We start from the raw sequence: 56,714 nt of genomic DNA on the forward strand, positions 1-56,714 counted from the left end.
TCATTTTTGATGGATTACAATTTAACACTTCAATCGTACGAAAAGGCAATTTACTATTATAAGAAAATCAATATTGAAAAATGGGAAGAAGCCGATTTCAATTACCTTTTAGGCCATTGTTATCTAACTCAACAGAGATGGGTCTTTTCAATAGAATATATTCAAAAATCACTAGAGTTTTTCAAAAGTGGATTTTTTAACACACGTGTAATTGAATCCTATTTAATTTTGGCTATTGCTCAAGAATTTTCATTTCAATATGAAGAAGCATATGAAAATCTATTAATCGCACAAAAGATTGCATCTCAAATGAATCTCACCGAACACTTCCCTATAATTACTCAGAATTTAGGTAACTCTGCGTCAAGAAGAGGTTTGCCTGATGAGGCAATTAAATACTATCTTGAAAGCCTGGATGCTCGAAATGACAATGAAGAAAAATTGTTACCTATTTATTCTCTTGTAAAAGAATTTTCCAAATTAAAAAAATCCGATGAAGTGATTAAATGGTGTAAGGCAGGATTAGCTTTAATCGATAAGAGTCAGAATATAAGTCAGCAAACATTCGCACACCATTTAAATGTTTACTTAGCGAGAGAAACTGATCCTACAAATTTCGATAAGGTCGCTATCGAAGCATATAATTTCTTTCAAGAACTTAAAGACTACCGTCATGCTCATAAATACGCTCAATTAGTAGGCAATTTCTATTATGAAAATAATAAATATAAAAATGCTGCGAAATATTTCGTATTATCTAATGCAAGTATGTACAAGAAAAATAATATGAAGCATTGGGAAGAATTATAGAAATTCAAAATCAAAAAGCCTGTAACTATTTCCCGAGGTCGGGGGAAATAGTTACAGGCTTTTTTCTATATGTCAGAGACACTGGCGGCAGTGCCTTTGAACGCAATTATTAGCTGGCTGTTGTATAAACTAAACAACCTTGTTCGTAATCAATGTAGTAACTGTTTATTTTATGAGAAGACGAAACCGAGTCAGTAACCATCTGCTTATTAGCCACACGCTTGTTTACTTTTGAAATATTAAATCCTTCTTCTTGAATATCTACTAATAAAACGTCGCCAACTTTCATATCATGCGTTAAATCATCTGTTGGAACGACCAATACATTTGTCTCGTTAGGAAATTCCAAAAGAACTGCTAAATCATCTTCAAATCGATCCAATTTATACATTCTTCCTGTAAACATACTGACCAGCTCCTTTTAAATGATGGTTTCGCTTGAAAATTGCTAAATATTCGTAATAAACGTAGAATTTGAAGTAATACTAATAGATTTACTAGTTACAATATAATCATAATTCGTTAAGATAGAATAAGAAAGAAAAACAGGTTGGGAAACTTTTTTCCAAAACACGCGTTTTTTTATAGGTATTTAAGTTTTGTTTCCCAACAGTATATAGTAGATATTACTCAATGACTCTAGTAGTATAAAAGGTGGATATATGAATAATATCGGATTGCTCATCAAAATGTCTCGCATACAACAGAATATGAAACAAGTTACATTAGCAAGAGGAATCTGTTCAACGTCCTATTTGAGTAAGATTGAAAATAACCAGACCATCCCAAGCGAAGATGTGTTGCAGCTTTTATTGGAAAGATTAAATCTGGATTATGAAGATCTCTCAACTGAGCAGGAGATGGAATTTTTATCAGAGCTATACTCTCATTATAAAGTTGCAATCCTTGAGAGAAACAAAGAAGAGATAACTCGAAATCTCCAGTCATATACTGATAAGAACTTCCTTTTTAAGGATGAAAAAAACTTTTATACTTATAATCTTTATTTGTTGAGGCTTTATTTGATTACTGTTCCATCGGGTAATATTTGTATCAGTCTTATTTCTGCACTAACCCAAATGGAAGATAATTTTGATGTACGTCAGAAATTTATTTTCCATTTAAATATTGGGATTTTCCAGTTTATTCAAAGGGACTTTAAGAAAGCAATTCTTTCTTTTGAAATTTCATTACATTTACTAGCTACGTTTCCAATGGAAGATTGGGAGCTAGCGGATTTCTACAACGCTCTGAGTTTGAGCTATCTATCTGAGGACCATATATTAAATGCCATTGAGTTTGCTACAAAATCCCTAACACTTTATAAAGATAATTTGTTATTTGCTCGTGCATTCGATTGTTATATTGTAATCGGCATAGCTTATAAACGTAATTTGAATTTTAAGAATGCAGAAGAAAATTTTCTGCTTGCAAGAAAAATTGCAACTAATTTCAAGTTAACTAAGTATAATGAAATAATCTATCACAACTTAGGTTCATTATATGCAATTCAGGGTAATTCAAATAAAGCAATTGATTATTTTGAAGAAAGCCTTAAATATTCTTCTAATGCAGAGAATACGCTTTTAACCATTTATTCCATTTCCAAGGAATATTCAAAGCAAAATGATAAAATTATGGTTAATCAATGGGCAGATAAAGGATTAGACTATATTTCAACCCTTGATCAATCAGAGTACATGTCTTATTATTACCACTTCCATATTTTCAAACTTAATCAGCAACAGGATATGGAATTTGAAAACATATTATTAAGTGCCATTGAATATTTTGAGGGTAAAGAAGATTTTCATTACGTCCATAAATACTCGATTTTGTTAGGTAATAAATATTCAGAAATTAGAAAATATAAAAATTCTGCTCTTTCTTTACAAAAAGCCATAAGCTTTTTATATAAAATAAAATCTATTAATTACTGGGAGGATTTATAATGAAAAACAAATTATTTACTTTAATTTTAGTAGCCGGTTTCTTGGTAAGTTTTGCACAACCATCTCAAACGCACGCGAAAGACATGCTACCTGAAATCACCAACATTAAACCAATTAATGGAACATACGTTGCATTAAACAACTAACAAAAAAGCAGAGACTACTGGAATATTTACTCCAGGCAGTTTCTGCTTTTTTACTTGATTTGTTTTTTTGATACCCCTTCTGATAAAGAGTTTTTCAATTGGTTGAGTTGATCTTTCCGACTTTTCATGGACATGAACATATAAATTAAGAGGCCAATGATGAGCAATGGAATGATGAAAACAATGATAGCGAAAAATAAATCACCCATGGTAACTGTTGCCCCCCTTCTTTGAAATTCTACTTATATCTAGAATACGCCATATCTCATTTTTTGTTTCAATTAATCATAATTTATTTTTATATTACTAAATTTTAAAAGCCGCTCCTTTTAATATGGAGTGGCTTTCGTTTTGTTATCTACTAGAGAATATTGTACAACTTGCAAGAATGCTTGAATGTCTTCGACGGTTGTCTGGTAGTTAAAAGAAATTCTAACGAACCTTCTAGCCATATCAGTCTCGTAACCAATTGCACTCATTGCTGATACTGCTTCTCCAAAGCCGATCTTACAAGCCGTTCCGGTGGAGATGGCTATTTGCCGACGATTGCATTCGAGCATTAACCATTGCCCTTCTACGTGTGCCAAAATTAATCCCTGTATATAAGGAGACTTTGTTTCTGTGTTTCCTACTAATTGGACCCCTTCTGGTAAATGGTTTAATAGGAAATCTTGTATTTCATTTGCCCGTAAGAAGGCATCTTCCTGTTCCGCCAATGCATATTTTGCCGCAATCGTCGCAGCCACGATAGCTGGAACATCGACTGTACCTGCACGAAATCCATTCTGATGAGTTGTGCCTTCATAAACTGATTCCCAGTGAACGGAAGGGTCTATATAAACGATACCAACCCCTTTAGGTCCTCCAATTTTATGTGCCGAACAAACTGCCGATGTTACGTTTAAAGAACGAACATCCACTGGTATTTTCCCAAATCCTTGTACAATATCACAATGAATCGGCACCCTGTATTTCTTCGAATAAGCAGCACATTCAGCTACAGGTTGAATGGCACCCATTTCTGAATTTACAAGTTGCATAATAACTAAAGCAGTTCTATGGCTCACGGCTAGCTCAAATGCCTGCATATCTATAACGCCATATTTATCTACCGGCATGTAATGAATTTGATAGCCTTCTTTTTCTAACTCATTCAGAGTTGTTAATACGGAGGCGTGCTCTAGTTTGGTTGTGACGATATCCTTATATTCAGGTGGTCTTCCTCTTAATAGCGACCGTATTGTCAATTGATTTCCTTCTGAAGCATTTGCAGTGAAGAAAACCCCATCTGCTCGTCCATTCAAGAATTGCCCCCACATTTGCTTACAGGATGCTAAATAGTCGGCAGCGGTTGAACCTGCATCATGTAGACTTTGAGTATTTCCAAAAGCTTTTGTTGCCGCATCTACATAAGCGGTTATGGCTTCTTTTCTCATCGGTGATGTGGCAGCTGTATCTAAGTAAATCATCATAACTCCCCCATTTTCCTTCCAAAAACGAATTTCTTCTTGTAATCACTGTATCTTTATGTCATTAATAGTGTCAAGACAGCTGTAAACTTTTCGTAAAGTTGGTGTAAAGAATGTTTGATATTTGTATCATCGGTGGTGGTGTCGCTGGGTTAATGCTCGCTCATTCTCTCCCCGCTTCCATGTCCATTGCTATCCTCACAAAAGAAGATCCATTCACCAGTAATACTGCACTTGCTCAAGGCGGAATTGCAGCATCACTCGCTCCTTATGATTCCCCTTCGACACATGCCATCGATACAATGCTTGCCACGGCAGAACATGCTCACAATGAGCGTGTAGAGCTTTTGGTTACAGAGGGGAAAATGCTCATCGAAAAGTTGATGTCACAAGGACTTCCTTTTGATGCGAACTCGCATGGTTTACCCGAACTTGGTCAAGAAGCCGCACACACACAACGGAGAATTTTACATGCAGGTGGAGATCAAACTGGCAAAATGTTGATGAATTATTTGCTTAAACAAACCCAAGAAAAAGTAACCCGCCTCCCTTTTCACGCCGTTTTGAAATTACAAATGGAGGACGGGAGATGCACCGGAGCTTTAGTTAGTGATCAACATGGTCAAAGACATCTCATTAAAGCCAATCATGTTGTTCTTGCAACGGGTGGGATCGGCCAACTTTACAGTCAGACTTCCAATTCACCTATAGCAACCGGTGATGGATTGTCGCTCGCCTACCACGCAGGAGCTATTTTGGAAGACTTAGAATTTGTTCAGTTTCATCCCACCATTTTTACGTTGAACGGAAAGTCGTGTGGGCTTATTTCTGAAGCCGTCCGAGGTGAAGGTGCATTCCTCGTCAATCAGGACGGAATTCGTGTGATGAAAGACATACATCCATTAATGGAGTTAGCACCAAGGGATATAGTGGCACGCGTCATTGAATGGCACTGGCAAAAAAATGATCCGATCTATTTGGATGCTCGTCATATTCATCGTTTCGAAATGAAATTCCCATCCATTTACGCCAATTGCATGAAACATGGCGTAAATCCACTTCATGAGTTAATGCCTGTGCGTCCAGGTGCCCACTTTCATATGGGAGGTGTACAAACGAATGATATTGGGGAAACATCCATTCCGCAACTGTATGCAATTGGTGAAGTAGCTTCCACTGGTGTTCATGGAGCAAATCGCTTAGCCAGTAATTCGTTACTTGAAGGTCTTGTTTTTGCGGAACGACTGGCTATGAGACTGGAAGAAAACGTGATTCAGTCAGGAACTCCACTTGATAAAGAACTAGATTCATCATTCGTTCAATTCTCATCAGCCCATATGCAACGACGAATGACTGAACACATAGGCATCATTCGAACTGGAGCCGGTTTATCTGATTTCATTCATGAATTCCCTCTTTATCCGAGAAATCTTGAAGAATATTCATTTGAAGTCATACAACAAATTCACCGTTATACAGCTAGTAGTTTAATTGCTCATTCAGCATTCCTTCGTACAGAAAGTCGGGGCGGACATTATCGTCAAGACCACCCGGCAGTTACTGAGGAATGGACAGGAAAAATTATTGAACAATCCATATATGGGACTTCAATCAGTACGCGTAAAATTGAACGTAAGGAGACAGTAAAATGAATCGATTGAAAGTAGAAGAAGCATTAAAACATTTCTTGATTGAAGATATAGGAGATCGTGACGTATCAGCTGTTCTTTTCCAAGACTCGGACATCGGAGAAGCAATTGTACGCTTTAAAGAAGATGGCGTAGTTGCAGGTCTTCAATGCTTTAAATGGGGCTACGGCCTATTGGATGATGCAGTTGACGTGGAACTTTTAAAAGTGGATGGAGATCACGTGAAAGCTGGTGAAGCCATTGTTCACATAAAAGGTCCAGTAGCTTCTCTACTTTCAGGAGAACGTGTGCTATTAAACTTAGTTCAGCGAATGAGTGCCATTGCAACTTTGACAGCTAAATGTGTTGATGAGTTAGGATCATTGCATACACGCATTGTAGATACACGTAAAACGACACCTGGGCTTAGAATGTTTGAGAAGTATGCAGTCCGCATCGGTGGGGGCTTCAATCATCGGATTGGTCTCTATGATGCGGTTATGTTAAAAGACAACCATATAGCGGCTGCCGGTTCGATTACACAAGCTGTGGAAAAAGTCCGTGCTTCCCTAGGTCATATGGTCATGATAGAAGTCGAAGTAGAAACGGAAGGTCAATTGCTTGAAGCAATTGAAGCAAAACCACATGTCATCATGTTTGATAACCAAACACCTGAGACGATGACAAGATGGGCGAAACTTGTCCCATCTTCCATTCGCACAGAAGCTTCTGGCGGCATAGATTTAGCTAAACTAGCAGCATACCGTCACACTGGGGTCGATGTCATTTCTATTGGTGCATTGACACATAGTGTTTCAAATATCGATATTAGTATGAATTTATCCGTTTCCAGCAAGGAGGCCATTTTCGCATGACATCATTATTGGAAGAATTACAGATGACTGATACAATTCCTGCCCATTATTTGAACACCCCTTCGAATGAACTGCATGAACGTGCTCAGCAAGCGAAGAAGCTACTGGGTGAACGTTTGTATATTCTAGGGCACCATTACCAAAAGGATGAAGTCATTGCCTTTGCAGACGTGACTGGCGACTCGCTACAGTTATCGCAAATCGCTGCAAAACAGACGGCGGATTATATTATCTTTTGCGGAGTTCACTTCATGGCTGAAACAGCGGATATCTTAACTACGCCAAATCAAGCGGTGATTCTGCCTGATTTGAGAGCCGGTTGTTCCATGGCGGATATGGCCAACATTGATCAAACCGAACGTGCTTGGATTGAATTGCAAAACTACTTTGGCGATACCATTATCCCGTTGACGTATGTCAACTCTACAGCTGCTATTAAAGCATTTGTAGGTCGCAATGGAGGGGCAACGGTGACCTCTTCCAATGCAGAAGAAATGGTAGCATGGGCACTTTCTCAAAAAGAGAGAATGCTGTTTTTGCCTGATCAACATTTAGGACGTAACACCGCTGTGAAACTGGGGATTCCTTTGGAAACGATGGCGATTTGGGATCCAATCAAACACAAGCTGGAATTGCAATGTGCATTGGAAGACGTACGGGTAATTTTGTGGAAAGGACATTGCTCTGTGCATATGAATTTCTTGCCTAAGCACGTTGCAACTTTGCGTGAAAAAGAACCGGATCGTAAAATTTTAGTTCATCCTGAGTGTACGTATGAAGTGGTTGCCGCTTCTGATTATGCCGGTTCCACAAAATACATTATTGATATGATTGCAGCATCGGAAGTCGGGTCGAAGTGGGCTATTGGAACGGAAATGAACTTAGTTAACCGTTTAATCGCTACCTACCCTGATCGTGATATTGTGTCCTTGAATCCGTTTATGTGTCCTTGTTTGACAATGAACCGCATTGACTTACCTCATTTAACGTGGGCTTTAGAGGAACTTGTGGAAGGTCGAATCATCAATCAAATTTCCGTTGATGAAAAGACAGCTGAAGAAGCCATCATGGCTTTGGAGAAAATGCTTTAGGAATAAAAAACATAAAAGGGAACTCCAGTTTATTGGAAGTTCCCTTTTCTATTTGCCGATCTATAATTATTTAGCAAGTGCTTGATCTTTTAATGAGCGACGCAAAATTTTTCCTGTCGTGTTTTTAGGCAGTTCTGTCAGGAACTCGAAGCTGCGTGGGATTTTATATTTCGCTAGATGTTCCCCGCAATAGTTAGATAATGCTTCCGTGTCGAGACCTTCATCTTTAACTACTACATAGGCATGTACTGTTTCTCCAAAGTTGGCATCTGGTAAACCAATGACGGCAGCCTCTACAACACTTGGATGAGCGAATAGTACTTCTTCCACTTCACGTGGGTACACATTGAAGCCACCAACAATGACTAAATCTTTCTTGCGGTCCACGATATAGAAATAACCTTCTTCATCGATTCTCGCTAAATCACCTGTGTACAACCAGCCGTCGCGAATGGTAGCGGCAGTCTCTTCTGGCATTTTGTAATAGCCTTTCATCACGTTAGGTCCACGGACAATCAGCTCCCCTACTTCCCCAACTTCAACATCTTCGCCCAGCTCGTTCACTACACGATTCTCCACGTTGCTAATTGAAGTTCCGATTGAGCCTGCTTTACGATCTCGATCCAATGGATTGAAGCATGTAACAGGTGACGCCTCAGACAACCCATACCCTTCCGAAATACGGACATTGAACTTCTCTTCAAAGTTATGCAGCAAGGCAACCGGAAGCGAAGAGCCTCCTGAAATCGCCAGACGGATCGTCGAGAAGTCTTCGACATTTGCCTGCGGATATTGATAAAGGAAATTATACATCGTTGGAACCCCTGCAAAGACAGTAGCTTGCTGTTCCTTTGCCATTTCAAAAACGTCTTGCGGGCTGAAACGTGGAACAAGTAAAATCGTTGCTCCTTTTAATAGAGGGGCATTCACGACAACGGTCAGTGCAAACACATGGAATACTGGTAACGTCGCAAGTACTTTATCAGATGCAGTAAAGCCCAAATAGTCTGCTGTATCCCGTGCATTTGAGAATAAGTTACCGTGCGTCAACATCGCCCCTTTAGGACGTCCAGTTGTTCCTGAAGTATATAAAATTACAGCATTGTCATCCAGGCAAATTTCAACAGGTAAAACGTCTGGTGAAGCAGCCATAACCATCTGTGTAAACGATTTCACTTTTTCACGTAAGCCTTCAGGTAGAGCTGCCAACTTTTCTCCTGTATCTGAAGATGTTTCGCAAATTACATATGTATGAACGGATGGAAACGCACCTGCTGCCTTTTCAACAAGTGGCAAAAGCATATCAAGTGCAATGACTGCTTTTGCGTCACTATTTTGAAGGATGTAGGAAATCTCATCTGGCGTATAGATTGGATTAATCGGAATCGCTGTTGCTCCCAAACGCATCGTTGCATAAAGAGAAATCAAGAAATGTGGTGTATTACCAAGTAAAAATGCGACATGGTCCCCTTTTCCCACACCCTGTTCACGTAAAGCTGAAGCAAAACGAGCAACCGTTTGATCGAATTCTGCATATGACGTATCTTTCCCCATAAAATGATAAGCCGTTTTAGATGGTTGTTGTAAAGCCGTTTCACGAACGCGAGCTACTAAATTCATCTGACAGTCCCCTTTGTATTGAATGAATACTCATTCATTATTCAATATCTTCATTATATAAGAAATGTTCAGTCAATACAATAAGCACCGTGAATTTTCACGATGCTTACTGGGGTATACGTAATTTGTTCCTTCGGTTACTCGTCTCATATCAAGCGCGGACATGTGCTATATAACGCCAGCGTATTAAAAAATAATAGACGACTTGAATAAATGTAAAACCAACTAATACTAAAATCATTTCACTCAAAATGGATACTTCCGCTAAATTGCTCCAAATGACTTGCAGGGATAAAAACGAGAATGCACTATGTAGCATTGCTATTCCCCAAGGGAGGAAAAACTGAGGAACAAGTTGACGATTGACGATTTTAATAATTTCCTGTTCTGTTAAACCCATTCTTTTCAAGACATCGAATTGGCGTTTATCCCTCTCCAATCCTGTATATAGTTTGAAGTAGACAAAGCTTCCAGCAGCCAATAATAAAACGGCCGCAACCATTAACCCGGTAAACAATAACAATGAAAATGTTGCCCGTATCACACTGTAGTTCAATCCCGGATTTTCAAAGTAAAATGGCAGAGTGGTAAAACCTCCGTCATAAATTGCGTCCGTCACTTGAGAATCTATATCCAGTCCGATTGATTTTGTACGTTCCCACTCAGCTACATGAAAAGCAAAGAATTTATACGAGGAGTCCATCAGTGACCTTCCGGAAAACGGTTCGTTAATTAATTGATAGTCTGAATCACTGACTACAACAATGTTTGATCCAATAATCATGGAAGGAAATAACATCTTCGGATACACACCACGAATTTTGATTGGGACATTGCTCTCTTCCAAAACAGTTTGAATTTCTTTACTTTTTAAAGTGCTAATTGAATCCTCAGAGTATGGAATGAACATTGCTTCTCCAGGGGGCAATTCAATCAATGGCAATCCGAGCGCAAGCGCTAAACTATTTACATCCGACATTCTTAAAATATCGACCGAATTCTGTGAAAAGGACGATGTTTGCTGTTTGATTAAAAATGGAACAAGTGTATAGGACAAGCCTTGCTCTTCGAGTTCATTGCGTAATAATGAAATGTGATCTGACTCATACGGATTGGACATTTCACTGGAATAAATGAGTGACAGCGGGTTTATTTCACGAAATTGTCCTGTATAAGAAGACAGTGATGTCAACGTTCCAACTGATAAAAAGGCAACTGTTGAAACGATTGTAACGATAAAATACATTCTTGCATTTTCACGCAGTTTCACCGCCACTTCCGAAATAGCGATCAAACGATATGGATGCCAGTAAAGTGATTTACGTTTTCGTACTTGATGAAGTAAAAATAATACACTATGTGTAAAAAAGAAGTACGTCCCGAGTGCAGCAAGCGGAGGTAAAACAATGGATAATGCCAGTACCACGTTCATCGATGTAAACGCAGCCGCTCCGTAGGCAAACAATAACATGGCGATCCCAAGTATTGCTTTCACTGTTGAATAGCTTTGTAGTTCATCGGTCTTCCAATAGCCACGTATCAATTCAATTATCTTTTGCTCTCGTATGAACACGACGCTCGTCATTGCGATGATGACAAAAAGACTGAAAAACGCTCCCATTGTCAGGGCAAAAGGTTTAGCCGATACATATAGAGGCAAGCTTTCCAACTGCAGCAATTCTCGAACGATCATAAAAAAGAATTTCGAAAAAGCATAGCCAAAAAAGATTCCTGTTGCGACTGAGACCGCACCAATCAACATCGTTTCAAGGAAGATCAATTTATTCAATTGCTTCTTCTCCATACCAAGCTGAAGCAGCAGTCCGAACTCTTTCGAACGGGCTTGTAAAAAAGCACTCATTGAATAGAACAAGAAAAACAGTGTAAATATGTACAAGATAATTTCAGCTACTATCATCCCGGAGGCCGCGAATTCCCTTAAAAACTCATCTTCGATTTTCGGATGAAACAATAACATAGAATACATGAAGAAGACCATCACTGAAAACATACTCGCCATAAAAAATGCGGCATAGATTCGACGATTCCGAACGACATTACGATAGGCGAATTGTCGAAAGGTCATTGACATTGCCTCCTAGCAAAGACAGCACGTTTAAAATACGTTGGAAAAAAGTTTGTCTTCGATCATCACTATAAATTTCATTGAAAAACTCGCCGTCTTTAATAAAAATGACACGGTCGCAATAACTTGCCGCTATCGGATCATGTGTAACCATCAGGATTGTCGTCTTTTGCTCCTGATTGACTCTTGCCAAAAGCTCTAGTACATCCTTGGATGCCTTTGAATCCAAGTTCCCGGTCGGCTCATCCGCTAATATGAAAGCGGGCTGATGAATAAGCGCCCTTCCTATTGCCGTCCTTTGTGCTTGACCGCCAGATATTTCATTCGGTCTCTTTTCAAGAATTTGTTCCAAGTCCAGTTTCTTCGCTAAATCAGCTATACGTTTTTTCATTTCATCGAGTGGAAGTCCATCCAGTGTTAAGGGGAGAACCAAGTTTTCTTCTACAGTAAGCATCTGCAATAAGTTAAAGTCCTGAAAGACAAAACCGAGCTGTCTTCGCCGAAAAAGAGCGAGCTCGGTTTTCGTCATTTCTTCCGGACGCAATCCATCAATCGTGATGGTACCTGATGTGGCCGAATCAATTGTTGAAATGAGATTAAGCAATGTCGTTTTCCCGCTTCCGGAAGGACCCATAACAGCCACAAACTCACCTTTTCCCACTTCAAAACTTAACTGATTAATTGCACGATGTGTCACTTTCCCCTCGTACACTTTCGTCACTTCGTCCATTTTCAATATGCTCATCTTCTGTCTCACCTCGCTTTGTACCTTCATGGTTATGGAATAAAACCGAGACTATCGTGCCTTTTCCTTGCTCAGACACTACACTCATTTCATGACCTAGTTTTCCACAGATCTCATTGGCTAAATACAAGCCCATTCCAGTACTTTCCCCTGTTTTTCGGCCATTTTCTCCAGTGAAGAAGGCTTTCATCACACGCGGAAGATCGGTTGATGGAATACCGATTCCTTCATCCTGAACTTTCAGCAATACTTGTCCTTCCAGGCAGTCTACTTGGATATGTACTTTCTTGCCTTCTTCAAACGTGTATTTCACTGCATTCGTAATAAACTGGCCAATCACAAACTTCATCCATTTTGCATCAGTCGGTACGATATATTTTTCGTCAATTGAAATCACCGGGTACACATGATGGGTAATGAACAAGCGTTTATGTTCCGACACTACTTCAGAAACCAATGTCTTTAGATGTACTTGTTCAATTTGCATATCCTGTTCAAACGTATCGAGCCTGGCATTCATCAACACTGAATCAAGTCCACGCTTCAAACGGTCAATTTCTTCCTGCATACTTCTCTTGTCGACATTTCCATCTTCCTGCAAGAGCAATTCCACGACAGATAACGGTGTTTTCATTTGATGAACCCATTGATTCATGAATTGAAGATGACGATGCTGATTGGCATAAAGTGCCTGCACTTCATTTTGATACAGCTTATATAAACCTTGTAAATACTCTTCTACCTGTAATTGTTCTGGTGATTTCCCATCACGTTGCAATGCTGCTTCCATTTGTTTTGGTGATGACAATAGTTTTTGATAAAACGCATACCGTTTCACAAAGCGTCCAAATAAAAAAGATAAAATTAATAAGGTGCTAATGACAACGGAATAGATAGCTGTATCTGCATTTCGGAAGCCGTCGAGCCAATAAAGCAACATAATAAAGAGCACCATAATTAATTGAAAGACCAAGTAGGCAGCGTGCTCTTTCACAAACAGTCTTAATTTCATGATGACTCCTCCGCACTTAGTACGAAGCGATAGCCTGCCCCCCGGACGGTTTCAATAGTTGAAGAGATTCCGTAATCCTGTAACTTCTTACGCACACGCGTCATATTGACGTTCAGTGTGTTTTCATCAACAAAAGCCTGATCATCCCAAAGTTCTTCGAGCAATTGCTCACGTGTGACTACTTTTGGTACATGGGTCATTAATAGCTCTAGAATGGTGCACTCCCTCTTTTGAAGTGGAATTTCTTGCGAGCCGGTATGAAGCTCCATTCGCTCCAGATACAAACACAGTTTCCCTAGCTTAATCGTACGTTCTTCCTGTTTCGCTGCGTACTCACCATATGTTCTACGTAAATGACTTCTTATTTTGGCTAGGACGATTTCATAATGGAAAGGTTTCGTGATGAAATCATCCCCTCCATTTTCAAGCGCAAATACTTGGTCCATATCCCCTGACCGTGCTGAAATAAATATAATCGGGCACGTTGTCTTCGTACGGAACTGACGACACCAATAGTATCCGTCATAAGAAGGTAAATTAATATCTAGCAAAATGAGGTGCGGATCAAATGCTTCAAATTCTTCCAAGATCAAATCGAAGTCTTGAACCGTTTGCACTTCATAATGATATTTACGTAACGTATCAGCAAGCAGTGAGGCGATTTTTCGATCATCTTCCACGATATATATACGATGTGTTGACATCTAATCCTCCCCCTAATCTGTTTTTCTTAATTGTACTTAAGAACAGCTCTAAGTGCTACTCTATGTAAATTGTTCCGATGGAAGAGAGATTCGAACATTGGAGCTGCTCCAGGTAGACAGAATTGCTTTCCAGGTAGACAGTTTGGTGTTCCAGGTAGACAGAACCACGTTTCAGGTTGCACAAAATGAAAATAGACGAGCATTGGACTATCACATAACCACAAAAAAGCCTGACCGAAGTCAGGCTACATAATCACTATTAATAAATCAACTGAAGGAATTGTTCTTTTGTGATTCCACCAAGGTATGTCGAGATTTCCATATCACCAAGTGCGACAGATATCGCTGACTTATCGTAAGTTACTCCAATAATACGTTTTTCGATATCCGCTACGTCGCCTACACCGAAGAAATCACCATAGATATTGGCATCTTCAACAACTCCGTTTTTCACTTGCAATCTCACGTCAATTCCACCAGTAGGGAAACGTTCTGAATGGGACATATTGAATGCTGGAGATTTGCCATAATTCCATTCCCAGTTACCATAACGCTCTTTTGATAGGGCTTTAATATTCGCCCAGTCCTCTTCCGTCAATTCAACTGTTTTCACTTCTTCTCCACCAAAAATGGAGTGGAGCAACTTCACACGAAACTCTTCGATTGTAATCGGCTTGTCCAAAAACTCCGTAATGTTTGCCACTCGACTGCGAATTGATTTAATTCCTTTTGACTCAATTTTGTCCTTACGTACTTTTAATGCAGAAACCACAGCATCGATTTCAGTATCAAACATTAATGTACCATGGCTGAACATACGGCCTTTTGTAGTAAATTGTGCATTTCCGGAAATTTTACGCCCATCAGCTAAAATATCATTGCGTCCAGATAATTCTGCGTCAACTCCCATTTCTTTTAATGCATCGACAATTGGTTGCGTAAATTTCTTGAAGTTTCTGAAGCTATCGCCGTCATCTTTCGTGATGAAACTGAAGTTCAAATTACCAAGATCATGATAAACAGCTCCACCGCCTGAAAGTCTGCGTACTACGTGAACTCCATTAATGTCTACATAGTCCGTATCGATTTCTTCAATCGTGTTTTGGTTCTTTCCGATAATAATGGCTGGTTCATTGATATAGAACAGAAAGAAAGAATCTTTATCAACGTCCATTGTTTTAAGTGCATATTCTTCAATCGCCAAATTTATGCGAGGATCTGTAATTCCTTTGTTATCAATAAAATACATGAGGGTATCGCTCCTTTTAAATGTTATTCATATTATATAGGAATATCCGCCGTTTGTGTTGACATTCGATTGACTGTTATAATACAATACTATAAATAATAACAGTACTAGTACAGAGAAGAAAAGGAGGTCATCGATATGATCGAAAATGTAGTGGAGTTTTTCAAGAACCTTCCCCCTAAACAATGTGCCCAATGTGGAGAAAAAATTGAAGAACAGCATGAGTGCTACGGCAATACATGCGATAAATGTAATACTATTTAATTAACAAAATAGCCGTTCAGGATTTCCTTCCTGAACGGCTGTTTTTTTATGCTGCCTGGACTTTTGAATATCGTCGCTTAAACATAATGACAAAATAAGTCATTGTGCAGGCAATGGCTACCATAAAGAATGCCAACAATATTCCGATATTCCACTGAATAAAAGCAACGTCTGTTGATGAAATCGCTGCTTTAAAGCCTTGTACAGAATAGGTCATCGGCAACCATTGGTTAAATATTTGCAATGGTTTTGGAATTAATTCAAGTGGGAAGGTTCCAGCACTTGTCGTCAATTGTAAAATCAAAATAATGATTGCGACAAATCTTCCGCTGTCACCAAGAACCGAAACGAGCAATTGAACGATGGCTAAGTAAGTGAAACTTGTCATAATGGCCGTCGCAATAAACCACCCGAGATTGACTGGTTCCAGTCCTAATCCGAATAATAAAATGGCCACAGCAATCAATGCTTGAACAACACCGACGATTCCGAGAACGGTCATCTTACTCGTTGCCCATGCAAAACCACTAGTTGGTGTGATCGCTGTTTGTACTAGTGGGAAAACAATTGAAATTAATAATGCCCCAACAAATAATCCAAGTGACAAGAAGTACGGTGCAAACCCTGTTCCATAGTTCGGAACATGATTGACAGCTGATTTCGATACACCTACAGGAGAAGAAGCCATATCAATTGTATCGTCGTTAGCATCAACTTCACTTGCTTCAGCTGAAGCTGCTGCTAATTTCCCCTGTAAAGTAGACGTTCCTTCTGCTAGTTTCACTGTCCCATCAACGAGCTGCGTGGATCCAGCTGCAAGTTCTCCAGATTTTGACGCAAGTTGGGATGTACCTGAAGTTAACTTGTTTGAACCTTGAACGAGTTGTTGCAACCCGCTTGATAATTCTTTACTGCCAGTCGAGGCACTTGTGAGACCATTTTTCAAATCCCCCAACTTAGTCGAAATGGTGTCAGTTCCGGTTGCTATAGATGTAGCCCCTGTATTCAAAGCCTCTGAGGATTGAGTTAAGGTAGACAATCCTTTCGCAAGTTCTTGATGACCTGCGGCTAAATTCTCTGCGCCAGATGCAGCTTGACTCATGCCGCCGCTTAGCTGTTCGGTTCCACCTTGTAACTCCCCTAAACCTTGAGAAACCTGTGAACTTCCTTGTTTAAGTTGTTCGAGTGCCGCTTTCAAAGCAGTTTGTTGCTCTGCAGGGAGCGATGAGAGAATCGGAGCCATTTGATCCGATAAAGACTCCAAACCAGCGGTAACTTGAGTAGACCCTCCTGCCAATTTACCAACTGATTGATTCGTCATGGTTGCACCTTGTTGAAGTTGTCTCATCGCTTCTACAAGGTGCTGTTCATTTTCATTAGCCTTCTTTAGTCCAGTTGATACTTTTGCAACACCTTGCGTATAAGAAGCAACGCCGTTTTGCAATTGACCCGCTCCATCTGCTGCTTTGCCAGCACCTTGTTGTAACTGACTAGCTCCTTCAGAAAGTTTTCCAAGCCCTGTCTCCAATTCTGTTGCGCCGTTTGAAGCTTTTTCTGTTCCTGAAGCAAGTTCTGTTGACCCATCAGCGAGTTGTACTGATCCACTTGCCAATTGTTCCAGATATCCTTGCAAATCCGTCGCTCCGGAAGAAAGCTTATCTGCTCCATCCGATAATTTCTCAGCTCCGTCGGCTGCCTCTCCGTAACCAGTACCCATTTTGGTAATGGATGCAAAAAGCTTTTCGGAATAGCTCGCTACGACTTGTTTATTTACTTCTGCACGAATACGTTCAACTGCTGTATCACCTATTTGTGCTGATAAGAAATTAAACCCTTCGTTCGGTTTGTATTCAATCATTAATTTTTCAGGTTGCTCATCAAGGAGTGTTGTTGCATGTTGAGAAAAATTCGAAGGAATCTCAATCACCATGTAATAGTCTTGATTTTTTAGAGCTTCTTCACCCTGTTTTTTTGAAACTTCCACAAAATGAAATTGTTGACTATCTACCAGTTTCTCCGTGACATCCTTCCCAACCGTTATGTGTTCCCCATCAAGTTCAGCTCCAGCGTCTTCATTTACAATCGCTACAGGAAGCTCATTTAATTGTTCATAAGGATCCCAAAACGCCCATAAAAACATGCCCGCATATAATACTGGAATAAATAAAACAGCAAGAATCGGGATAAGTAGTTTACGATTCTTAACAATGTTTAAAAATTCTTGTTTGATCATCTAATCTCCTCCTAATACTTATTGACCGAAATGTTCATTCAGTCATTTCGTTCCAAAAAAAGAGTCTCAAGTAATGAGACTTCGAAATATTGTATCGCGAAACACACCTACGATTTTCTCTTCTGGCAGTGCTTGTTCATGCGTAATTTGCCAATCCACAGCAAAAGCCATATATGCTTTAAAAATTAGATAGGCTACCAATTCGACATCTACATCTCTTATTTCCTTATTGGAAATCGCTCGCTCGATATGTTCTGCAATATAGCGGACAATTTCTTGCTCGACTTTCACAAGAACAGCTTGGACGATTGGCGTTTGCATCTCTTTTTCTTCAGCTATCAACTTTGAAAGTAAAGCATGTCTTTCTCTGAATTCCAGCATTTTCATCAGAACGAGATGTGCATTTTGCTGAAAAGAGCAATGATTAGAAATGATGGCATCTTTCTCTGCTTTCATTTCATTAATCATCGTAAACACGATTTCGTGAAACAGTTCTTCTTTATTTGAAAAAAACGTATAGATCGTCCCTTTTCCGACGTTTGCCAGCTTCGCTACTTGATCCATTGTCGTCGCTTTATAACCAAATAAAGAAAATGATTTAGTTGCTGCATCTAAAATTTCGTGTCTTCGATCCAATATATTCACCTCATTCAATAAAAATGACCAAAAAACCAAATCGGTCATTTAGTCATCATCTTATACTAATTCTTTGGATTTTACAAGCTGCTCTTCAAAAAATCATAAATTTTCTATAAATCTTAAAATATAATAAGAAGATATAATTGCTAAAACAGTTGCGATGATGGAGCGAATGAACAGACTCATAATGCCGTCAGCTCCAATTGGATAAAAGATCATGATCTTCAACAGAAAATCAAATCCATAAATTAAAATGATGAAAATCATAAATTTCATGATGGTATACATCGTTTTTCCCACCTTCTCGTACAATTTCTGTTGAATTTACTATACACTAAACGACAAAAAAGAGCCTGAGAAAACAAGCTCTTTAATTCCTACTATATTTTCTTGAAAAACTAAGTCTATTAATGTCTTTTTAATCTAAAAAACCACCTATTGTTAATAGGTCTTTCACTTCTGTCTTATTGAGTAATTTTCTAGTGGTATCGGTGAGTATAGAAGGCAGTTGCCCACTAAGTTTCTTTGAGATAGTTGGGGAAATAATGATTAAGTCTTTGTCATACACCTTTGCAATTTCTTCCTCATTCTTCCCAATCAATACTTCATGAATTTTCTCCCCAGGCCTGGCTCCGACTTCTATAATTTTTGTGTCTTCATTTCCGTAGCGCTCAATTAGCACTTCCGCCAAATCAAGAATTTTGCAAGCATCCATGTGCATGACATAAATTTCTCCACCATTTCCTAATTCAGATGCTTTTAAAAGAGTCTCAATTGCACTTTGCGGTGTAACGAAGTAGCGGGTCATTTTCTTGTCCGTGATGAGTACGTGATTTTTTTCTTTAATTTGTTGTTTGAATAGTGGGATAACACTTCCACTGCTCCCTAGGACATTCCCTCCTCTAACACAGATGAACTTCGTTGCTGAATCCTTCTGATTTGCGTGTATGATCAACTTCTCTCCAAGTGCCTTTGTCATCCCATATGAATTGACTGGGTCTGCAGCTTTATCAGTTGAAACATAAATTACTTTCCTTACATTGTTTTCGATTGAAGCCTCGATTACATTTTGGGTTCCGATAATATTTGTTTTAATTGATTCCAATGGATGGTCTTCACATATTGGAACATGCTTCAATGCAGCTAGATGAAATACGATATCTGTACTCTTGCATGCGGTTGATAGAGCCTCCCTATCTCTAATATCCCCTATGCAAAAGTTTAATCTCGAATCCTCGAATTCTCTCCTCATTAATACTTGGCTATTCTCATTTCTTGAAAAAACAATGATTTTCCTAGGATTGTATCTCAATAGTTGTCTGATTAATTCCATGCCCCATGAGCCTGTCCCTCCCGTCACTAGTATCGTTGAATTAGTGTACAATTAATTTTCCTCCTGTTTGATTTAAACATTTTTCCTTTATGCCTCTTCAGGCTTATTTTGATTTAATTTTATTCCTTCTAACACATGCGACCAAAGTGCATGGTTGCCTTCCCACTTATCCACATTAGGGAACTCAAGTGCACAAACTTTTTCTAATGGCCAATTTTTTTCTACGATCCCACTCACGTCTGTATGATTAATTAGGAGTATATTGAAATCGTGTTTGACCAATTTTTGAAGGACATTTTGCAATTCCACTACATCTTCAAATGTACCTTCTGTGCGAACAAATAAAATTTTCTTCGCATTGTTCATTTCCGCCAAAAATCTTCTGATTCTCCGGTTATATTTCACCATCACATCAGCATATCCATCCAAGCTTTCCAAAGTATTATTCGTAACATGAAAATCATGGTTGGATACTATTTGATAGCCATCGTCAGAAACACATATACACTTATCTGCATAGCCCAGCACCCTTAAATTTTCAAATTCCAGGAATGCAATGAAACGATTCTTCAGAAGTTGGTTCACCTTCGATAATTTTGGACTCCCCACCCAATCTAACACACCAGAATAAGGTCTCAGTTTGTGCTTTTTCAGTTGAATGGACGTTAAACAAAGATCTCCCAAACTAAAGATCGCATCATAGTTCCCTTTAATATCGTCAATATTCATTTTTTCACCTCCAATAATTACAAGTTGCAACCAATTAATTTGTCTAGTTCCTTCAATCATTCTAGTAAAATTCTTTTTTTAGAAGGAGGAATTCTATCTTATTTATTACTTGCTTAATATCAAATGCATTTACTTGGAATTCGACAGAGATAAATTACTTATATAGCAAAAATATTTAAAGTCTTTGCTTAGTATTTTAGTTAGAAAAACGGGGATCTCACTTATGATCCCCCTTTTCTTTATGCGTTACTTCCGCTCACTACGTAATCCGTTCCTACTTTTGTAAAAGTGATAATATTATTCGTATTGAGTAAGTCATCTAACTCTGTGCCAACTGCTGTTGTAAACTGCACTTTGCTATAAAGATCCCCTTCAAAAATCGTAAACAATACAAATCCATTTAGGAATTCATTTGTTTCATCCCCATATTCTACGAGTAATGATTCTTGTGGGTTAAGAGTAAATGATTCTGATCCATCTTGATTGACGGGATCAGCTCCTTGGCGAATGAAAATTGTGATGATTAACGTTGCCATACTATTGTTTACAAATGTTTTCTCAGCCATATATTTCCCCCCTCTCAATTATCAGATATACCAATCTATTCTATTAACATAGATTGATATAGGCGTCTTTAATAGGATTTGATATTTTATCAATATTTTTTATAGAGGAAAAAAACTCGGTGAAAATCGAGCATTAGAAAACCAAAAAAAGACCAGAAGTATCAGACCCAATTGGGCTGTGGCTTCTGGTCTACCTAAGAAATTTTTATCGAATTAATTAGATGTAATTACAGGGTTGAAATTGATCACTTCTACTATGATTGGACTTCCTTTGAGTATTTCAGATCCTTCTGGGACTGAAAGCAGTAAAGACCCTATTCCCTCTTCCCCCGCAGTGTATGCAAAGTTATCGTCCATTTGGAGCGCACCATTTATATACACATTGAAATAGCTATTATTCAAATTTAGCGTTGGAAGTTCTTGTACCACTTCCCCGCCATCGTCCCAAAATTGGGAAGCATCGATTTTGTGCGTACTATTTTCACTGATCACTTCAGGTACTACATGAAATAATCGTGTAACGGTTGGAAGGATTGATATTTTTTGATTTGGCGTCTCAGCAAGCTTAATAATTTTTAATGACAATATTTTTCCTCCTTTATCTTTCACTAAACAACATATGTCTGTCTGAAACAACGAGTTAGTACAGGACAAGTTGATTTTTCAAAATAGGAAAATATACCCCCTCATACACACATTCATCCAAAATCGTATACATTAGTTTAAAATCCTATTATTTTCATGCTTTCAATTCAATTGAAACAGGGGGGGTAGAATGAACAATCAACCGTTTGTTCCATTTAAAACCACTGCTTATTTTCCAAAATCACCTAAAAATGCAAAAGCACCATACAGTCAACCATTGTTCTTTAAAAGCCCAAAAAAAGTAATCACCAATGAATTTTTCACTATTTCTGATGGGAGTAAACGCGTTTTCAAAGAGGAGGATGGATTAAAGGAATATGGACGACAAAAAATATGGAGTCCATCGATGGTATCCTATATAAACTTATTTATTAACGGGGTTCTGCAACCCAAAGTGAATTATGAAATAGAAGAAGGAAAATTGCGCCTATTAACAGATGATATTCCTATTGAAGGTACACCGATTATACTTCAGATGATTGCATACTATTGAATCCTTTCTCTTCTTGTCTAACACGTGCAGCCAGTTGCCTACACCATTTTATTTTTCAGAAATACACTTTATCTATGCGACTTATTCAGGAGGATGAAAGATTTGAAAATATTGCTTGCGACGTATTGGCCAATTCCACATTTAGGTGGAGTCTGGAATTACATGGAACAACTTAAAAAGAAGCTTGAACAAATGGGACATGAAGTAGATCTGATGGGATACGATGAAGCGAATACGGATATCCATATGGTGAACAATCATCGTAAAATAGAAAGGGAAAAAATACTTCCCTTATTGAAAGCAAAAATGAATCCAAACAACTATCCGGCGATCTATGCCAATAAACTTGTGGAGTATACGGAGTTCCAACGTTATGTTTTCGAACTTGGCGCAGCCTATCTAGGTTTAGAAAAATACGATATCATCCATACCCAAGACGTTCTCTCCACTACCTGCATGCACCGCGTAAAACCACCCACCACTCCATTAATCGCCACCCTTCACGGTTCTGTAGCTCATGAAATCCGTCATCAGTTGACTACTATCCACAAATCAGCCAATTCATATATTGCGAGGGCATATTATGATGAATTAGAGAAAATCGGTGCTTCATCCGCTGACATTACCATTGTCGCTAACAATTGGTTGAAAGATATTTTAACTAGTGAATTTGAAGTACCAAACGAACAAGTAAAAGTTCTTCATTATGGTTTTGATACAGAGAATTTCGTCAAGAAAATGAAAAAGAAATCCCCCATTATTAAACCCAAAGATAAAAAGGTCATTATCTTTTCAGGTAGATTGACAGAGCTTAAAGGTGTCCATCATTTGTTAGAAGCATTAAGTAAACTGAAAAAAACTCGACAGGACTGGGTCTGCTGGATTATTGGTTCAGGTGACCAGCTTCCTGAGTTACGTATACAAAGTAAAGTATTGGAATTAGGCGATGATGTCCTATTCTTTGGTAAGCGAGATGACGTACCATATTTGCTTTCGCTTTCCGATATTTATGTCCTTCCGACCCTGCTTGAAAACCAGCCTTTATCTTTAATTGAAGCGCAGATTGCCGGTAAGGCTTGCGTTGTCAGTGAAGTAGGCGGGCTCCCAGAAATGGTTAAACATAAGGTTACGGGAATATTGACGCCTCCTGGTAATTCAGATATTCTTGCCGAACAGTTAGAAGCTCTTTTGAAAGATGACTGTTTGCGAAAAAATCTCGGAGTAAATGCAAAAAAATGGGGAATGACACATTGGTCCAATGAACAAGGTGTTAAAAATCTATTGAAAGTTTATAACGAAGTCATCGCAAACAGAGAGAATGGGATTTAAATGACTCGAATAATTGACTACTTTAAATACCTTCTTCTGTCCTGGCTTTCAAAAGGAAAGACACTTTGGAATTCAATATTGATGTATGTCATATCAAAAGTTAAGCCAGAAGAACCCGAGAATCCGACTTATGTAAACGCTGAAAAATACCAATCCATGTTTGAAGATTCCTATTCAATAGATGATGTACAGGTATTGGAACAAATTTGGAACCGAATCCACTCTTCCGTTCCTACTAGTTTTAAACTCCCCCATGAAGAAAGTATAAAACGATTGCATTCTATGCGTTCTGACAACTTTGATTCGTTGTTTGCCAAACCAAGCTCATTTCCCGAGCTATTTGTCGACCCTTCTATTTGGAACCGTATTTCACATTCCTTACCGTCTGAATATGTTTTACCACACCCATCGTTTGAAAATATCACGAAACCGATGAGAGGCACCTTTTATGACCAACTATTTTCAAGATTATCTACCACTGATCCGAATATCTTTGTGGATAATAGAGTTTGGGAACCCATAACTAGCAGGCTACCTAGAGGATATTCCTTGCCTGATCCGAACGCAGACACCATCTTTAATGCCGTCGAACACAACACATTCCATCCAATGATGCCAAGAGAAAGATTGAACCAGGAACTAACAGATGTAGAAATCCAAGAGAAAATTATCAATTCTTTACCAAAAAATTATTCAATCCCCAACTTCTCTTTCTTTGGCCACACTAAAGATTCAAATCATCGTTGAACAAAAGACAAAATCCCGAAAAAACTTGCCTCGAAGCAAGTTTTTTTGTTGTTAATATGGATGAGACTTCTATGCAACCTAAACCCGCTTTCTAATGGTCTATCAACCAATAAGTGTGTTTTATATGGAATGATATGGATGCCTAATCTCTCAATTACCTGCCGACATATAATATGGAAAACAAAAGGATGTATGTCAAATGAAATTTGTTGTCACAGGAGGAGCGGGATTTATCGGCTCCCATTTGGTTGATGCTCTTATTTTGTCTGGTGCAGAGGTTCATATTTTGGATAATCTTGTATCTGGACAGTTGGAGAATGTAAACAAGAAAGCAGAGCTGCATATAGTAGACATTTGCAGTGCAGAAGCAAAGAATATTATTTTGGGTATTAAACCTGATGCTGTATTTCATTTAGCAGCGCAAGCGGATGTCGGTAAGTCGGTTCAAGATCCCCAATATGATGCAGATATTAATATAAAAGGGACAATCAATATTTTGGAGGCCTGTCGAGACTCCAAAGTAAAGAAGTTCATTTTCGCTTCTACATCTGCAGTATATGGGAACTTAAGCAGAGATCTTCTTACTGAAGATGAAGCAACGAATCCAGCTTCCTATTACGGTTTATCCAAGTTGACTGCCGAAGGCTACATAAGGCTTTTTTACGAGCTTTATAGACTTCCTTTTACAATTCTTCGATATGCAAATGTTTTTGGACCTAGGCAACTACCCAAAGGTGAAGGTGGTGTGATTGCTGTCTTCTTAAATCGAATGAGAGAAGGTAAATCTTTAAGCGTACATGGCGATGGTGAACAAACGAGGGATTTTATTTATGTCTCGGATATTGTTGCTGCGAATCTCGCCGCATTAAATGGAGGTTCACAAGAAACAATTCAAGTAAGCACCTCAAAAAAATACTCCATAAATGAATTATTAAAGCTACTAGCAGAAATAAATGGTCACAGTATTCAAACAATTCATACGGCTTCTAGAGAAGGGGATATTAAGCATAGTTGTCTATGCAATAAAAAAGCACAACAAATACTAGGGTGGCAACCCCTGGTGAATATACAAGATGGAATGATTGATACGTATGATTATTATCAATCGCATTGACTATTTTGCAATTCGTTGCTCTTCTAACTCTCTTTTGAAATGGAGAGGAGCATCTGATGCCTAATAAGGAGGAAAAAAACCATCTCCATTTGAATTCTGAAACTCCAAAAAATCCAAAAATCTTAATTACCGGTGCAAATGGATTTACAGGAAGACACGCGTGTAAATACTTTATGGATGCAAACTATCATGTAATTGCTGTTACCAGAAAAGCAACTGATCAAATCTCTGATCGTTTAATAAGCTACGAACATTGCGAGCTTACAGATAAACAGGCTGTTATTTCGCTCATACAAAGGACTAAACCAGACTTTCTTCTTCATTTGGCTGGGCAGAATCATGTGGAAAAGTCTTGGAAAGATCCACTTGGTTCACTTGAGGCAAATGTATTGTCAACTGCATATTTATTAGAAGCGTTACGAATTGAGGATGTGCCTTGTAAAATAATTGTTGTGGGATCAACTCTACAATTCAATCCTAATGACCTATCCTCGCTTCATCACCCCTACAGCTTAACGAAAACACTTCAAGCTTTAATTTCCCAATCTTGGGAGAGGCTTTATGGAATGAATGTGATACTGGCCAAACCATCCAATCTTATCGGTCCGGGTGTTTCGACTGGTGTTTGTTCAATATTAGCGAAAAAGGTTATTGATATGGAATTCAATAATGCTGAGAAAAATCTAAACATAAGCAACTTACATGTAAGACGTGATTTTCTGGATGTAAGGGATGCTGTCGTTGCATACGACATATTATTTGAAAAAGGCATTTCCGGAATAGAATATATTATCTCCTCAGGGAAATTTATGTATTTAAAAGACTTGACTGATGCACTCCGTCTTTATTCTAGTGTTGAATTTGGACTTCGGACATTGAATAATCACATTGAAGTGGTTGATCCCCTTAAACCAACTTTAATGAAAAAACTTGGTTGGAAACCTCAAATTACTTTTGAAGAATCTATCAAAGACATTCTATTGTACTATCGCGATCTTGAAAGTGGGTTCTAATCGTGAAATTAGCTCACAATGGACTGATAAATAAAAGCAGGTGGAGAAAAACGACGATTCGTTTTCTCCACCTGCTTTTTATGAGAGACTTATTAAACAGTTTCCCATGATAAATTATTTAACAAACAAATCTTCCAATACTTCACTGACAGCGGCTTTCCCTTGATCCACACAATCGGGTAGTCCAAGACCTTCATAAGAACTTCCGGCCAGCTTAATCATTGGGAATTGCTCTTTAATTTCTTTTTTCGCTTTCGCCACGCGTTCTTTATGCCCTACTACATATTGAGGAGATGCATTTTTCCATCGAGTGACTACTGAAAATAGAGGTTCTTGATCAATTTTTATCGTTTTGCGTAAATCAGCAAGAACGATTTTCTCAAGTTCGCTATCGGATAATTCTACTGCCGACTCATCTCCTGCACGACCTACAAATCCGCGAAGCAATACATGACCATCAGGCGTAGTTGTTGGCCACTTACGATGAGTCCACGTACAAGCAGTTATTGAATAATCACTATTCCTGGATACTAAGAAGCCCGTGCCTTCTTTATCTTGTTTGACTGCTTCTTCTTTAAAAGCCAGTGCAACAGTCGCAACCGAGGTGGCAGGCATCTCCTCGAAATCAGTCATTAATCCATGTTCTTCAAATAATGGCAAAGCTGCGAGATGAGGTGTTGCTACAATTAATTGATCGAGAAGCATTTCTGATTCGTTGTTCAGGAACAGATTCACTTGATCCCCGACTCGTTCGAAACGTTCAACACGTACACCCTTCATAACAGAACCAGGTTCGAGCTGAGACTCAATTGCTTCTACAATCGTTTCCAACCCATTCCTGAATGTACGGAAAATGCCCTCTTTGGATTTTACAACAGGCTGTTTGGGGGTCGTTTTTTTTGAACCGATTATCAGGCTGCGATGTTCCTGTTCCAGCTTATAAAACTGGGGAAAAGTTGCCTGAAGACTCATTTTATCAATATCCCCTGAATAGATACCTGATAATAAAGGTTCAATTAGATTTTCAACCACTTCACCGCCGAAACGTCTGCGTAAAAATTGTCCAACCGACTGGTCTTCATTAACTGCCGACTTGGGTAAAACAAAATCTCCAGCTGCGCGGAATTTCCCGCTCCATGAGAACAATCCCGAGGTAATGAAAGGCGATATTTGCGTAGGAATGCCCATAACAGACCCTCCCGGAATCGGATGCAGACCATCATTGACGAGTATATATGCCTGTCCAGTTGCATTGCTGACAAGTTGATCACTAATGCCAAGATCCTCGGCAAGAATACCAAAACTTTTCTTACGGGCCAAAAACGAGTCAGGTCCCCGTTCGATGACAAATCCATCTTTGCGAACTGTCTGGATTTTTCCTCCAAGACGATGGGAAGCTTCTATCAAAACTACTTCAAGGGGATACCCTTTTTCTTTCGCTTCCTTCTGCAAGTAAAAAGCAGCTGCTAACCCAGTAATTCCTCCACCAATGATCGCTACTTTACGTTTTCCTTGAGACACAGTCATCATCACTTTCGATTTCAGTTTCCTTATTTTTTATCTAAATGTTTCAATACAACATCGGACATGGCATCAATAAATAATGGTTGTGTGTTAGGCATTTCAGGTCTGTAGTAATTGGCACCGATTTCATCAGTCACCACTTTACACTCATAATCATTGTCGAATAACACTTCTAAATGATCTGCGACAAACCCTACTGGCGTATAGACAAATGTAGAATAGCCTTTTTGTTCGTGCAATTCATGAGTAAGGTCTTGAACGTCTGGTCCAATCCAAGGTTCTGGCGTTTGACCAGCACTTTGCCAACCGACTTCGTAGTTTTCTATACCAGCTGATTGCGCGATTAATTTGGCCGTTTCTTTTAATTGATCTGGATATGGATCGCCATTTGCGATGATTTTCTCAGGCAATGAGTGTGCAGAAACGATTAAACAAGCTTTTTCACGTTGTTCTGCCGACATTGAATTGAAAGTTTCGGAAACCTTTTCAGACCAATACTGAATGAATTTTGGTTCATCGTACCAACTTTCTACAGAAGTGATCTGTAGACCGCCCAATTTTTCAGCAGTTTCTTGTACACGTCCGTTATACGACTTAATCGAGAATGTTGAGAAATGAGGTGCAAGTACAATGGAAACCGCTTCTGTGATTCCATCCTTATGCATTTGCTCCACGGCATCTTCAACAAACGGTTCAATATGTTTTAACCCAATGTATAATTTGAATTCAATTTCGTCTTGAACAGCATTCAAACGATCCCGTAGTGCAGTCGCTTGGTCGTCTGTAATTTTTGCCAAAGGTGAAATTCCACCGATTGCACGATAGCGATCTCTTAAATCGGTAAGAGCTTCTGGGCTTGGCGGACGACCATGACGGATGTGTGTATAATAACGCTCTAAGTCTTCTTCTTTATAGGGCGTGCCGTAAGCCATCACAAGCAGTCCCATTGTTTTTTTAGTCAACTTGATCACCTCATTCATTAATTTACATTCTTCATTTTGCCATGTTCCATTTCAACTCGCGAATAAGTGAACCTTATGAATGTGCTTTCATCTGTGCACGACTGTATTCATGGACAAATGATGTTAAACGTTTCAACGTATCTGGATTTACTTCAGGGAATACGCCGTGACCTAAGTTGAAAATATGTGAAGGATGAGCGATTCCTTGGTCGATGATTTCTTTTGCACGTTCTTCAATAACTGACCAATCAGCTAATAATAGGGATGGATCCAAGTTGCCTTGAAGCGTTTTTGTTAAGCCCATTGCACGCGCTTCCTTGATAGATAAACGCCAGTCCAAACCAACTACATCCACTGGTAGGTCATGCCATTCTTTTGCCAAATGGCTTGCTCCAACACCGAATGTTGTTACAGGTACACCTTGCTCTTGAATAGCTGTAAAAATACGGGTCATTACTGGTTTAATGAAAATGCGGTAATCTTCAATATTCAATGCGCCAACCCATGAGTCGAAAATTTGAATCGCTTTTGCCCCAGCATCAATTTGTGCTTTCGTATAAACGATGATCATATCAGCAAGCTTGTCCATTAACGCAAACCAAGCTTGCGGTTCCGATACCATGAACGCTTTCGTTTTGTTGTAATTTTTTGATGGTCCGCCTTCTATCATGTAACTAGCAAGTGTGAAAGGAGCTCCAGAGAATCCGATTAACGGAACATTCAGTTGTTCTTCAGTCAAAATCTTAATCGTTTCAAGTACGAACGGAATATGATCTTGTGGTGAAAGTTCTCCAAGCTTTTCAACATCCTGTACTGTACGGATCGGATTTGAAATAACAGGACCTACGCCTGATTTAATTTTCACATCCACACCGATTCCTGGAAGCGGTGTCACGATATCTTTATACAAAATTGCAGCATCCACATCATAATTTTCAACCGGTAAGCGCGTGACATATGCACATAGTTCTGGTTGATGAGTAATTTCTTCTAATGAATACTTTTCTTTAATTTTCCGGTATTCAGGTTGTGAACGTCCTGCTTGACGCATATACCATACTGGAGTGTAATCTACTTTCTCGCCTCTCGCTGCGCGTAAAAACGTATCATTAATCTGTCTCATGAATTTTATGCCTGCCCCTCACAAAGTGTTTTTGGTTTTATGTCTAGCTCCGAGTGCCAGCCTACATCTAAGCTTCAGGTCCTCAAGTGAAAGCACGCTTTCCCATCGGACCTTCCAGCGCCGGCGTTGGACTGGATTGTCACTCTACGCTTTTCGTTATATTCGTTCTAAATATAGACGTTCTCTAGACTATTGTATAGATTTCAGATGCAATTGTCATAGAAATGCCTTGATTCGTAGACATTCTTTTGACAAAGTGTTGTTTCGAGCGCTTTTGACTGGGGAAGATTATAATGTACATATAGATACGGAGGGATTTTGAATGAACATTTACTTAACATCAGGTACACCTGAATTCATGGATTCTTTGAAGGAAAAACATGCGGGAGAAAAGATGCTAGTCCTACACGGTGAAGGTAACGCCGTCCTGTTACATGAAACGAGTGGCAAAACGGTTTTCCAAACTCCTCGAAAATATGAAGTCATCGACTCTTCTGGTGAACTGAGTGAGCAAGGCTACTTCGTATTCAACAATATTCCAGTTACAGACGAAGGGCGTCCAATTTTTGAACACCGCTTCACCAATCGTCCTCGTGCCATAGAGAACGAACCAGGATTTATTGCCATCCGCGTGATGCGTCCATTAGATTCAGACACATACATTATTTTGACGGAATGGACAGGAGCTAGTTCATTCGAAGCGTGGCAAAATTCACAAGCTTATAGCAAGGCTCACGAGAAACGTGGTACAGAGGATGGCATTGATAAACGTCCTAATATTTTCTCGAGCGCTTCATATGTAACGACATATAAAACAGCGAAAAAAGCTGACGGAGCTCTTTAAACTCACACGAAAAGCGCCATTCCCTGGGGAATCGACGCTTTTTTTCTTTGAAAAAAGTTTGTGAAATATTTATCGCTCATTTGGAAGGATTTATCGCTCAAACTGGTGATTTATCGTACATATGCAACACTTTATCGCTCAAACACGTTTCACAAGCAAGTTAACTTCATGATACGCTCAATGAATGCACTACATATTGGCCAGTAATCGTTTCGCGATTTGTTGATATTCATCCGGTCCGATACCTGGTGCAAACTCTTCTGGTAAATCATCAAGATCAGGAATCGGCCCACCTTTAGGAATACCATCTTGAACAACAAGTGGCTGTCCATTCAATGGATTATCCCCTTTCCAAATGGAACGAATATCTTTATACTGCCCTTCATCATTCCATGTAAAAAGAACATTGCCTAACCCACGATCTTCAAATTTCACCGCATGATCAAATTTCCGATTATCCAAATTTGGAATCGGAAGCATTTTCGTTATGTCGACTCCTGTTGCCATTTCAATGGCTTTCGCATATGCAAGCACGTGCGTACCACCGCGGACAAGTAAATAACCTATCATTTCACGCGCAGTTTCATGATTCGTCATTTCATACACACGCATCTTATGTGTTCTTGCTCCACACTCAAGGAAGAAGTTATGCAATAGGTCCAACACTAAGTTCCCACTTGAAAACACATAGTCACCACGCCAAGGATTGCCCATAGAATCGCCAGCCATTGAGGTCTGTGCGGTTGCTATGAGGGCATAAGTATTGCGTTGATTCTTACCATTCTGCAATGGCGTCAAATCCGGATCACCAGCAAAAGAGGTTCCTTTTTGCAAGATATTGATGGTGTTCGACACCAATTCAACATGACCAAATTCTTCAGCGGTAATACTTGCTACCAAATCATAAAACGGTTTGAATTTCGTTTTTTGCCGAAAATTGAAAGACTGATACATATAGTTATTCAAGGTCGACATTTCACCAAATTTTCCGCCCAATAATTCCTGAACGGCTGCAGCCGCGTTGGCGTCCCCATATTCCGGTATCGGCAACTCGATTGCCAGCCTGTTTACACGTTTAAACATGGAATCTCCTTCTCTCACATTTTATGAATTCGACACTTTCTGATTATGTTTATGACTGTCAGGAAGTGAATATGTTCATTTTCTATTTATGAGAAGCCGGAGACACCCAAATAATTTGTTGAATTCGGACGTAAAATGGCGTACCATTCGTTTCCACAACCACGTGATCTGGCATTACTTCTTTAAGAACACCTTTTACTACACTATTATTTGATAATTGGACAACAATTCTTCCACCTACAACTGACGCTAACGTCTGGTATACGTAAGGATCAAAATTGCTCACAAATTCTACAGACGGCTGTTGATCATTCATTCATGCCACACTCCTTTCAATCAATACCCATATTGTATGGAGACTGTTGAGCAAAGGTGCTAAGTAATTTCTCTCCTTAGTATGTGGCAATCTGAACCAGTTGGCTTTGATGAAACAATCAGTTAAAGAGATGAATTTCTCCATCAGAATGCTTGTTTAAACAGTTTCTCTCATTTGAATTTCTGCTAGTATCTTTAATTCATTTGAACGGGAAACAATAAATTTCTTCATGTAGTTTTCTAGAAACAATTTGTCCGCTATTCTTCCAATAATGCCTAAAGGGGCCTCGTAAGCAAAGGTATCTTTCATCATTGTACCGTAATGGATTTCCGTAAATTCGTGTGTATGAGTAAACGATTGAAAAGCTCCGTTGACTTGGACATCAATAAAAAAATCGGGTCTGACCATCTCTGTAACTTTGGCAGTTAACCTCTGTCTCACTCCAAAATGAGTGGCTTCCCATGTAACACAATCACCCTTTTCCAACAATCCTGACATCACGCCATCAACAGCCACTTCTTTCGTTTGAGAAGTTGATTGCATGTGCACTTCAACGTTTCTGGCAAGATCGAAACACACGTCAATCGGTGCTTTTATGTAAGTAATGTGCTCGAAAACCGGCATTCTAAGACACTCCTTTTCTGAAAATCAGTTCTTATCAGAGTAATTTCCTATCACTTATTGTTTAAACAGCAGCTGCTTTTCTTCAATTGACACATCCTAGTGTGGCTAAAGAATAGACAATTTATTTGAATCTTGCTTTAACGATTTCTCTCGCTGGCGGGATGTTTTCTCCGTCTTAAGACGGAATTTTTGCTGTTTGTTGAATTTATGAAACTGCAATTGTTTAGAAGTATCCCCAATGATATAATAACAAACATTCAAACTATTTCGACATTCGAAAGGAGAATTTTTGTGAAGAATCAATTATTTGAAAAACTGGATGCAGCATTTGAGGAAATGCTCGTCATACGCAGACATTTACATATGCATCCTGAAGTTTCTTTTCAGGAGACAAATACAGCAAAATACATTCAAGACTTTTATGCGGATTTAGGGATTGAGTTTACAGCAAATGTTGGCGGGAATGGCGTAGTAGCAAGAGTAAAAGGTGCTTTCCCAGGTAAAACAGTTGCCCTACGTGCCGATTTCGATGCACTGCCTATCCAGGATGAAAAAGAGGTATCTTATAAATCGACAGTACCTGGCGTCATGCATGCCTGCGGTCACGATGGTCATACTGCTACGTTATTAGTCCTTGGAAAAACGTTGCATCAGATGCGCGAACAACTTGCCGGTGAATACGTGCTCATTCACCAACATGCAGAAGAATATGCGCCTGGTGGAGCGCAGCCAATGATTGAAGCGGGTTGCCTAGAAGGTGTTGATGCAATTTTCGGGACACACTTATGGTCATTGACTCCTGCAGGAACAATTGAATACAGGGTCGGACCTGTAATGGCAGCTGCTGATCGTTTTGAAATTACAATTCAAGGTCGTGGAGGACACGGAGCCAGCCCTCATCAAACGAAAGATGCCATTGTCATCGGTGCGCAACTCGTCACCAACCTGCAACAAGTTGTTTCACGTCGCGTAAGTCCTGTAGAATCGGCCGTTTTATCTGTGGGCACTTTTGTAGCGGAAAATGCATTCAATGTCATAGCGGATTCCGCAAAATTAATCGGAACCGTCCGTACATTCAATCCTGAAGTCCGTGATCTTGTTGAAAAAGAAATGGAACGTGTCATTCAAGGAACATGCCATTCAAATGATTGCACTTACGAATTTTTATATGAACGTGGTTACAATGCTGTCGTTAACCACGCTGAAGAAACTCATTTCCTGAAAGAACTGGCTGAACTTGTGCCAGGTGTAAATAAAGTGCGTGAAACTGAACAGCATATGGGTGGCGAAGATTTTGGTTACTATTTGGAAAAAGTTCCGGGTACATTTTTCTTTACAGGGGCCCAGCCTAAGGGAGAAGTATTCCCTCATCATCATCCAAAATTTGATTTCGATGAAAGTGCCATGTTAATCGCCGCAAAAACTTTAGGTGCAGCAGTAGTAGACTATCAAGACAAATAATAAATGATCCTCATAAACAATGGTGAAATGCAATTAATATACTTTCAACATCAAGCTACTTCTACAGCGAAGTAGCTTTTTTCTTACGTCTGAATTGCGCTTATCTGCCAAACATCGCATATTCACCAGGATTAGGCATATTATTGTAAGACCATGTCTAATTGGAGGTTGCGATGAGAAGGTCAAACAACGGAATACTGCTGCTTGGTTTCTTATTTATCAGTCTGGTTATCGTCATTATTATCCTCTCGTCTTTGACCGGAGAATCCGATCAGGACCTTTATTTGCGTGATGTGAAAGAAGTGGAGTCTGTCACCAGTAAAATGATTGAGACGAACTTCCAGCAAGAATTGATTACTTCACTTAAAAACGAAGGATATAAACCTACGGGAAGCATTGCGTACACGATTTTCAGTATGGATAAAAAAAAATTAACAATCGTTCTGCATGGAATCGATACGAGTCGAAGAAAAGCAGAAAACTACATACAAGATCTTACAAACCAACTTTCCACTTCAATTGGTCTCGGAACTTTTGATGTAACTGTGGTCGAAGACAAAGATTGACCCTCATTTTGAGAAAGGATGAATGAATGGATTTACCGGTAGCGATTGGACACAAAATTCTTCAAAAAAAATCACCCAAAATTAACGTATACTATCCTTTTGTAATTGGCCTAGCCAATCCCCAAGCGGAATTGAAGATAAACTCCGCCATTGTCTCAACGTTAAATCAAACAATGGTCGAGCTTGGATATCATGAACCAAGTCTACAAGAAATGGTTGGAGAATTTGAAATCAAAACAAACGAACGCAATATACTAAGTTTGACTTTAACCGTTTATGCATTTACTGGCGGTGCTCACGGCATGACCATTGTCAAAGCACTATCCTTTGATGTGACAACTGGAAAACAGTATGAATTAAAGGACTTATTCAAACCTGATAGTGATTACGTTACGGTTTTATCAAAAATAATCGGACAGAAAATCAAAGATTGGGATATTGATTTGCTGGAACCGTTCACTAAAATCAGACCTGACCAAGATTTCTACTTTGCAGATCATTCACTGGTCATTTACTTCCAACTCTACGAAATCACACCTTACGTTTGGGGCTTCCCATACTTCCCTATTCCAATACTCGACATCCAAGATATCATTCAGCCAGATGGTCCACTCGAAAAATTATTGCCGTTCTGACCGAACATTTAAATGAAACCTTTTAGGGATTAAAAAATGTGTCACTTGTTTTGAGAATGTGGTGTTTTCAGACGTCAACCTCGTTTTTTCAGACGTGATGCTTCATTTTTCAGACGTCCTCTCATTTTTTTCAGACGTGAATGTCTAAAAGTCAGACTGAGCTTTCAAAACGGAACCAAATGGCAACACATCTTTCACAGAAACACCCACCAAAGCAACATCTGGTGGGGCCATTTGAATGTTTTTAACCTTTAAATGGGGCTGTTCGCTTTGCTCGACAGCCATATATGTATAAAAAGGTCTCATAACCCCTTTACAGCGGGCTATGAGACCTTTTTGTTTTCTATTTGCTCATTCTTAATGTAATCTCACTAACTACTACGATAATTAGAGGCAAGACTAATAAAATATCTTGCTCCATTCCTGCAATAAGTACAGCAATCAGCACGATGATTGCTTGCAAAACTTGTACTACTCTTACTAATTTCATTACCGACTGATTACGAGCACTCTCGGTCAAGGGAAAGAGCATATCCATGCGGAATTCACTTGATGAAGAAAGAGCTTGTTTGATTTGAATAGCGGAAGCAAAAGCCAGCGCACCCACGAAAATCATCACCACAACTGGAATACCGATGAATGCCGCACCTAAAGCTGACAGCCCCGTTAAGCGAAGCCATAAATAGAAAGTATCATCTGTGCGTACAAAAGTACGGAATACTAGATAATTTTGTGCTTTTAATTGCTGGAATGGAATCATACGATACAGCCAATCCATCCAAGGACGACGATGAATGCTTCCCCGTATATGAGGAACATCCGTGAAATAATTTGCGAAGCGATAAAAACGTAACATACGATTTTGTTCTATTTTCACAAAGTGTTCATAAGGAAATGGTTGTCCATTCAGTTGACGATTCCATGCCATAAAGTAAAAGATTACAGGAATAAGCAGTAACACTATATATATAGGATTTGTATGAAAAACTGCTGCAAGGACAGCACTCGAAATTAGAGCTCGTACAAAACGATCCCCCAATACCCCTTGTCCCCGATTCGCCCATCTGAATGCAAACACTACATGAACATTCCACCACTTCAATAATAAGATTGCGATAAACATAACACCAAGTAGCAAAGGTGAAACATCGCTAACTTGACGCAGTAAAGGAATAGCAATAACAAATGGTAGGACGACGATAAAAAGTTGAGACCAAAAAGTCCAAGATAAAGCTTTTTTCATATAACTCATTAACTTCGATTCAAGAGGCAACAAATATACTTGGTCCGGTTCACGAATCAAAGTTGTCGGCGAACTGAAAGCAAGTAAAATCCCAATCACAACCGCTACTAACCATGTTGCAGGAAAATCATCTGGTGCAGTCTTCAGCCATTCGCTATATTGATAACCACCCGCTCCAAGGACAAAAACAAATACTAGCGCCAGATGCCCCGTAAACACATATTTCATGTATTTCTGAAGTTCGTTTATGTAATGAAGAAATCGTATTCTCCATACATCATGCAGGTTATTCATGGTCTTGCTCCTTCGTCATTGCGATGTACAAATCGTCAAGAGTAGCAAGCGGCATATTGAAGGCTGCTCTTAAATCATTCATTGTCCCTTGCGCACGAATGCGTCCATTGTGCAATAACAATATACGATCGCAATATCGCTCTGCTGTCGATAAAATATGCGTAGACATGAGGACAGAAGCGCCACTCTGTTTCTTTTCATTCATTTGATCAAGTAACGATTGAATCCCGAGAGGATCAAGCCCAACGAAAGGCTCATCGATAATATATAATGAAGGATTTACTAAAAAGGCACACATTATCATAACTTTTTGGCGCATTCCTTTTGAAAAATGTGACGGGAACCAATTTAAGCGTTTTTCCATCCGGAATTCCTTCAACAATACTTCTGAACGAGCTGCCAAAGTTGCTTCATCTAACCCGTAGGCCATGGCGGTCAGTTCCAAATGTTCCTTTAATGTCAGTTCGTCATACAATACGGGAGTTTCCGGAATATATGAAAATGATGAACGATAGGCATCCATATTTTCCTGCATCGTTACTTCGTTCAAACGGATTTCTCCGTCTTTTGGATTCATCAAGCCGATAATATGTTTAATGGTTGTACTTTTCCCTGCCCCGTTCAGACCGATAAGACCTACTAATTCACCAGGTGCAATTGAAAAGGATAAATCATGAATGACTGGTTTTCGTGTATAGCCACCTGTTACTGCGTTTACTTCCAATACGTTCATCTGATACACCCCTTTTATTCTTTATTTTATCAAAAAAAATGCTGTATGGCTTTTCACTTGTCACTTCTTTGTATGATAAACTTATGACCATATCTTGAAAGGACGTGACCCATAATGAGTGAGTGTTTATTTTGTAAAATTGTAGACGGTTCAATTCCTAGTACAAAAGTGTATGAGGACGAGCATGTATTGGCCTTTATGGATATTATGCCACTAACAAAAGGACATACGTTGTTAATTCCTAAAAAACACCATGAAAATGTATATGACATGTCACCGGAAGAAGCTGGACAATTATTTTCTGTGGCACCGAAAATTGCTGAATCAATAAAAGCATCTTTTCAACCAGCAGGCATGAATTTATTGAATAATAACGGGGCTCCTGCCGGTCAGAGTATTTTTCACTTCCATCTTCATTTCATCCCTAGATACGATCAAACGGATGGATTTAAAGCTACTTGGCAAACGAAAGAAAAACAATTTACAACTGAAATGTTCGCTGAGTATGCAGAGCAAATCAAATCGAATTTAAGCAAGTAAACTTGCAATTATCTGCTTTAGCTTGTAAAATCTTGAGTATGTTTCTCGCTGTCGATCACAGGATACGCCAGGAGATGCTAAAAAATAGTTTAGAATAGTTGAGGAGAGATGAGCAAATGAATACAAAAAATTTAGTTTTAATGGCCCTTCTAGTCGGTGTTGGTGCCGCATTGTACTTAATCATTCCAGGTTTCGGCGGCGGGATGAAACCTGACTTTATGTTAACGATGATGTTCATTGGAATTCTATTATTTCCTAAAGCATCACATGTATTTTTACTAGCACTGACAACTGGTGTGATATCTGGATTGTTTTCAACTTTTCCAGCAGGTTTTCTACCAAACATCGTGGATAAGTTTGTAACAGCATTTGTATTTTTCGCAGTAGTTGTTGCATTGAAGCATTTTACAAAGAAACTTCCCGTAGCAATTGCACTTGCCGGAATAGGTACACTTCTGTCAGGAATCATTTTCCTTTCTGTTGCCATTTTTGTACTAGGTGTGGATGTTCCGTTTGGAGGATTAGTGATCGGAGTCGTGTTACCGACTGTTGCACTGAATGCCATTGCATTCTTCTTTATTTTCCCGATTGTAACGAAATTGGTTAAACGATCGAAATTCGATACTGCTTTTTCAAATTAATCTATCTATGGTCTGCCTATAATGGCAGGCCTTTTTTTGTGCTTTTCAGCGCCTGCGCTTGGCTAACTGGGCGCTTTTTGCATTTCATGTTGTTTTGGCTTGTCCTACATGTTTTAATTAATTGAAATGAAGGAATAGTATACATATATATGAAGGGAGTGCGTCTATAATGAAAGCTTCTACTTTTTTTGTTGGTCTCGTTTCAGGTGTTGTGGCAGGATCAGCAGCGGTCTTATTCTCTACTCCTCAATCTGGTAGCGATTTACGTTCGAATGTCAAAACGGCATCTTCTGACTGGAAAGAGAAATTATCTGAAGTTAAATTTCAAATAAGCGATTTGAAACAATCGATAGCTGGTTTAACTAAAACTGCAAAGACTGATGTACCACAAACGATTAATGAATTAAAACAATCCGTACAACAATGGCAGTCCGAAACTGCCCCTATCCAGGAGAGTCTACAAAATGAAATTGCTTCAATCCAATTGGCTATGGAAGAACTTGAAAAATCAATTACTAAGCATCAAAAAGACCCTGCACCTGCCAATTCATAAGGTATAAAGTTGCCCTGCACACATATGCAGGGCTTTTTTATTGTTCGGACTCATTACATCAACTCAACTAAATGCTATTCAAATCATAATATTTCCAACATTCTAACTATGCAGATCTTTACTTTATTGCTATAATGATAGAAATTGATTTTTTCAGGAAGAAGGTGACGACATGTCTGAACAAATGTACACAATGAAAGAGGCTATGCTATACAGCCAGCGAATTGCCCAGCTGTCGAAAGCACTGTGGAAAGCAGTGGAAAAAGATTGGCAGCAATGGATAAAACCTTATGACTTGAATATTAATGAGCATCATATTTTATGGATTTCATATCATTTAAAAGGAGCTTCGATTTCAGATGTTGCAAAGTTTGGAGTTATGCATGTTTCAACTGCCTTCAACTTTTCAAAAAAATTGGAAGAACGAGGGTTATTGTCATTTTCTAAACGTGAAGACGACAAGCGAAATACGTATGTCGAACTAACTGAACAAGGTGAAGAGTTGTTAATGAATATGATCGAACATTACCATGATTCCCAGCACTCCGTAATTGAAGGATCCATGCCCCTAAAAGATTTATATGGGCGTTTTCCGGAATTCATGGAAGTCATGGCTGTCATTCGAAATATTTATGGCGATGATTTCATGGAAATCTTTGAACATTCATTTAAAAATATCGATCAATCATTTGATGAGAAGATTGGAAATATTAAACCGACCGTTTCAAGTAAAAGTCAGTAATAGCAGGGTTTGAAAACGCTATCGAATTTGTAACAATTGTAGGCTTGCTTTTTTTATCAAAACATCGTAATGTATGTATCTGCAAGCATATTTTTTTACAATAGGAGATGCATACAGTGCACTGCTGGAAAACCATTAATGTAAAAAAACAATACGGATTTGACCGTATTTTCATGTTATCGTCACTACTCGTCGTTGCTGTCTTTTCACTTTTTTATGTCATGCTCGAAATCCTACACGACGATCGCCTTTCGGATGATAGATTTGCTGTTTTTTTACTCAGCTTCATGTTGTTGTATCCGGTTCATAAAAGTCTTCATTTTCTACCATTGATTGGCTATCGCAACCGCATTCACTTCTCAGTAAAGACTCAATTCAATTTCATGCCGATATTATCACTTCGAATAAAAGAGCCTGTACCGAAAAAGCGTTTCTTATTCGCTTTACTAGCTCCATTCTTTATATTGAACAGCTTGCTTATCGCTGGAGCATTTATGTTCCCTGAATTTGGTCACTATTTTACGATGTTGCTAGCTTACCATTGTGGTCTCTGTTTGATTGATTTGTTATATATTAAAAATCTTGCCCGATCACCAAAAAAAGCGCTGATTGAAGAAACGGAAACAGGATATGAAATTCTTGTTCCTCCTGCTACAATTTAGTCGGATTGCTGTTCATTTTACCGTGATTTTGTTATGATTGTTAAGATTGGCAGAGGGGAGGAATAAACGTGATTATCGCAGTAGTTGTACTGTTCTCGATTGTGTATTTATTCCAGATTAATCGCATGACTTACGCATTATGTGCGCAACGAGAAATTCCTGAAGAAAAACAAAATAAGATTTTTCGTACCATAAATGTATTGGTAACGATTTTACTTATTTCCTTTTATGTAGAAATTTTATTAACCGCATAAAAAAGTCCATTCGCCTGGCTCCAGGCAAATGGACTTTTTCTTTTAAAAATAAAGCATACTTTTTGAAGAAACTCACAAGTTAAGAGAGTCTCTTTGTTCAGCATAAGCGTAAGTCTGAACCGCCGTTTCAACACTTATTATAAAATCTTGTTCACTTAAGTAGATGTAACGTCAGAGTCAGTCTTTATTCGCTTGTTCTGATTTCTAAATTAGCACAAGAATGCTGCACCTACGATGATCAAAAGAATAAATAATACTACGATTAACGCAAAGCTGGATTGTTGCGGATATCCACCACTCACTTCGCACACCCCCTTCCTCTTTGTTATCGTATGCTCTTGTGTTCAACAAGCGTAGGCAAATGTGGGAACCATTTTTGTTTTTTCGTCGTTTATGGTATAGTAACTACGGCATCAAGAAGATAGTTAGGAGAGATTACCCATGAAAAAAACTGTTTTAACACTGACTTTAGCAGCATCTGTATTGGCTTTATCAGCTTGTAATGGTGACTCAGCATCTGACGAAAAAGCAATTGTAACGTCCAAAGCTGGCGATATTACGAAAAATGAACTTTACGAAGAAATGAAAGAATCTGTTGGAAAACAAGCACTTCAAGTTTTAATTATCGAAAAGGTTTTAGCTTCAGAATATGAAGTGACGGACAAAGAAGTAAACGCTCAATTTGACAAAGAGAAAAAAGAAATGGGCGAAAGCTTTGATCAATATCTTGAACAGCAAGGTCAAACTGAAAAGAGCTATAAAAAATACCTTCGCTTAAACTTATTACAAGAAAAAGCGATGACTGAAGATGTTAAAGTTACTGATGAAGAAGTAAAAGCTCAATACGAGAACATGAAAACTGAAATTAATGCACGTCACGTATTAGTGGCTGACGAAGCAACTGCCAAAGAAGTTAAAGCGAAGCTAGATGGTGGCGCTGACTTTGCTGCAGTAGCAAAAGAATTTTCAACTGAACAAGCAGCACAGCAATCAGGTGGAGAACTTGGTTGGTTTACTCCAGACAAAATGGTAAAAGAATTTTCTGATGCAGCATTAGCATTGGAAGTAAACAAAATCAGTGAGCCCGTTAAATCTGAATTCGGTTATCACATTATTCAAGTAACGGACAAGCGTGAAGCGGATGTTGGTTCATTCGAAGATAAAAAAGCAGAAATTACGAAGACACTAAAAATGCAAAAAGCTGATCAAACAAAATTGCTTCCTAAAGTTTCTAAGTTAATGAAAGAAGCAGATATTAAAATTAAGGATGAGGACTTAAAAGGTGCAATTGATCAACTTTTAAATCCTGAACCAGCAGAACCTGCTGCTGAATAAAAATGCATGAAAGGTGCTTCCCATTTGAGGAAGCGCCTTTTTGTTATTTCTATTTGTACTCAGCTTAATTCTTGTTTTCTTGTCACTCTTCCTATTCAAACGTAGGCTTGTAGAATGATCGATTGTCGAGTGGGAATAAACGCTCGGAAAACTCTCCAGAGTTTGTTTTCTTTAATGCTCGATCCAGCATATTCATTTTTGCATCAATATTATCAATATAGTGAAGGATTTCCGCCTCGCGTAGCATTGGTTTTTTTGGACTGCCCCACTCTTCTTTTCCATGGTGTGACAAGACCATATGTTGAAGGAGCATTACTTCTTCCCCTTCAATTTTCAATTCTTCTGCCGCTTTTGAGATTTCATTAACCATAATGGTGATATGCCCTAATAAATTCCCTTCAATCGTATAAGAGGTTGCGATTGGACCAGATAATTCAGTCACTTTTCCAACATCATGCAAAATAATGCCAGCATATAGTAAATCTTTATTCAATGAAGGGTACAAATCACATAAGGATTTACCTAGCTTCAACATAGACACGACATGATCAATTAATCCCGAGACATAATCGTGATGATTTTTTGTAGCTGCTGGATAAGTCATGATTGCTGCTTGATGTTTTTTCAGCAAATGACGTGTTATACGTTGAATTTGAGGGTTCTTCATTTCGAAGAAGAACTGCATGAGCTCCTCAAATAATACTTCTTTTGCTTTTTCCGCAGATGGAACGAGGTCACTTAAAGAAATGCCTTCATCGTCTTTTACTGCACGTATGCTTTTAATTCGTAATTGATTTTTCCCGCGATAGTGCTGAATTTCTCCACCAACCCGAACAATTGCTTCCGCATGGTACAACGTTTCGTGCTCTTCATTTGTATCCCAGAGCTTTGCTTCAATATCCCCACTTCTGTCTTGAAGAATCAGGGTCATAAAAGGATTTCCGGTTGTTGTGAAAGCTTTCGTAGATTGCTTGATTAATAGATAGTGATCGACAGTTTCGCCAACCGCTAAGCTTGTAATGCCTTTACCTTTCATACCGACGACACTCTCCTTTCCTTATGCATCGATGCCACATCAATGATGTGTGCATGAGTCCAAATTGTTGTCATCTCTTCATGACATGTGAAATATAAAAATTGATGCTGTTTTTCTAAATCTGTCATTAATTGTACCATTTGTTTCACACGGAAACGATCGAAATGAACAAAAGGATCATCCATGACTAAAGGAAAAGGAACAGAATTAAGCAGTGACTCTGCCAATGCAAATCGCATCGCAATATATGCTTGTTCTTTAGTTGCCTGGCTCAATTCAACAATTTGATATCGCATGCCTTTTTCATGAACCACTTCGAAAGTTCCCGAATCGTTCACTTCTAAAGTTTCATATCGCCCATTTGTTAGGTGTTTGAAAAATTGCTGGGCCTTTTCTAGTACGGTAGGGAGTCGATTTTCTTTCAAGTTGCTTATTGTTTGCTTGATGGCTTCTGAAACAGCTTTGTTGACTGACCATTTATAGGCTAGTTCAGCAAGCTCAGTTTTCTTCTGTTCCAATTTTTGAAGTGTATCTCCATAATGCTCATCACTCAGCATGGAGGTGGTTTGCTGACGGAGCAAGGCTTTTTCCTCTAATAAATCATGTCGGGAACTAGAAAGCTTGTCCGCTTGTTCTATCATATGAGCCATATAGGCTTCTTGTTCCTGATCTTCTCCCAAAGATGTGGAGATTTCTCCGATTGATTGGAGTTGAGCTTGAATCGATTGAAGTTCCTGTAACAGGGATTGTTTCAAACGGAATGCAACATCCGCTTGATAAAAATCATGTTCGGAATCAACTTGCGCCTCGTTCCATAGCTTTTGTATTTCTTCTGAATGTGCATGAAGTAATTTCTCTTTTTCTGTGAGCTGGACTTTCCAATCTTTCATGTTCTCTTGATAAATTTCATGCTCTCTTCGTTTTCCTTTAACCGTGTTAAAGAGTTCTCGCAAACGATGATAGGCATGCTCTTTGGAAAGCGCTTCACCCGTTGCATCAGACATTTCTTCAAGTCTTGCCTTGATATTTTCTTCCAGCGATTGAACTTCAGTAGTCTTTTGTGAAATCATTTGCTGGTGTTCCTGAATATGGCGAATGCGTTTAAAGAGTTCCGGGAACAATCGTGGATGCAGTAACTCTGTAAATCCATGAAGTTTCAGGAAATCAGATAATGCCTCTTTCGTTTCTTTTTGTTTTTCTTCTTCCATATTTAGGCTATGTTCAATGTTCAATATCACACGTTGTTGATCTTGGTATTTTTGTTTAAGCTGATCCAAACGCTCGTTATACAATCTTACTTGATTAGCCAAATGCTCAGCTTTGGACAACTCCTCTTCCAATGTTACAATCTGCGAAGAATAATCGACTGCCTCCCTATCAGGTGACACATTCATTTTTTTCAGAAGGACAAAGATGAGTCCTGCTAACATCATGCCTCCGATCGCAAATATCCAATTCCCTGAAAAGATTGCTCCCATAATTCCCGCGATAAAGATTAGTGCCGTGATGATGTGGGGGATGTTTGTATCCATTTTTGCCGGTTGTTTCTCTAGTTTCTGACGGGCTTTCAACTCTGATACTTCTCTTATCAGTTTTTGCACATTCTCACTTTTATGCAGTTCTTTTTCAGTTGGAGCTGTCGCACGGAGTTGCTCTATTCTCCGTTCAGTCTCTTCTTTTTCGATTTTTATTCGATCACAGCTCTGTAGTTCAAAACGAATATTTTCTTCAGCTTGCTGTAAACGATGCATCACTTGTTGGAAGAATTCTTCATTTTGAAGTGACACATCCATTTCCAACACTTGAGCAAAATGGTATTTGTCCTTGATTCCAAGCATGCGTCCTTGTTGCTGTATATCCAGCTTAACTTGGTCAAGTTCGCTAACCAGCTGTTGCTTACGAAGCATCCAGTGGTGCCACTCAGATTCTTTAGCCAATAGTTCTTCCAAACTTCTTGTTTGCTCGACCGACCACAATTCATTGGCTTGCTGCTGCTGTAGCTGAATTGACTGTTGAAGTCGTTCCAATTGAATTCGCACTTCATGCATGCGGTCCTTAATTGTTTCATATCGACGAATACCATCTACTGGGAAAGCCGATTGCTGAATATCCGCCAGTTCTGACTGCAGATGGTTCAGTCTGTCCATTAAAGGTTTGGCTTGACGATGTTTGGCAAACTGTTCATTTTGATATTTGAGTTTCAACTCAGCACTGTTTAATGTTTCAAGCTCTCTATCTATTTCAGCAATACGTAAAATGGACGGTTCATATTGATCAAATTTCGTTCGTGCTTCTTTGAGCGACTGATCCAGTAAACGAATTTCTTCTATCTTTACATTCATTTCTGGATTTTTTCCAGATTTTTTAAATAAGCTATTCAACTCTTTAGTCGCCCGTTGTTCAAGTCTAGCTAAAGAGTCGACTCCCGTTGTTCCTGAAGACAGGAGTGTCCTGCTAAGTTCTTCTTCGGTCATCTTGTCAAAGTTTTGTAATTGATGAATAGAAAAGGAAAAAATCGATTCAAACGAGTTCCGGTCATAGCGGTAAAGAACTTTTTTTAATGATTCTTCTTGACCTCTCGAGCCATCTTCAAAATAAACCGTTACATCACCCGCGGATTTCCCTTTGACTCGTTCAATTACTACGTCTCCAAACTCACCATGTTTGATGTAAACTTGTCCCCCATATCTTCCCCCACCTTTTGGTTCATACCTCATTTGGGTTTGATTACGAAGTGGAAAGCCAAAAAGAATCGATAAAATGAATTGTTGAATGGTTGTTTTTCCCGCTTCATTCCATCCATAAAATACATTAATTCCATCTTTCAACTCGATTGTCACATCTTCATGCTGTCCGAAGCCATAAATCACTAGTTTTTGAATTTGCATGGAAAGTACTCACTCCTTTCCTATCAGATCTTTTTGGATAATTGAACGAGCCTCTAAGTGTATGGCCTCATAATCGTCATCCGTTAAATTTTCCATATAACGGCTTAGTCTAGGATGTTGATAAACATCACTGACAATTTCTTTCCATTGTTTTGCATCCCATGTGTCCATGATAGAAATGACATGTTCAGTCAGCCCACTCGATTCCATTTCAAGAGCTTCTGAAACATCCATTGTGATAGCGTGTATCCAAATATATGGATCCTTCAGTTCTTGCGTCTCTCGTACCATCGATAGCCATTCCTCCATTGGGGTGGCATCGAGCATCGAGAGCGTATCGGCATCCACATCAGTTAAATGGATTTCCACTACGCCGGCACCATTTTCATTACGGAAATTTTCTATAGCTGAATCAATGATTTCAAACCACTCATTTGCATGAACAACTTCAGTACACGAACAATTGATTTGATCATAGGTTATGGTTGAAGTCGGTATAAAAGTTAATTGTGTGTTCCCTTTTTCAAGTGTTACATCATAGAACCCTTTTGTACCTTTTTCGTTCCGATGACGACTTTGAATATTCCCTGGATAAACAATAGGGGGTTCGAGGTGAAGAATTTGACTTTTATGAATATGACCGAGCGCCCAGTAATCATAATTTTTGCTAATAAGTTGATCTTTAGTGAAGGGCGAGTAAACAGCATGTGTGGTATCTCCTGCCAAACTGCCGTGAAGCATACCTATATTAAATGAATCTGTTTGAACTGCATCTTCATATCTAGCAATCATAGAATCTTTTACATGTCGTTCTTTATAACTGAAACCACTTATGTATACATCTTGTTGACGGATTTGAAGTTTAACCTTCTCTACTTGCTCCGGAAATACATGGACATTTTCCGGAAGTTGAAAACGTGTCCATTTTCCTGCAAGGTGATCATGATTGCCGTAACAAATAAATACAGGAATTTGATGACGGTTCAGCATTTCCATTCCTTCCTGAAACTTATGCTGTGCACGTAGACTGCGATCTTCTCCATCATATATATCCCCGACAATTAAGACGAAATCCGGCTTTTCCTGAACGGCGGTTTGAATAAGTGTTTGAAAAGCTCTAAACGTGCTGTCACGAAGTGTCTTTAACTGATGATCCGGCATTGAGGTAACACCTTTAAACGGACTATCCAGATGCAGGTCAGCTGCGTGAAAAAAACGTATGGATGTCATAAGTTCCCTCCTTTTAAAAATAGAATATTTGTTCTTATTTTATCATTCACATGCAATAATTGCTACTCGTCTGAAGGGCAGTGGCAAGATTCATTGATTATAGAAAAATTATATAAATAGTAAAAGATCTGTTAATCTTGTTAGCTGATTTGCGTTCCAGGTGAACGCTTTCCGCGGGCGGTCCGTGAGTCTCGTTACACTGAGGGATCTCACCTAGACACGCTTATCCCGACGAAGTCGCCGCCTTCCACTACAATCGCCAAATAAAACAGTAATATAATGTGCTTCCTATTTAGTTTTATGGAGCTTACTACGACGACTAATTGTGGAGGAATAGGTTCAGCGCAGAATCCCTTGCAATCAAAATCAACATTCATAAAACAAAGAAAGCAGGACATGTTATTAACGGGTTCTTCTTCTGAGACGCAAAAACTTAAAACACATCACAAGAGAACTATCAATTCGCAATCAAATTGATAGTCCTTAGTTCCCTTTTTACTATATCTTAAATGGGAAGTTTTGGTATATTAAAAAGAAGAGGGTTTTTTTATCTATATAACGCATTAATTGAAGAAGATGCTTAGTGGATTGGAGTGTTTTTATGAAGAAGATTTTGTTAACTTCCTCTGGTTTTGACAATGAGCATATTTGTGGTGCTTTTATACAACTTATCCCTTCACCAATTGAGTTTTTAACGACGTGTATAATTACAACAGCTTCATCTAATTGGAAGGAGAGAAATAAAAATGCCATCTTCACTAAATTTTTTTTAGAAAAACTAGGTTTTAAAGAAGTACAATTTGTGGATGTGGAGTTTGAAGATGCTAATCTTTTAAGGAACTTTGATGTAATTTATCTTAGTGGAGGAAATCCCTTTTATTTGTTTCACTTCTTAAAGAAAAGTGGTGCAGATGAAGTTATAAAACAAATGAGTGAAGAAGGAAAAATTATCGTGGGTACAAGTGCAGGAGCACTAGTATTAGGTCCAAGTATAAAAATAATCGATTTACTACATAACGATTGGAATAATGTGAATTTGACTAATTTAGGAGGGTTAAAATTAGTGGATTTTTCTATTTGTGCTCATTATCAACTTTACCAAGACAAAGAATTTCATATAGATAATTTAGAACAAGAATGCGACTATACCATTCAACGATTAAATGATGGTGAAGGTATATTGGTCTTAGGTGATAAGTTTGTAAGAATATGATGATAACAAAAAACACTGAGATTATATACTCAGTGTTTTTTATATCTTATCGTTGACATGTTTTACCCACTTTTTCGAGTAATTCTATTTATTTTCTCCCTAAATCCATTGCCTTCTTAATATCTTTCAATGATTGTGAGGCGCCGTACATCAATACGCCCCCGCGATAAACACGAGATCCGAACCAGCCCATAATGAAAATGGTGACTAGTAATATCCCTATTCCTAATAATGGTTCCCAAATTGGCAAATCAAGCATCCCGACACGCAGGAACATGACTAGCGGTGTAAAGAATGGGAAGTACGAAGCGATTTGAACGTACGATGCTTCCGGATTCCCAAGTCCTGAAAAGGCGATGAATGAAGCGATTATAATTAAGAAAGTCATAGGTAACAATAGCTGTTGGACATCTTCAGTACGACTAACAAGTGAGCCGAGAAGAGCTGCAAGCGTTGCGTACAAAAAATAACCAAGCAGGAAGAATAAAACTGCAAAAATCATTGTGCTGATGCTAACATTCGAAAACCCGAAAAATGAGAACACGCCTGTGGTCAAGTCTGACGAGCTTGTTTTCAATGCAGTAAATCCAACAACCCCGAACAAGGCAATTTGCAACAATCCAAGCGTTCCTACACCAGCAATTTTTGCAAACATGTGTTTAACAGGTGACACACTCGAAATAATGATTTCCATTACCCTAGAAGATTTCTCTGTAGCGACTTCCGTTGCAATCATATTTGAATAATAGAATACGGCAAAATAAATAACAAAAATCAAAACATACACGAGACCACGTGCCTGACTCAATTCTTCTTCTGATTTAGAAGAGGCACTGACAGCATCCTGTTCGAACTGAATCGGTGAAAATAATTGACCGACTTCTTCTGCTGAAAGTTCCAAGGAATTTGCTTTAATATTCGTTTGAACACTTTGAAGTGCTTCACGAACTTTCATTGGTTGTTCAAAAGCATTGGCATTTTCGGATGTATAAGTTGCTTGTATAGTTTCTGTTTCATCTAACTCTAAAACTAAGAAACTGGCAATTTTTTCATCTGTAATCTGCTGTTCTAGTTCATCCACTGTTTTGCTAGTAGCTTTTAAAGTGATACCAGTTTCAGACGCATTTAATTGCTGCTGAAGTTGATCGAGTAGTTGAACATTTTCTTCAACTACATAAATTGTATCTTTCTCCGGTCCGAAGCCAAACACACCTGCGTCCTGAATTTTAGTTATTATCGTGGCAATATTAGCCATTAGGAAGATTCCAGCCACCACAATGAGTGTCGTGATGACAAAAGATTTCGTTTTAGCTTTTGTCCAGAATGATTGTTTAAAAATAGTCCAGAAATCACGCATGTTCTTTGCCCACCTTTTCAATGAAGATGTCCTGAAGGGATGGTTCTTCAATAGCAAAATAACGAATTTCACCTTTCGTCAATGCTGCACGCAATAGTTCATGAGCAGTACTTTCTTCCGAAATTTGAAATAGTCCTCCTTCAATTGAAGGCTTGAATGAATCGACACCTTCAATTCGACTTAGAAATGACAGATCGAAATCCGCTTTCAATCGTACATTTTGACGCCCAAACCCTCTCTTTACGTCACGTAAAGATCCTCGTACAATTGCTTCCCCATGATGCATGATGCACAGCTGTTCACACAATTCTTCCACATGATCCATACGGTGACTGGAAAAGACGATAGTAGCTCCTTCTTTTTGAATATCCATAATGGCTTTTTTCAACATTTCAACATTAACCGGATCGAGTCCGCTGAACGGTTCGTCTAAAATAATTAATGATGGTTTATGTATCACAGAAGCAATCACTTGTATTTTTTGTTGATTTCCTTTAGAAAGTTCTTCCACTTTTTTATTTGCATAATGAGGCACTTCAAAACGCTCAAGCCATTTATGGGCTGATATTTTTGCATCATTCTTTTTCAAGCCGCGTAGCTGACCCAAATAGACCAGTTGATCTTCTACTTTCATCTTCGGATACAACCCACGTTCTTCAGGTAAATATCCGATATGTGTACTATTTGCATAGCTGATTGGTTGGCCATTCCAAGTTATTGTCCCTTCCGTTGGATCCAGTAATCCAAGAATCATACGGAAAGTAGTCGTTTTGCCAGCTCCATTAGCACCTAAAAACCCATACATGCTACCCTCTTTTACAGTCATGGACAAATCTTTTACTGCTGAGAAATCACCAAACTTCTTTGTCACGTGCTCTATTTGTAAAGTCATATTCACACTCCTTGCTATTTTTGTTCACACCTATTCTACTCATACCGAGGACCATAAAATGAACAATTTACACAAAAAATTCGGATAATAAGAAATATCGTATTGATTATTCGCTAATAAAAATACTAAAATCACCAGATTCTTGCCAAGTTCAATTAAACTATTTTTTTGTTTTGAAAACTTGTATAATGAACCTACATTCATTTCAGAAAGGTTGGGTAATTATGAAACCTTACAAATTCACTGCGTTTGAAAAAACCGGAAAATTAATTATCGAAGAAACTTGGGAGTTCGCTTCTGATGAGGAAGCAAAAGCAAAAGGACAAGATTTAATCGATGAAAAAGACTTTACAGAAAAGACACATCGATTGGTTAACAATGCAGGAAAACTTATATTATTTCACGTCTGAAAAAGTCTGCTTGAAGCGAATCTCGCTCCAGGCAGACTTTTCTTTTATACACCTTTAAAGCTTGGTTTGCGTTTTTCAACAAATGCTTGAATCCCTTCCAAGTGATCTTTCGTACGGCGCATAGCTGATTGAGATGAACTTTCAAGTGCCAGCACTCGTTCCAATTCATGAACATGTTGGGTATGTAAAATTTGTTTGGATGCAATCATTGCTTTCAAAGGAGCAGACAAGAATTTTGCGGCTGAAATTTCCGCTTGTTCATATGCTCTGCCTTCAGCAGTTACTTCATCAATTAATCCCAGAGACAAAGCTTCGTGACCATTTAACACTTTTCCTGACCAAATCAGTTGCTTCGCTTTAGGAATACCGACTCTTTCTTTCAAGAAGAAATGTCCCGCCCCATCAGGAATTAAGCCTATTCCAATGAAGTTCATCGCAAGTTTACTGTTTTCTTCTGCAATGACAACGTCACACCCAAGAACTAAACTAAGCCCTAGCCCTGCAGCCGCTCCATGAACAGAAGCAATCGTTACCATTGGAAGCGTATAAAGCGCCTTCGCCAGACGAGAAACATCGCCCATTACTGAATCAATATCCATCGGACTATTTGGATCTAGCATGGCTTTAATATCACCACCTGCTGAAAAAGCCCTTCCTTCTCCTTTAATTAATAATACCTGCACCTCTTTCTCTTCGTGTAACCACTCTAGCGCCTCAGCAATTTCTCTCATCATTAAAGCATTCATAGCATTCATGCTTTGAGGACGATTTAACGTTAAAGTCGCCAAGCGCCCATTTTTTTCTACACTTACTGTTTCATATGTCAAAGTAGACACCTCTCTCCGAGTGAATAGTCATTCATATAAATACTAATTCGAGAAACAAAGTGAAAATCCTTTAATTGATCATTAAAATCTTCAGAAGTCAGATAGGTATTCATTAGTAACATCTATAACCTGTCTCATAGTGAGGATTCCAGTTAATTCTATATTTGCTGAGTAGACGAATATTCCAACGGTTTAATTTCAATACTAAAGAAGAGAGGATTTAGTCAGTCCATCATTCAGGAGGCAAAATGAAAAATGTAATATACTTATTCGGTCCTACAATAATGATATTCCTTGGAATCAATACTTTTGAGTCAATACCCATCACTTTTGTTTTATTTTATAGCTGGCTTTTTTTAATCCCACTGATTTCTTATTATAGAAATCCAGCACTCAAATCTTCATTTTATGAATCCATCAAAAAAGAAAGAACATTAACTTCTATTATGACTGGCCTGATTAGCGGATTATTGTGTGCCATAATCATCTTCAGCTCAATGTCATTGGCTATCGGAAACTTATTTGAAATTGAAGAAGTATCTAAAATTCTTGTAGCGTGGAGATTTAGTGGTTCGGTTGTGTGGGTTTACATATTTATATTAATTTTCATCAATCCATTTTTGGAAGAATGGTACTGGAGAGAATTTATGTACACGAGATATCTTGTTAAATTAGGAACGATAGGAAGTATCATCGTCACTTCATTTTTTTATACGCTCTATCATTTGTTGGTTCTGATTCCTCTCGTTGACATGCCTTTAAGTTTGATTGCAACGATTCCTGTCCTGGTTGCAGGTTTACTTTGGGGCAGCTTCAGAATGGTTTTTGCATCTATTTCCGCTTCGACAATTAGCCACATGCTCGCAGATATAGGTATCATTCTTTTTTATATTATGTATTTAATGAAATAAAAAATCCCAGCTCCCTATAAAGGGGAACTGGGCTATATTAGTAAGTTGAAAGCCGCCTTTGCCGTAAATAAAATAAGAAAGTTTTAGACCACCACTCCTCAAAGTGGGTGTTCGCGGAAACTATCCTGCCTGTCCTCATTGACCGAAGTGAATGTGGCATGTCATTCCAGTTTCTATAAAAACTCCCTACAACAGCTTAAAGGTTAAAACTTAATATTGTTACGAACAATGCAGCTTGTATTGGTATCTTAACACGAACAACTTTGAACTTTCAATGGGAATTTTGTCCTTACGAACCAACACTGTTTTAAATTAAATTATAGTTAATTCTTATTCCACATTGATTCAAATTTATCGCTCGCTTTGAAGATAATAACCCCAATGATATCAGCCGTCTCTTGTATCTTTTCAAGTATTTCATGCATCGACTTGTAAGCCTTTGCTCTTCGTCTTATGTTTCTTATGTCAAAGAGGTCGTCCAAACAATTTACATTGTTGACTGACATTCATCCATAATCAGTGTTTTCATTGCATGTGTGAGAAAACATTCATTTTAAATTGTATTTTTTATAAATCCTTTCTTTATAGAAGGAACATCAAACTGGATAGATAAATTAGATTTTTGAAAACACACGTTGGCGACGTATTCAGTGCATTGGTTTTTTGTATAATGCATTCATTTTTTCGGGCTAATTCATTTCATCTGTACAGAAATTTTTTAGGGTGGTTAAAAAAAGAAAATTGATGTCTTAAATAAAAGTATTTTATTAACCATTGAGACTGCACTGTACCAGGATTGTTAAGTGAATGATTATGGAAAAGCCTAATCATTTAGACTATGTTTTTTCTAGAGTAAATCAAATCAGTTGCTAATCCAAAAGAATGGTGCTATGATAAAGAAGAATTATTTTTGTCGGTGTAAAAGATTAGTATACGTTTCAAACTTATCGTCTTAATGATCACTTTGGGCAGGGATAGTATTACATTGTGTGAATTTCACACTAGGAGGCAACAAAAATGGAACAAGGTACAGTAAAATGGTTTAATGCAGAAAAAGGTTTTGGTTTTATCGAGCGTGAAAATGGGGACGATGTATTCGTACATTTCTCAGCTATCCAAAGTGAAGGCTTCAAATCTTTAGACGAAGGTCAAAAAGTTACTTTCGACGTTGAGCAAGGCGCTCGTGGAGCTCAAGCTTCAAACGTTCAAAAAGCATAATTTAACCTTTCAACAGACTCTACTTTTGTAGAGTCTGTTTTTTGTTTGTCCAAAATGAATCAGTCAGAGCAAAAAACCTCTGCTCACAATGTGGGCAGAGGTCGTTTTTCAAGTATAGTAACACAATTTCAAGGATTCTTAGATTATAGCATAACCTCTTTTGGATGCAATGCGTTTTTTTATACTATAAAAATAAGATTAATGCCGTATAACTGATAACTCCAAAAAGAAAAGCTGGTAAATTACTCTTTCGATTTTCAGGGAGTTCCTCTTTCATAACATTTAAAATAATTCCTCCTGCGATAAACGCCGCTAATATGGAAACGACTACTTCTCGAATATTCAAAAATGCACCAACGGCCCAACCAATTAGCACTGCAAATGAAAGAAGCCATCTACCATACCGGTCGTATACATCTTTATGGGAGGCTCTTAAACTCCAATCAATTGTGATCAAATGGACACCCATCACGATGAAGTAAATAATATGACCTATAATACCTTCATACTCTCCTCTAATCATCAAGTAGCCAATAATTGCATTGTAAATAAAAAACGAACCGATATGTATCTTAAAAATGGTCATCGAAGCTTCCGCATCTTCTGAACAATTATCGACGTTTTTAATTTTTCTTACTAGTATTTCCAATCCATAAAACACAATTAGACCTAGCATGGCCACCATATAAATATGATCTTCAAGTAAAATCAAAATTTTGTTATCTAAACTACTTTCCAACTTTTTTTGGTATTTGTTTAACTCTGGCAATAAAAAGACAAAAACATAAGAAACTGCGATACCGGATGATAGCGAAAGAAATCGGTGACGGTGAACCTCACTCAAAAAATAAAGTCTTTTCGAAAAAATATGGACGAATATTAAGCCTATTGTCAGTAAAAAAGTCATTAAAATCAACTTTATCTTTCCCTTCTATCTTCTATCTCTTTCATTTATACCCTCTTTCAAGAGAATTATTTTCGGAGACAAGATTTTTCCTACGTCACCACGATTTTTTCCTACGTCACCTCACTTTTTTCTTACGTCATCTCCTTTTTTTCCTACGTCAACCCTTACAATCAAAAAAACACCTGGAACATTATGTCCCAGGTATCCATTCAAATTCATTTACTCTCCAATAAATAAAACTGCCAAAAGCCGGTTTAAATGCCTTCATATAATGACTGAACAGGCTTCATTAGCACACGGTTAACTTCTTCAATCAACCCACTGAGTGCCATCTCTGCTTGAAGCATCTGTTCAATTTTAGGGTTTGACTGTGCAAGTTGTGCCGTTTTTTGAGCATATTCAAGCTCTTCACCTGAGATTTCTTCACCTTGCATTTGCTTTTGTTGCAACGTCATTTGCAAATCACGGAAGCTTTTAAACAGCGCTAATGCTTGTGCATCCGCTTTTACCTCTCCTACCGCTTTTTCTACTGCAGCATATTCTGTCGTTTTTCTGAATGTGTTTTCTAATCGATTGATATCATCATAAATGTTGACTGTCATGTGATCACTCCTACATATTATTGATTACGAACATAATACCGCCTTGGATCAAACCAATAAGTCCACCAAGTAATGCACCAAGCACTGTAATCATTTTAAATTCTTTTCTGGAGATACCTAAAACTAAATCTTCAAGACGTTCCACAGGGAAAGAATCAACTTGCTCTTCTACCATCTCTTCTAATTTCAAACGTTGAATCGTTTCTTCAAGCTTAATTTCACCTTGAGCAAATATAAAATCAGTCATTTTGGGTGTCAGGTTATGGGCTGTCCAGTCAGCACCTTCCGGCCAGTACGATTGTAACGTAGCATCCAGACGTTTTTCAAGTGCCAACTCTTGTTTTACATACGATTTCACGACCGCTATGACAGGCTGTAAATCAAATCCACCAATCAATTCATTTAATGGACGATCTTTTAATTTCTCCCATTCACCTCGTATTACATTGGCAAGAAGTTCAAATGTGCCAGGTGCGTGAAGGAATTTTTGTATTTCTGGTTGAACCCGATCTACGATAGTAGAAGACTCTCCCATAAACATTTGAATCATATTACCGAATGTACCTTTCGAAGAAAGAAAATCGTCAATTAATCTT

62 protein-coding genes and 1 other RNA gene (2 of these 63 only partly in view) are annotated in these 56,714 nt (G+C 38.5%); 27 read left to right on the forward strand and 36 right to left on the reverse strand.

The window, feature by feature from the left end; translation table 11 throughout:
• A protein-coding gene (locus ACQKEV_RS12415) for a helix-turn-helix domain-containing protein (protein WP_427446522.1) crosses the window boundary here: on the forward strand, nucleotides 1-810 show its 3' portion. The gene continues 480 nt to the left of window position 1, outside the view; the window shows 810 of its 1,290 coding nt (coding positions 481-1,290); the start codon falls outside the window, past its left edge; the stop codon is at nucleotides 808-810.
• 109 nt (nucleotides 811-919) lie between these two features.
• Here ACQKEV_RS12415 and ACQKEV_RS12420 read toward each other — a convergent pair whose 3' ends face one another.
• Entirely contained in the window at nucleotides 920-1,216 is a 297-nt protein-coding gene (locus ACQKEV_RS12420; RefSeq protein WP_427446524.1) for a DUF3006 domain-containing protein, read from the reverse strand.
• Nucleotides 1,217-1,472: 256 nt separating this feature from the next.
• On the opposite strand from ACQKEV_RS12420, the gene ACQKEV_RS12425 reads away from it, so the two are divergent.
• The gene (locus ACQKEV_RS12425) at nucleotides 1,473-2,762 is read left to right on the forward strand and encodes a helix-turn-helix domain-containing protein (RefSeq protein ID WP_427457912.1); all 1,290 of its coding nucleotides are present in this window, start codon (nucleotides 1,473-1,475) and stop codon (nucleotides 2,760-2,762) included.
• Nucleotides 2,762-2,908 (forward strand): hypothetical protein, encoded by a 147-nt coding sequence (locus ACQKEV_RS12430; RefSeq protein ID WP_427446526.1) that lies wholly within the window; start codon nucleotides 2,762-2,764, stop codon nucleotides 2,906-2,908. Before ACQKEV_RS12425 ends, ACQKEV_RS12430 begins: the two co-directional genes overlap by 1 nt.
• Nucleotides 2,909-2,958: 50 nt before the next feature.
• On the opposite strand, the gene ACQKEV_RS12435 is transcribed toward ACQKEV_RS12430, so the two are convergent.
• The gene (locus ACQKEV_RS12435; RefSeq protein WP_427446528.1) at nucleotides 2,959-3,117 is read right to left on the reverse strand and encodes a hypothetical protein; all 159 of its coding nucleotides are present in this window, start codon (nucleotides 3,115-3,117) and stop codon (nucleotides 2,959-2,961) included.
• A gap of 120 nt (nucleotides 3,118-3,237) precedes the next feature.
• On the reverse strand, nucleotides 3,238-4,377 hold the full coding sequence (locus tag ACQKEV_RS12440; RefSeq protein ID WP_427446530.1) for an IscS subfamily cysteine desulfurase: 1,140 nt from the start codon (nucleotides 4,375-4,377) through the stop codon (nucleotides 3,238-3,240).
• A 113-nt stretch (nucleotides 4,378-4,490) separates the two neighbouring features.
• Here ACQKEV_RS12440 and nadB point away from each other — a divergent pair, with 113 nt between their 5' ends.
• From nadB to nadA, 3 genes are read left to right on the forward strand one after another with little or no spacing between them, the layout of a single operon-like run.
• A complete protein-coding gene (gene nadB, locus ACQKEV_RS12445; RefSeq protein ID WP_427446532.1) occupies nucleotides 4,491-6,029 on the forward strand; it encodes an L-aspartate oxidase in 1,539 nt (512 codons plus the stop codon).
• Nucleotides 6,026-6,880, forward strand: a complete 855-nt coding sequence (gene nadC / locus ACQKEV_RS12450; RefSeq protein WP_427446534.1) for a carboxylating nicotinate-nucleotide diphosphorylase — start codon at nucleotides 6,026-6,028, stop codon at nucleotides 6,878-6,880. Before nadB ends, nadC begins: the two co-directional genes overlap by 4 nt.
• On the forward strand, nucleotides 6,877-7,971 hold the full coding sequence (gene nadA / locus ACQKEV_RS12455) for a quinolinate synthase NadA (protein WP_427446536.1): 1,095 nt from the start codon (nucleotides 6,877-6,879) through the stop codon (nucleotides 7,969-7,971). Before nadC ends, nadA begins: the two co-directional genes overlap by 4 nt.
• Before the next feature lie 66 nt (nucleotides 7,972-8,037).
• Here nadA and ACQKEV_RS12460 read toward each other — a convergent pair whose 3' ends face one another.
• The 6 genes from ACQKEV_RS12460 to ACQKEV_RS12485 all read right to left on the reverse strand — a co-directional run bounded on the left by ACQKEV_RS12460 (nucleotide 8,038) and on the right by ACQKEV_RS12485 (nucleotide 15,387).
• Nucleotides 8,038-9,591, reverse strand: coding sequence for a fatty acid--CoA ligase family protein (locus tag ACQKEV_RS12460; protein ID WP_427446538.1), 1,554 nt, complete (start codon nucleotides 9,589-9,591; stop codon nucleotides 8,038-8,040).
• A gap of 151 nt (nucleotides 9,592-9,742) precedes the next feature.
• The gene (locus ACQKEV_RS12465) at nucleotides 9,743-11,677 is read right to left on the reverse strand and encodes an FtsX-like permease family protein (protein WP_427446540.1); all 1,935 of its coding nucleotides are present in this window, start codon (nucleotides 11,675-11,677) and stop codon (nucleotides 9,743-9,745) included.
• Entirely contained in the window at nucleotides 11,649-12,422 is a 774-nt protein-coding gene (locus tag ACQKEV_RS12470) for an ABC transporter ATP-binding protein (RefSeq protein WP_427446542.1), read from the reverse strand. The genes ACQKEV_RS12465 and ACQKEV_RS12470 overlap by 29 nt, the downstream gene beginning before the upstream one ends.
• Complete coding sequence (locus ACQKEV_RS12475; protein ID WP_427446544.1) at nucleotides 12,355-13,434, reverse strand: sensor histidine kinase; 1,080 nt, start codon at nucleotides 13,432-13,434, stop codon at nucleotides 12,355-12,357. The genes ACQKEV_RS12470 and ACQKEV_RS12475 overlap by 68 nt, the downstream gene beginning before the upstream one ends.
• Complete coding sequence (locus tag ACQKEV_RS12480) at nucleotides 13,431-14,138, reverse strand: response regulator transcription factor (RefSeq protein WP_269927528.1); 708 nt, start codon at nucleotides 14,136-14,138, stop codon at nucleotides 13,431-13,433. The genes ACQKEV_RS12475 and ACQKEV_RS12480 overlap by 4 nt, the downstream gene beginning before the upstream one ends.
• 259 nt (nucleotides 14,139-14,397) lie before the next feature.
• Nucleotides 14,398-15,387, reverse strand: a complete 990-nt coding sequence (locus tag ACQKEV_RS12485; RefSeq protein WP_427446546.1) for a lipoate--protein ligase — start codon at nucleotides 15,385-15,387, stop codon at nucleotides 14,398-14,400.
• A gap of 138 nt (nucleotides 15,388-15,525) precedes the next feature.
• On the opposite strand from ACQKEV_RS12485, the gene yhfH reads away from it, so the two are divergent.
• The gene (gene yhfH / locus ACQKEV_RS12490; RefSeq protein WP_016429141.1) at nucleotides 15,526-15,651 is read left to right on the forward strand and encodes a protein YhfH; all 126 of its coding nucleotides are present in this window, start codon (nucleotides 15,526-15,528) and stop codon (nucleotides 15,649-15,651) included.
• 46 nt (nucleotides 15,652-15,697) lie between these two features.
• On the opposite strand, the gene ACQKEV_RS12495 is transcribed toward yhfH, so the two are convergent.
• The 7 genes from ACQKEV_RS12495 to ACQKEV_RS12525 all read right to left on the reverse strand — a co-directional run bounded on the left by ACQKEV_RS12495 (nucleotide 15,698) and on the right by ACQKEV_RS12525 (nucleotide 21,736).
• The gene (locus ACQKEV_RS12495) at nucleotides 15,698-17,884 is read right to left on the reverse strand and encodes a YhgE/Pip family protein (RefSeq protein ID WP_427446549.1); all 2,187 of its coding nucleotides are present in this window, start codon (nucleotides 17,882-17,884) and stop codon (nucleotides 15,698-15,700) included.
• A 66-nt stretch (nucleotides 17,885-17,950) separates the two neighbouring features.
• Entirely contained in the window at nucleotides 17,951-18,520 is a 570-nt protein-coding gene (locus ACQKEV_RS12500; protein ID WP_427446551.1) for a TetR/AcrR family transcriptional regulator, read from the reverse strand.
• A 102-nt stretch (nucleotides 18,521-18,622) separates the two neighbouring features.
• The gene (locus ACQKEV_RS12505; protein WP_427446553.1) at nucleotides 18,623-18,811 is read right to left on the reverse strand and encodes a hypothetical protein; all 189 of its coding nucleotides are present in this window, start codon (nucleotides 18,809-18,811) and stop codon (nucleotides 18,623-18,625) included.
• A 130-nt stretch (nucleotides 18,812-18,941) separates the two neighbouring features.
• Nucleotides 18,942-19,907 carry a polysaccharide biosynthesis protein gene (locus tag ACQKEV_RS12510; RefSeq protein WP_427446555.1) on the reverse strand — a complete coding sequence of 322 codons (966 nt, stop codon included), beginning with the start codon at nucleotides 19,905-19,907 and terminating at the stop codon, nucleotides 18,942-18,944.
• Nucleotides 19,908-19,943: 36 nt separating this feature from the next.
• On the reverse strand, nucleotides 19,944-20,585 hold the full coding sequence (locus tag ACQKEV_RS12515) for a DUF1796 family putative cysteine peptidase (protein WP_427446557.1): 642 nt from the start codon (nucleotides 20,583-20,585) through the stop codon (nucleotides 19,944-19,946).
• 239 nt (nucleotides 20,586-20,824) lie between these two features.
• A complete protein-coding gene (locus ACQKEV_RS12520) occupies nucleotides 20,825-21,151 on the reverse strand; it encodes a hypothetical protein (protein WP_427446559.1) in 327 nt (108 codons plus the stop codon).
• A 213-nt stretch (nucleotides 21,152-21,364) separates the two neighbouring features.
• Nucleotides 21,365-21,736, reverse strand: a complete 372-nt coding sequence (locus ACQKEV_RS12525; protein WP_427446561.1) for a DUF4183 domain-containing protein — start codon at nucleotides 21,734-21,736, stop codon at nucleotides 21,365-21,367.
• A 190-nt stretch (nucleotides 21,737-21,926) separates the two neighbouring features.
• On the opposite strand from ACQKEV_RS12525, the gene ACQKEV_RS12530 reads away from it, so the two are divergent.
• The 5 genes from ACQKEV_RS12530 to ACQKEV_RS12550 all read left to right on the forward strand — a co-directional run bounded on the left by ACQKEV_RS12530 (nucleotide 21,927) and on the right by ACQKEV_RS12550 (nucleotide 26,492).
• The gene (locus tag ACQKEV_RS12530; RefSeq protein WP_427446563.1) at nucleotides 21,927-22,289 is read left to right on the forward strand and encodes a DUF4183 domain-containing protein; all 363 of its coding nucleotides are present in this window, start codon (nucleotides 21,927-21,929) and stop codon (nucleotides 22,287-22,289) included.
• A gap of 102 nt (nucleotides 22,290-22,391) precedes the next feature.
• Nucleotides 22,392-23,618: a glycosyltransferase family 4 protein gene (locus ACQKEV_RS12535; RefSeq protein ID WP_427446671.1), complete on the forward strand. Its 1,227-nt coding sequence runs from the start codon at nucleotides 22,392-22,394 to the stop codon at nucleotides 23,616-23,618.
• Nucleotides 23,619-24,365, forward strand: coding sequence for a hypothetical protein (locus ACQKEV_RS12540; protein ID WP_427457915.1), 747 nt, complete (start codon nucleotides 23,619-23,621; stop codon nucleotides 24,363-24,365).
• 199 nt (nucleotides 24,366-24,564) lie between these two features.
• Nucleotides 24,565-25,479 (forward strand): NAD-dependent epimerase/dehydratase family protein, encoded by a 915-nt coding sequence (locus ACQKEV_RS12545; protein WP_427446567.1) that lies wholly within the window; start codon nucleotides 24,565-24,567, stop codon nucleotides 25,477-25,479.
• Between the two features lie 56 nt (nucleotides 25,480-25,535).
• Complete coding sequence (locus ACQKEV_RS12550; protein WP_427457918.1) at nucleotides 25,536-26,492, forward strand: NAD-dependent epimerase/dehydratase family protein; 957 nt, start codon at nucleotides 25,536-25,538, stop codon at nucleotides 26,490-26,492.
• Between the two features lie 114 nt (nucleotides 26,493-26,606).
• Here the strand turns inward: ACQKEV_RS12550 and hemY are convergent, their stop codons facing one another.
• The 3 genes from hemY to hemE all read right to left on the reverse strand — a co-directional run bounded on the left by hemY (nucleotide 26,607) and on the right by hemE (nucleotide 30,101).
• Nucleotides 26,607-28,019, reverse strand: coding sequence for a protoporphyrinogen oxidase (gene hemY / locus ACQKEV_RS12555; protein ID WP_427446673.1), 1,413 nt, complete (start codon nucleotides 28,017-28,019; stop codon nucleotides 26,607-26,609).
• Between the two features lie 23 nt (nucleotides 28,020-28,042).
• Nucleotides 28,043-28,978, reverse strand: a complete 936-nt coding sequence (hemH, locus tag ACQKEV_RS12560) for a ferrochelatase (RefSeq protein ID WP_427446571.1) — start codon at nucleotides 28,976-28,978, stop codon at nucleotides 28,043-28,045.
• A gap of 73 nt (nucleotides 28,979-29,051) precedes the next feature.
• Entirely contained in the window at nucleotides 29,052-30,101 is a 1,050-nt protein-coding gene (hemE, locus tag ACQKEV_RS12565) for a uroporphyrinogen decarboxylase (protein ID WP_427446573.1), read from the reverse strand.
• 322 nt (nucleotides 30,102-30,423) lie between these two features.
• On the opposite strand from hemE, the gene ACQKEV_RS12570 reads away from it, so the two are divergent.
• Nucleotides 30,424-30,945, forward strand: coding sequence for an antibiotic biosynthesis monooxygenase family protein (locus ACQKEV_RS12570; protein ID WP_427446575.1), 522 nt, complete (start codon nucleotides 30,424-30,426; stop codon nucleotides 30,943-30,945).
• 189 nt (nucleotides 30,946-31,134) lie between these two features.
• Here ACQKEV_RS12570 and ACQKEV_RS12575 read toward each other — a convergent pair whose 3' ends face one another.
• The 3 genes from ACQKEV_RS12575 to ACQKEV_RS12585 form a co-directional block, all read right to left on the reverse strand.
• Nucleotides 31,135-32,028, reverse strand: a complete 894-nt coding sequence (locus tag ACQKEV_RS12575; RefSeq protein ID WP_427446576.1) for a manganese catalase family protein — start codon at nucleotides 32,026-32,028, stop codon at nucleotides 31,135-31,137.
• Between the two features lie 82 nt (nucleotides 32,029-32,110).
• The gene (locus tag ACQKEV_RS12580) at nucleotides 32,111-32,344 is read right to left on the reverse strand and encodes a YuzF family protein (RefSeq protein ID WP_424472899.1); all 234 of its coding nucleotides are present in this window, start codon (nucleotides 32,342-32,344) and stop codon (nucleotides 32,111-32,113) included.
• A gap of 156 nt (nucleotides 32,345-32,500) precedes the next feature.
• Entirely contained in the window at nucleotides 32,501-32,968 is a 468-nt protein-coding gene (locus ACQKEV_RS12585; RefSeq protein WP_427446578.1) for an SRPBCC family protein, read from the reverse strand.
• 291 nt (nucleotides 32,969-33,259) lie between these two features.
• Here ACQKEV_RS12585 and ACQKEV_RS12590 point away from each other — a divergent pair, with 291 nt between their 5' ends.
• The 3 genes from ACQKEV_RS12590 to ACQKEV_RS12600 all read left to right on the forward strand — a co-directional run bounded on the left by ACQKEV_RS12590 (nucleotide 33,260) and on the right by ACQKEV_RS12600 (nucleotide 35,630).
• Nucleotides 33,260-34,429 carry a M20 family metallopeptidase gene (locus ACQKEV_RS12590; protein WP_427446579.1) on the forward strand — a complete coding sequence of 390 codons (1,170 nt, stop codon included), beginning with the start codon at nucleotides 33,260-33,262 and terminating at the stop codon, nucleotides 34,427-34,429.
• A gap of 173 nt (nucleotides 34,430-34,602) precedes the next feature.
• A complete protein-coding gene (locus ACQKEV_RS12595; protein WP_427446580.1) occupies nucleotides 34,603-34,995 on the forward strand; it encodes a hypothetical protein in 393 nt (130 codons plus the stop codon).
• Between the two features lie 26 nt (nucleotides 34,996-35,021).
• Entirely contained in the window at nucleotides 35,022-35,630 is a 609-nt protein-coding gene (locus ACQKEV_RS12600; protein ID WP_427446582.1) for a DUF3298 and DUF4163 domain-containing protein, read from the forward strand.
• A gap of 144 nt (nucleotides 35,631-35,774) precedes the next feature.
• Here ACQKEV_RS12600 and ACQKEV_RS12605 read toward each other — a convergent pair whose 3' ends face one another.
• From ACQKEV_RS12605 to ACQKEV_RS12615, 3 genes are read right to left on the reverse strand one after another with little or no spacing between them, the layout of a single operon-like run.
• Nucleotides 35,775-35,936, reverse strand: a complete 162-nt coding sequence (locus tag ACQKEV_RS12605) for a hypothetical protein (protein ID WP_427457921.1) — start codon at nucleotides 35,934-35,936, stop codon at nucleotides 35,775-35,777.
• Nucleotides 35,937-35,973: 37 nt separating this feature from the next.
• A complete protein-coding gene (locus ACQKEV_RS12610) occupies nucleotides 35,974-37,167 on the reverse strand; it encodes an ABC transporter permease (protein ID WP_427446584.1) in 1,194 nt (397 codons plus the stop codon).
• A complete protein-coding gene (locus tag ACQKEV_RS12615; RefSeq protein WP_427446585.1) occupies nucleotides 37,160-37,900 on the reverse strand; it encodes an ABC transporter ATP-binding protein in 741 nt (246 codons plus the stop codon). The genes ACQKEV_RS12610 and ACQKEV_RS12615 overlap by 8 nt, the downstream gene beginning before the upstream one ends.
• A gap of 114 nt (nucleotides 37,901-38,014) precedes the next feature.
• On the opposite strand from ACQKEV_RS12615, the gene ACQKEV_RS12620 reads away from it, so the two are divergent.
• The 6 genes from ACQKEV_RS12620 (at nucleotide 38,015) to ACQKEV_RS12645 (ending at nucleotide 41,292) form a co-directional block, all read left to right on the forward strand.
• Entirely contained in the window at nucleotides 38,015-38,440 is a 426-nt protein-coding gene (locus tag ACQKEV_RS12620; protein ID WP_427446586.1) for an HIT family protein, read from the forward strand.
• Between the two features lie 116 nt (nucleotides 38,441-38,556).
• Nucleotides 38,557-39,081: a tryptophan transporter gene (locus tag ACQKEV_RS12625; protein WP_427446587.1), complete on the forward strand. Its 525-nt coding sequence runs from the start codon at nucleotides 38,557-38,559 to the stop codon at nucleotides 39,079-39,081.
• A gap of 169 nt (nucleotides 39,082-39,250) precedes the next feature.
• Nucleotides 39,251-39,634 (forward strand): YtxH domain-containing protein, encoded by a 384-nt coding sequence (locus tag ACQKEV_RS12630; RefSeq protein ID WP_427446589.1) that lies wholly within the window; start codon nucleotides 39,251-39,253, stop codon nucleotides 39,632-39,634.
• Nucleotides 39,635-39,806: 172 nt separating this feature from the next.
• Nucleotides 39,807-40,376 (forward strand): HTH-type transcriptional regulator Hpr, encoded by a 570-nt coding sequence (locus ACQKEV_RS12635; RefSeq protein ID WP_427446590.1) that lies wholly within the window; start codon nucleotides 39,807-39,809, stop codon nucleotides 40,374-40,376.
• A 116-nt stretch (nucleotides 40,377-40,492) separates the two neighbouring features.
• Nucleotides 40,493-41,038: a DUF3267 domain-containing protein gene (locus ACQKEV_RS12640; RefSeq protein WP_269927509.1), complete on the forward strand. Its 546-nt coding sequence runs from the start codon at nucleotides 40,493-40,495 to the stop codon at nucleotides 41,036-41,038.
• A 68-nt stretch (nucleotides 41,039-41,106) separates the two neighbouring features.
• A complete protein-coding gene (locus ACQKEV_RS12645; protein ID WP_269927508.1) occupies nucleotides 41,107-41,292 on the forward strand; it encodes a hypothetical protein in 186 nt (61 codons plus the stop codon).
• Between the two features lie 209 nt (nucleotides 41,293-41,501).
• Here ACQKEV_RS12645 and ACQKEV_RS12650 read toward each other — a convergent pair whose 3' ends face one another.
• A complete protein-coding gene (locus ACQKEV_RS12650; protein WP_269927507.1) occupies nucleotides 41,502-41,603 on the reverse strand; it encodes a YjcZ family sporulation protein in 102 nt (33 codons plus the stop codon).
• Between the two features lie 130 nt (nucleotides 41,604-41,733).
• Between ACQKEV_RS12650 and ACQKEV_RS12655 the strand changes: the two genes are divergently transcribed.
• Nucleotides 41,734-42,627, forward strand: a complete 894-nt coding sequence (locus ACQKEV_RS12655) for a peptidylprolyl isomerase (RefSeq protein WP_427446592.1) — start codon at nucleotides 41,734-41,736, stop codon at nucleotides 42,625-42,627.
• A gap of 91 nt (nucleotides 42,628-42,718) precedes the next feature.
• On the opposite strand, the gene yhaM is transcribed toward ACQKEV_RS12655, so the two are convergent.
• From yhaM to ACQKEV_RS12670, 3 genes are read right to left on the reverse strand one after another with little or no spacing between them, the layout of a single operon-like run.
• Nucleotides 42,719-43,663 (reverse strand): 3'-5' exoribonuclease YhaM, encoded by a 945-nt coding sequence (gene yhaM, locus ACQKEV_RS12660; protein ID WP_427446593.1) that lies wholly within the window; start codon nucleotides 43,661-43,663, stop codon nucleotides 42,719-42,721.
• Nucleotides 43,660-46,551 carry an AAA family ATPase gene (locus tag ACQKEV_RS12665; RefSeq protein WP_427446594.1) on the reverse strand — a complete coding sequence of 964 codons (2,892 nt, stop codon included), beginning with the start codon at nucleotides 46,549-46,551 and terminating at the stop codon, nucleotides 43,660-43,662. Before ACQKEV_RS12665 ends, yhaM begins: the two co-directional genes overlap by 4 nt.
• 9 nt (nucleotides 46,552-46,560) lie before the next feature.
• Nucleotides 46,561-47,781, reverse strand: a complete 1,221-nt coding sequence (locus ACQKEV_RS12670) for a metallophosphoesterase family protein (protein ID WP_427446595.1) — start codon at nucleotides 47,779-47,781, stop codon at nucleotides 46,561-46,563.
• A 601-nt stretch (nucleotides 47,782-48,382) separates the two neighbouring features.
• Between ACQKEV_RS12670 and ACQKEV_RS12675 the strand changes: the two genes are divergently transcribed.
• Nucleotides 48,383-48,994, forward strand: coding sequence for a Type 1 glutamine amidotransferase-like domain-containing protein (locus ACQKEV_RS12675; protein ID WP_427446596.1), 612 nt, complete (start codon nucleotides 48,383-48,385; stop codon nucleotides 48,992-48,994).
• 88 nt (nucleotides 48,995-49,082) lie between these two features.
• On the opposite strand, the gene ACQKEV_RS12680 is transcribed toward ACQKEV_RS12675, so the two are convergent.
• Together ACQKEV_RS12680 and ACQKEV_RS12685 are read right to left on the reverse strand one after the other, a co-directional pair.
• Nucleotides 49,083-50,351: an ABC transporter permease gene (locus ACQKEV_RS12680; protein ID WP_427446597.1), complete on the reverse strand. Its 1,269-nt coding sequence runs from the start codon at nucleotides 50,349-50,351 to the stop codon at nucleotides 49,083-49,085.
• Nucleotides 50,344-51,243, reverse strand: coding sequence for an ABC transporter ATP-binding protein (locus ACQKEV_RS12685; RefSeq protein WP_427446598.1), 900 nt, complete (start codon nucleotides 51,241-51,243; stop codon nucleotides 50,344-50,346). Before ACQKEV_RS12685 ends, ACQKEV_RS12680 begins: the two co-directional genes overlap by 8 nt.
• Before the next feature lie 224 nt (nucleotides 51,244-51,467).
• On the opposite strand from ACQKEV_RS12685, the gene ACQKEV_RS12690 reads away from it, so the two are divergent.
• Entirely contained in the window at nucleotides 51,468-51,653 is a 186-nt protein-coding gene (locus ACQKEV_RS12690; RefSeq protein ID WP_427446599.1) for a YhzD family protein, read from the forward strand.
• Nucleotides 51,654-51,697: 44 nt separating this feature from the next.
• Here the strand turns inward: ACQKEV_RS12690 and ACQKEV_RS12695 are convergent, their stop codons facing one another.
• Nucleotides 51,698-52,480, reverse strand: a complete 783-nt coding sequence (locus ACQKEV_RS12695; protein ID WP_427446601.1) for an enoyl-CoA hydratase — start codon at nucleotides 52,478-52,480, stop codon at nucleotides 51,698-51,700.
• A 248-nt stretch (nucleotides 52,481-52,728) separates the two neighbouring features.
• Here ACQKEV_RS12695 and ACQKEV_RS12700 point away from each other — a divergent pair, with 248 nt between their 5' ends.
• Nucleotides 52,729-53,391, forward strand: coding sequence for a CPBP family intramembrane glutamic endopeptidase (locus ACQKEV_RS12700; RefSeq protein WP_427446603.1), 663 nt, complete (start codon nucleotides 52,729-52,731; stop codon nucleotides 53,389-53,391).
• Between the two features lie 45 nt (nucleotides 53,392-53,436).
• On the opposite strand, the gene ssrS is transcribed toward ACQKEV_RS12700, so the two are convergent.
• Nucleotides 53,437-53,631: non-coding RNA, 6S RNA (gene ssrS / locus ACQKEV_RS12705), on the reverse strand.
• Nucleotides 53,632-54,408: 777 nt separating this feature from the next.
• Here ssrS and cspC point away from each other — a divergent pair.
• The gene (cspC, locus tag ACQKEV_RS12710; protein ID WP_016429181.1) at nucleotides 54,409-54,609 is read left to right on the forward strand and encodes a cold shock protein CspC; all 201 of its coding nucleotides are present in this window, start codon (nucleotides 54,409-54,411) and stop codon (nucleotides 54,607-54,609) included.
• 184 nt (nucleotides 54,610-54,793) lie between these two features.
• Here cspC and ACQKEV_RS12715 read toward each other — a convergent pair whose 3' ends face one another.
• The 3 genes from ACQKEV_RS12715 to ACQKEV_RS12725 form a co-directional block, all read right to left on the reverse strand.
• Nucleotides 54,794-55,453, reverse strand: a complete 660-nt coding sequence (locus ACQKEV_RS12715) for a hypothetical protein (protein ID WP_427446605.1) — start codon at nucleotides 55,451-55,453, stop codon at nucleotides 54,794-54,796.
• 317 nt (nucleotides 55,454-55,770) lie between these two features.
• Entirely contained in the window at nucleotides 55,771-56,118 is a 348-nt protein-coding gene (locus ACQKEV_RS12720) for a YlbF family regulator (RefSeq protein WP_427446606.1), read from the reverse strand.
• Between the two features lie 10 nt (nucleotides 56,119-56,128).
• Nucleotides 56,129-56,714: the 3' portion of a DUF445 domain-containing protein gene (locus tag ACQKEV_RS12725; protein WP_427446607.1), read on the reverse strand. Its footprint extends 563 nt past the window's final position; 586 of the gene's 1,149 nt are visible here — the last part of the coding sequence; the start codon falls outside the window, past its right edge; its stop codon occupies nucleotides 56,129-56,131.

It is taken from the genome of Paenisporosarcina sp. NPDC076907, from assembly GCF_050269735.1.
In the GTDB taxonomy this organism is placed as follows: Bacteria; Bacillota; Bacilli; order Bacillales_A; family Planococcaceae; genus Paenisporosarcina.

Excerpts from the sequence above, each read along its gene's own strand:
- ACQKEV_RS12420 (WP_427446524.1), bottom strand. The coding sequence starts at position 1,216 with ATGTTTACAGGAAGAATGTATAAATTGGATCGATTTGAAGATGATTTA.
- ACQKEV_RS12425 (WP_427457912.1), top strand. The coding sequence starts at position 1,473 with ATGAATAATATCGGATTGCTCATCAAAATGTCTCGCATACAACAGAAT.
- ACQKEV_RS12430 (WP_427446526.1), top strand. The coding sequence starts at position 2,762 with ATGAAAAACAAATTATTTACTTTAATTTTAGTAGCCGGTTTCTTGGTA.
- ACQKEV_RS12435 (WP_427446528.1), bottom strand. The coding sequence starts at position 3,117 with ATGGGTGATTTATTTTTCGCTATCATTGTTTTCATCATTCCATTGCTC.
- ACQKEV_RS12440 (WP_427446530.1), bottom strand. The coding sequence starts at position 4,377 with ATGATTTACTTAGATACAGCTGCCACATCACCGATGAGAAAAGAAGCC.
- nadB (WP_427446532.1), top strand. The coding sequence starts at position 4,491 with ATGTTTGATATTTGTATCATCGGTGGTGGTGTCGCTGGGTTAATGCTC.
- nadC (WP_427446534.1), top strand. The coding sequence starts at position 6,026 with ATGAATCGATTGAAAGTAGAAGAAGCATTAAAACATTTCTTGATTGAA.
- nadA (WP_427446536.1), top strand. The coding sequence starts at position 6,877 with ATGACATCATTATTGGAAGAATTACAGATGACTGATACAATTCCTGCC.
- ACQKEV_RS12460 (WP_427446538.1), bottom strand. The coding sequence starts at position 9,591 with ATGAATTTAGTAGCTCGCGTTCGTGAAACGGCTTTACAACAACCATCT.
- ACQKEV_RS12465 (WP_427446540.1), bottom strand. The coding sequence starts at position 11,677 with ATGACCTTTCGACAATTCGCCTATCGTAATGTCGTTCGGAATCGTCGA.
- ACQKEV_RS12470 (WP_427446542.1), bottom strand. The coding sequence starts at position 12,422 with ATGAGCATATTGAAAATGGACGAAGTGACGAAAGTGTACGAGGGGAAA.
- ACQKEV_RS12475 (WP_427446544.1), bottom strand. The coding sequence starts at position 13,434 with ATGAAATTAAGACTGTTTGTGAAAGAGCACGCTGCCTACTTGGTCTTT.
- ACQKEV_RS12480 (WP_269927528.1), bottom strand. The coding sequence starts at position 14,138 with ATGTCAACACATCGTATATATATCGTGGAAGATGATCGAAAAATCGCC.
- ACQKEV_RS12485 (WP_427446546.1), bottom strand. The coding sequence starts at position 15,387 with ATGTATTTTATTGATAACAAAGGAATTACAGATCCTCGCATAAATTTG.
- yhfH (WP_016429141.1), top strand. The coding sequence starts at position 15,526 with ATGATCGAAAATGTAGTGGAGTTTTTCAAGAACCTTCCCCCTAAACAA.
- ACQKEV_RS12495 (WP_427446549.1), bottom strand. The coding sequence starts at position 17,884 with ATGATCAAACAAGAATTTTTAAACATTGTTAAGAATCGTAAACTACTT.
- ACQKEV_RS12505 (WP_427446553.1), bottom strand. The coding sequence starts at position 18,811 with ATGTATACCATCATGAAATTTATGATTTTCATCATTTTAATTTATGGA.
- ACQKEV_RS12515 (WP_427446557.1), bottom strand. The coding sequence starts at position 20,585 with ATGAATATTGACGATATTAAAGGGAACTATGATGCGATCTTTAGTTTG.
- ACQKEV_RS12520 (WP_427446559.1), bottom strand. The coding sequence starts at position 21,151 with ATGGCTGAGAAAACATTTGTAAACAATAGTATGGCAACGTTAATCATC.
- ACQKEV_RS12530 (WP_427446563.1), top strand. The coding sequence starts at position 21,927 with ATGAACAATCAACCGTTTGTTCCATTTAAAACCACTGCTTATTTTCCA.
- ACQKEV_RS12540 (WP_427457915.1), top strand. The coding sequence starts at position 23,619 with ATGACTCGAATAATTGACTACTTTAAATACCTTCTTCTGTCCTGGCTT.
- ACQKEV_RS12545 (WP_427446567.1), top strand. The coding sequence starts at position 24,565 with ATGAAATTTGTTGTCACAGGAGGAGCGGGATTTATCGGCTCCCATTTG.
- ACQKEV_RS12550 (WP_427457918.1), top strand. The coding sequence starts at position 25,536 with ATGCCTAATAAGGAGGAAAAAAACCATCTCCATTTGAATTCTGAAACT.
- hemY (WP_427446673.1), bottom strand. The coding sequence starts at position 28,019 with ATGACTGTGTCTCAAGGAAAACGTAAAGTAGCGATCATTGGTGGAGGA.
- hemE (WP_427446573.1), bottom strand. The coding sequence starts at position 30,101 with ATGAGACAGATTAATGATACGTTTTTACGCGCAGCGAGAGGCGAGAAA.
- ACQKEV_RS12570 (WP_427446575.1), top strand. The coding sequence starts at position 30,424 with ATGAACATTTACTTAACATCAGGTACACCTGAATTCATGGATTCTTTG.
- ACQKEV_RS12575 (WP_427446576.1), bottom strand. The coding sequence starts at position 32,028 with ATGTTTAAACGTGTAAACAGGCTGGCAATCGAGTTGCCGATACCGGAA.
- ACQKEV_RS12580 (WP_424472899.1), bottom strand. The coding sequence starts at position 32,344 with ATGAATGATCAACAGCCGTCTGTAGAATTTGTGAGCAATTTTGATCCT.
- ACQKEV_RS12585 (WP_427446578.1), bottom strand. The coding sequence starts at position 32,968 with ATGCCGGTTTTCGAGCACATTACTTACATAAAAGCACCGATTGACGTG.
- ACQKEV_RS12595 (WP_427446580.1), top strand. The coding sequence starts at position 34,603 with ATGAGAAGGTCAAACAACGGAATACTGCTGCTTGGTTTCTTATTTATC.
- ACQKEV_RS12600 (WP_427446582.1), top strand. The coding sequence starts at position 35,022 with ATGGATTTACCGGTAGCGATTGGACACAAAATTCTTCAAAAAAAATCA.
- ACQKEV_RS12605 (WP_427457921.1), bottom strand. The coding sequence starts at position 35,936 with ATGAGACCTTTTTATACATATATGGCTGTCGAGCAAAGCGAACAGCCC.
- ACQKEV_RS12610 (WP_427446584.1), bottom strand. The coding sequence starts at position 37,167 with ATGAATAACCTGCATGATGTATGGAGAATACGATTTCTTCATTACATA.
- ACQKEV_RS12615 (WP_427446585.1), bottom strand. The coding sequence starts at position 37,900 with ATGAACGTATTGGAAGTAAACGCAGTAACAGGTGGCTATACACGAAAA.
- ACQKEV_RS12620 (WP_427446586.1), top strand. The coding sequence starts at position 38,015 with ATGAGTGAGTGTTTATTTTGTAAAATTGTAGACGGTTCAATTCCTAGT.
- ACQKEV_RS12625 (WP_427446587.1), top strand. The coding sequence starts at position 38,557 with ATGAATACAAAAAATTTAGTTTTAATGGCCCTTCTAGTCGGTGTTGGT.
- ACQKEV_RS12630 (WP_427446589.1), top strand. The coding sequence starts at position 39,251 with ATGAAAGCTTCTACTTTTTTTGTTGGTCTCGTTTCAGGTGTTGTGGCA.
- ACQKEV_RS12635 (WP_427446590.1), top strand. The coding sequence starts at position 39,807 with ATGTCTGAACAAATGTACACAATGAAAGAGGCTATGCTATACAGCCAG.
- ACQKEV_RS12655 (WP_427446592.1), top strand. The coding sequence starts at position 41,734 with ATGAAAAAAACTGTTTTAACACTGACTTTAGCAGCATCTGTATTGGCT.
- yhaM (WP_427446593.1), bottom strand. The coding sequence starts at position 43,663 with ATGAAAGGTAAAGGCATTACAAGCTTAGCGGTTGGCGAAACTGTCGAT.
- ACQKEV_RS12665 (WP_427446594.1), bottom strand. The coding sequence starts at position 46,551 with ATGCAAATTCAAAAACTAGTGATTTATGGCTTCGGACAGCATGAAGAT.
- ACQKEV_RS12670 (WP_427446595.1), bottom strand. The coding sequence starts at position 47,781 with ATGACATCCATACGTTTTTTTCACGCAGCTGACCTGCATCTGGATAGT.
- ACQKEV_RS12675 (WP_427446596.1), top strand. The coding sequence starts at position 48,383 with ATGAAGAAGATTTTGTTAACTTCCTCTGGTTTTGACAATGAGCATATT.
- ACQKEV_RS12680 (WP_427446597.1), bottom strand. The coding sequence starts at position 50,351 with ATGCGTGATTTCTGGACTATTTTTAAACAATCATTCTGGACAAAAGCT.
- ACQKEV_RS12685 (WP_427446598.1), bottom strand. The coding sequence starts at position 51,243 with ATGACTTTACAAATAGAGCACGTGACAAAGAAGTTTGGTGATTTCTCA.
- ACQKEV_RS12690 (WP_427446599.1), top strand. The coding sequence starts at position 51,468 with ATGAAACCTTACAAATTCACTGCGTTTGAAAAAACCGGAAAATTAATT.
- ACQKEV_RS12700 (WP_427446603.1), top strand. The coding sequence starts at position 52,729 with ATGAAAAATGTAATATACTTATTCGGTCCTACAATAATGATATTCCTT.
- cspC (WP_016429181.1), top strand. The coding sequence starts at position 54,409 with ATGGAACAAGGTACAGTAAAATGGTTTAATGCAGAAAAAGGTTTTGGT.
- ACQKEV_RS12720 (WP_427446606.1), bottom strand. The coding sequence starts at position 56,118 with ATGACAGTCAACATTTATGATGATATCAATCGATTAGAAAACACATTC.